Consider the following 51011-nt stretch of genomic DNA (forward strand, 5'->3'; position numbering starts at 1 on the left):
TCGCAACACTTCACACAAATCTCACCCAGCGTGCGCGCCTCGGACGGCACGCTCTTGACGTCGTACATCCACACGGCTGTCGCCACGTCTTCCATCAGATCCAGGATGTCGTCCATCGTGCTGATCAACTTGTGGATCTCATCGCGATCGAACGGCGTGATGAACGTCTTGTGCATCAGGTCGATGGTCTCGTGCGTGATGCGATCCGCTTTCTTCTCGTTGTTCTGCACGGCAACGGTGCGTGCCTCGGCATTGGGCAGATCGTTGAGCATGGCAGACAGCTCGCGGCTGCCGGCAACCATACACGCCGCGTGCTGGTTGAACAGCTCAAAGAACTTGCCCTCGGTGGGCATGAAGCGACCGAACATTATTGGAAAACTCCGGATATTAATAGGGGACGGGTCGACACAAAAACGTCACATTCTACCTCGTTGCGGGCGCGCGTTACCGCACGCCCTTACGAATGGGCGGAAATCAATGCGTCAATATTGGGGACCGGCCAGATTGTCGAACTTTGTATACGCACCGATGAACGCCAGACGCACCTGACCGATAGGACCATTACGCTGTTTTGCGATGATGATCTCGGCGGTGCCCTTGTCGGGCGTATCGGGGTTGTACACTTCGTCGCGATAGATGAACAGGATGATATCGGCATCCTGTTCGATAGCGCCCGATTCACGCAGGTCCGACATGACCGGACGCTTGTTCGGGCGTTGTTCAAGACTACGGTTGAGCTGTGAGAGCGCGATCACCGGCACGTTCAGCTCCTTGGCGAGCCCCTTGAGCGAACGCGAAATCTCGGAGATTTCGGTCGCGCGGTTCTCGCCGTTGCCCGAACCGCTCATGAGCTGGAGGTAATCGATGATGATCAACCCCAGCTTGCCGCACTGACGTGCCAGACGACGTGCGCGCGCGCGCAATTCCATCGGATTGAGCGCAGGCGTCTCGTCGACGAAAAGCTGCGTCTCGTTCATCTTCTGCATGGCGTGCGTGAGCTTTGGCCAGTCTTCGTCGACCAGCTTGCCGGTGCGAAGACGATGCTGATCGAGACGCCCCACCGACCCCAGCATACGCATGGCCAACTGCGTGCCCGGCATTTCCATCGAGAACACGGCGACGGGCAGCCCTTCTTCCACGGCGATATGCTCGCCGATGTTCATCGAGAAGGTTGTCTTACCCATCGACGGACGGCCCGCCACGATGATCAGATCGCCGCCGTTGAAACCCGACGTCATGCGATCCAGGTCGACGAAGCCCGTCGGAATACCGGTGATGTCGCTCCCGCCTTCGCGGTGGTACAACTCGTCGATGCGCTCGACCACCTGCGTGAGCAGCGGCTGCAGTTCAAGGAAGCCGTTCGTGCTGCGCGAGCCTTCTTCCGCGATGGCAAACACCTTCGCTTCCGCCTCGTCGAGCATCTGACGCACTTCCCTGCCCTGTGGATTGAAAGCATCTGACGCAATTTCGTCGGCCACTGTCACGAGCTTGCGCAACACCGCACGGTCGCGCACGATTTCCGCGTAACGACGAATGTTCGCGGCACTCGGCGTATTCTGCGCCAGGGCGTTCAGGTAGGCGAGCCCGCCCACGTCCTCGGCTTTGCCGGCCGAGGTGAGCGATTCGAAAACGGTGATCACGTCGGCAGGACGGTCGCTGGCGATCAGCCGACCGATGTGCTGATAGATCAGCCGGTGGTCATAGCGGTAGAAGTCCGATTCGGCCAGAAAGTCGCCGATTCGATCCCACGCCCCGTTATCGAGCAGCAGCCCGCCGAGCACGGATTGCTCCGCCTCGATAGAGTGCGGCGGCACTTTGAGGGAATCGAGTTGGGGATCGGGAGCGTTCATGCCGGGCATTATACCGCCCCCGCGCTCACGATCCGATCCGGCGAAATCGCGCTTGCGCGGCGATTTTTCCGAACGTGTTTTGTTCAGCAGTTTCCCGGGAGGCAACATAAGGCGGCGCTATCGAACGTGAGGAACGTGGAAGGGAGTGCGCAACCGGGACGCGGTCGGCATAGACCTGCGCATGCGCGGCCATCGGAAAGCCCGGCAACCGACACCACAGAGGGGACAGACATAAAAAAACGGAAGCCGGCGGACCGACTTCCGTTTTTTTGTTCGCGTCGGGAAGCTGACGCGGATACGGCTTACGCGTGCTCGCCCAGCACCGACACGTTCACGTCGACGACGACGTCCGTGTGCAGCGACACTTGGACCGGGAAGTCACCCACGGTCTTGAGCGGGCCATTCGGCAGACGCACTTGCATCTTTTCAACCTTGAAACCTTGGGTGCCCAGGGCTTCGGCGATGTCGAAGTTGGTGACCGAACCGAACAGACGACCGTCAACACCGGCCTTCTGCGAGATTTGCACGGTCAGGCCCGACAGCTTTTCGCCTTCGGCTTGTGCGGCAGCCAGCTTCTCGGTGGCAGCCTTTTCCAGGTCGGCACGGCGAACTTCGAACTCGGCGATCGCGTCCTTGGTGGCGCGACGCGCCTTCTTGGTCGGGATCAGGAAGTTACGTGCGAAACCATCCTTGACCTTCACGATGTCGCCCAGGTTACCCAGGTTGACGACTTTTTCCAGCAGAATCACTTGCATTATCTATTCTCCTTCGTCGACTGGCGATTAAGCACCGTGCAGATCGGTGTACGGCATCAGCGCGAGGAAACGCGCGCGCTTGATGGCCGTGTCGAGCTGGCGCTGGTAGTGCGCCTTGGTGCCCGTCAGGCGAGCCGGGGTGATCTTGCCGTTGTCGCCGATGAAGTCCTTCAGCGTCTCGATATCCTTGTAATCGATCTGGTCAACACCAGCGACGGTGAAGCGGCAGAACTTCTTGCGCTTGAACAGCGGGTTTTGCTGTTGGCGGCGGCGATCAAACTTCTTGTTTTTACCGTTAGGACGCGGCATGTTCAACAATCCTTTTCAAATACTTGCAATGCTGTGATGTGAAACACCAGGGTGCGGCTATTGCGATGCTTCTTGGCCAGAAACCCTGCCCACTGGGCCGGTTTCTCAAGTCCCAACGCCATGACTTTGGCACTGAGGGGACCGATCGCAACGGCTGGCATCGAGAACTCGACCTGCCGGGCCACGCCCGACTCTTCGACGGTTCCCGCATAGGCCAGCGTGACCTCGATCACGGGAAGCCCGGCTGGGGTATAGCGCAGCGTGCCGATTTCGACAATGCTGGCTTCAAGCCGTAAGCGATTCACGCGGTCGACGTTTCCGTGGATTCCCTGATGCGTTCCGGTGCGCTAATTACGATGCGGCAGCTTCGGTCGCGGGCGTCGCGGCAGCCTTCTTGGCTTCTTCGCGGGCCACTTCCTTCATCATCGGCGACGGTGCGGTCTCGGCCTTCTTCATGCGAACCACGAGGTGGCGCAGCACGGCATCGTTGAACTTGAATGCGTGTTCCAGCTCGTCCAGGGTTTCCTGGTCGCATTCGATGTTCATGCAGACGTAGTGAGCCTTGGCCAGCTTCTCGATCATGTACGCGAGTTGACGACGGCCCCAGTCTTCGATGCGATGGATCTGACCGGCCTTGGCCGTCACCATGCTCTTGTAGCGCTCGATCATCGCAGGCACTTGCTCGCTCTGATCGGGGTGAACGATAAATACGATTTCATAATGACGCATATATAAGCTCCTTATGGACAAAGCCGCCCGGGCGTCAAAACCAGTGCAGCAAGGTTGCAGAACCCGCGATTCTAGCGGATTTCACGTCGATCATCAACTGCCGTCTCATCAGGACCGGTCAAGTGTTTTCCAGCCAATAGTTCGGACGGGCATAGATTTGCCGCAGTTGCTCGATGAACAGACGCACTCGCGCGGGCTGGAAGCGCTGTTGGGGGTAGACGGCGAGGATGTCGTAGTCGGGTAGCGCATACTCGTCGAGCACGGTCTCCAGTTCGCCGGAGAGCAGTTCGCGCTGGATTTCCCACGTTGAGCGCCAGCCCAGACCGATGCCCTCCAGCGACCAGCGGTGCAGCAACTCCCCGTCGTTGCAGTCCAGACTGCCCGCCACACGAATCGTCACGAGCTTGCCCTGGCGCTTGAAGTACCAACCGCGCTGCTGGCCGCCTTGCAGGTTGAACGCGAGGCAGTTGTGCCTGGCCAGGTCTTCGAGCGTCTTCGGACGACCGTAGCGGGCGAAATATGCCGGGGTGCCGCACACCACGCGCCGGTTCTGGGCGAGTTTGACGGCCACGAAATTCGGGTCGACCGAGCCGCCGATGCGAATGCCCATGTCGTACCCCTCGCGCACGAGGTCGACCACGCGGTCGGTCAGGTTGAACGAAATCTGCACCTCGGGGTGCAGGCGCAGGAACGCCGGCGCATGCGGCGCGACGTGCTTGCGCCCGAACGCCGCCGGCGCCGACACGATCAGGTGCCCCGAAACGGCATGACGCCCCGCGCTGATTTCATTCTCGGCCATCTCCCAGTCGCCGAGCAACTGTTTGCAGCGCTCAAGGAACGCGCCCCCCTCTTCCGACAACGCAAGCCGACGCGTCGAGCGGTACATCAGCTTGATGCCCAGACGCTTTTCCAGCGCGTCGATGCGCCGCCCAAGAATCACCGGCGAGACCCCTTCCTTTAGGGCCGCGGCGGCCAGACTGCCCGCTTCGGCCACCTGCACGAAGGTTTCGATCTGTTTGAAACGGTCCATGCCCCCTCCATTCGATACTTTTTGTTCTTAAAAAAACGATCTTTTGTGATCTTATCAAACAAATCGTACCGGCTTAAAGTGGCTCCCAACACATTGACTCATTACCCATTGGAGACGTCACATGGCCAAGATGACCGCCGTAGAGGCCGCAATTCGAGTGCTCGAGAAAGAAGGTATCACCACCGCATTCGGTGTGCCCGGTGCTGCCATCAACCCGTTCTATTCGGCCATGCGCAAGGCTGGCAGCGTGGAGCACGTGCTGGCACGCCACGTCGAGGGCGCGTCCCACATGGCCGAAGGTTACACCCGCGCCGAAGCCGGCAATATCGGCCTGTGCATCGGCACGTCGGGTCCGGCGGGCACCGACATGATTACCGGCCTGTACTCCGCCTGGGCCGATTCGATTCCCATCCTGTGCATCACGGGTCAGGCGCCGCGCGCTCGTCTGTACAAGGAAGATTTCCAGGCCGTCGACATCGAGACGATCGCCAAGCCGGTCACCAAGTGGGCCGTGACGGTGCGCGAGCCCGCGCTCGTGCCGCGCGTGTTCCAGCAGGCATTCCACCTGATGCGCTCGGGCCGTCCGGGTCCGGTGCTCATCGATCTGCCGTTCGACGTGCAGGTCGCCGAGATCGAATTCGATCCGGACACCTATGAACCGCTGCCGGTGTACAAGCCCGCGGCCACGCGCGCCCAGATCGAGAAAGCCATTCAGATGCTGGTGGCGTCCGAGCGCCCGCTCATCGTCTCGGGCGGCGGCGTGATCAATGCCGACGCTGCCGACCTGCTCGTCGAGTTCGCCGAGACGGTGAACGTGCCGGTCGTGCCCACGCTCATGGGCTGGGGCACCATCGCCGACGACCATCCGCTCATGGCCGGCATGGTCGGACTGCAGACCTCGCATCGCTTCGGCAATGCGACGATGCTCGCCTCGGACTTCGTGATGGGCATCGGCAACCGCTGGGCCAATCGCCACACGGGCAGCGTCGACGTGTTTACCAAGGGCCGAAAGTTCGTGCACGTCGACATCGAGCCGACGCAAATCGGCCGCGTGTTCGGCCCCGACTACGGCATCGTCTCCGATGCCAAGGCAGCGCTCACGCTGTTCGTCGAAGTCGCCAAGGAACTGAAGGCCGCCGGTCGTCTGCCGGATCGTGCGCAATGGGTGGCCGAATGCCAGAAGCGCAAGCGCACCATGCTGCGCCGCTCGGACTTCGATCAGGTGCCGATCAAGCCGCAGCGCGTGTACCAGGAGATGAACGCGTTCTTCGGCCGCGATGTGCGCTACGTCTCGACCATCGGTCTGTCGCAGATTGCCGCTGCGCAGTTCCTGCACGTGAACAAGCCGCGCCACTGGATCAACTGCGGCCAGGCGGGCCCGCTGGGCTGGACGATACCGGCCGCCATCGGTGCAAAGGTTGCCTCGCCGTCGTCGGACGTGGTGGCGATCTCGGGCGACTACGACTTCCAGTTCATGATCGAAGAGCTGGCCGTGGCCGCGCAGTTCAAGGTGCCGTACATCCACGTGGTCGTGAACAACTCGTACCTGGGCCTGATTCGTCAGGCGCAGCGCAACTTCGACATGGACTACTGCGTGCAGCTTGCGTTCGAGAACGTGAACTCGCCGGAAGTCAACGGTTACGGCGTCGATCACGTGAAGGTGGCCGAAGGCCTCGGCGTGAAGGCGATCCGTGTGTTCCAGCCGAACGACATCCAACCGGCGTTCGCCCAGGCTCGCAAGCTGATGGCCGAGTTCTCCGTGCCGGTGATCGTGGAAGTGATTCTCGAGCGTGTGACCAACATTGCGATGGGCACCGAGATCAACAACGTCAACGAGTTCGAAGACATCATCGACGTCGTGGAAGAAGACAACGCAGTGTCGGCCTAAGTCATCGGGCTGGATCAACGCTGTAAAACGGTTTGCGGGGCGCATGCGTCCCCTGCGCTCTCGGCTAGACCCCTTGAACGAAAAAAGCAGGCGCTCCGCAACCTGGTAACACCCTGGCATCGAAATCGTCGAAACCACCCCCTAAAAGAGAGAAAGAGGAGTCAGCGCAATGCCGAAATTTGCCGCCAATCTGACCATGCTGTTCAACGAGGTGCCGTTCCTCGACCGCTTCAAGGCGGCCGCCGCAGCGGGCTTTCGCGGCGTGGAGTTCCTGTTCCCGTACGCGTTTCATCGCGACCAGATCGCAGACAAGCTGAACCAGTACCAGCTCGACCTCGTGCTGCACAACCTGCCCGCCGGCAACTGGGATGCGGGTGAGCGCGGCATCGCGATCTTCCCGGAGCGCGTGGCCGAATTCCGCGACGGTGTGGGCGAAGCCATCACCTACGCCAAGGCGCTGGGCGTGAAGCAACTGAACTGCCTCGTGGGCAAGCAAGGCGCGGATCTGTCGACGCAAGTCGCGCAAGACACGCTCGTCTCGAACCTGCGCTTCGCCGCCGATGCCCTCAAGGCCGAAGGCATCCGACTGCTGGTCGAGCCGATCAATACGTACGACATTCCCGGCTTCTTCGTGAACCGCACGAAGCAGGCGCTGGAGATCTTCGACGCCGTGGGTTCGGACAACCTGTTCCTGCAGTACGACATCTATCACATGCAGCGCATGGAAGGCGAACTCGCCAAGACCATCGAGACGAATCTGGCGCGCATCGCGCACGTGCAACTGGCGGACAACCCGGGCCGCAACGAACCGGGCACGGGCGAGATCAACTACGCCTACCTGTTCGCGTTCCTCGACCGTATCGGCTACCAGGGGTGGATCGGTTGCGAGTACAAGCCCGCCACCACCACGACCGAGGGCCTCGGCTGGTTCAAGGCAGCGGGCCTGCGCGAAGCGGCGTAATTCCTACGCTCCCCCATACACCCCGCACGGCATCTCCCCCGGTGGCGTGCGGACGAAACGAAGGCGTATCCGCCCGAGGCGGTGCGCCGGCTGACAGGGTTTCGACGAGGAAGGGCCCCGCCGGCCGCATGCAGGGGGCATGCGGCCGGAGCACGGGGGCCACGAAGCTGCACCACCGCCCCGCTCGTCTGCTCGTCAGCGACAACACTTCAAACTTTGGCAACAAGGAGTCTCGAAATGGCACAACTCGGTTTCATTGGTCTGGGCATCATGGGCGCGCCGATGGCGAAGCATCTGCAGAACGCCGGTCACAAGCTGTTCCTGTATGAGCGCCGCACGCCCCCGCAAGACCTGATCGACGGTCAGGCCACGGTCTGCACGTCGGCCAAGGAAGTCGCCAAGCGCGCCGACATCGTCTTCGTGATGGTGCCGGACACCCCTGACGTGGGCGCCGTCCTGTTCGGTCAGGACGGTCTGGCCGAAGGCCTCACGGCGGGCAAGATCGTCGTCGACATGAGCTCCATCTCGCCGATCGAAACGAAGGAATACGCCAAGAAGGTCAAGGCGCTGGGCTGCGAGTACCTCGACGCTCCGGTCTCCGGCGGCGAAGTCGGCGCAAAGGGCGCCACGCTGTCGATCATGGTCGGTGGTTCGCAAGCGGCGTTCGACGATGTGAAGCCGTTCTTCGAGCTGATGGGCAAGAACATCACGCTCGTGGGCGAGAGCGGTGCCGGGCAGACCTGCAAGGTCGCCAACCAGATCGTGGTCGCGCTGACGATCGAAGCCGTGGGCGAGGCCCTGCTGTTCGCATCGAAGGCCGGCGCCGATCCTGCAAAGGTGCGTGAGGCCCTGATGGGTGGCTTTGCGTCGTCGCGCATTCTCGAAGTGCACGGCGAGCGCATGGTCAAGCGCAACTTCGAGCCGGGCTTCCGCATCGCGCTGCACCAGAAGGATCTGAATCTGGCGCTGCAGAGCGCCAAGGCCCTCGGCGTATCGTTGCCGAACACGGCCACGTGCCAGGAGCTGTTCAACGCCTGTGCCGCCAACGGCGGCGCCGCGTGGGATCACTCGGGCATGGTGCGTGCGCTGGAAATGCTGGCCAACCATACCGTGGCGTAAGGCATTGACCACGTAGGCAGCGTCAGGCCATCAGGGAGATGCGGTGGATGACGATGGGCGCCGGGCCGCAAGGTCCGGCGCCAGATCAACGCCTTCAGATAGAAGCTGGCGCCTAAGCTGAAGCGTAGCGCGCCGCTCGACCCGCTAATGGCGGTGTTCAGAACTCGTTCGGTCGCTCCGAATCAGCGGCACAGCGCCGCAGGGGAGCAAACGCTGCGAAATCTGGCAGGACGCCACGTTCCAACGCAACTTCAGCTTCTGCACCTCTGCATCTCTTCACGATTGTCAATAACCTCGTAGCCGGGATCGCCGGTCATGTCGGCGTCCTTGCCACACACCGAGGCGCGAGCTCGCGTGACATCGCTGACGTTGGCCCCATGTCCACCACGAAATGGGCCAGGCTCGAGTCGGCATCGACGCCGATATACCCTTTCATATCGAAGTGCCGCTGGTTGCCCTTCTTGACCTGATGCAATTCGGGGGCTCGTTCGCTGCTTTGCTTCTTCATTGAGCTGAGCGCGGCTATTAGCGCCGCATCCACCGCCGTGCCTTCCTTGAGCAAATAACGTTGGGCACAGAGTGGCGCGTTGACGATCAGCAGGAATTGGTCGTCCAATTGTTGCAGCTCCAGCGAATGGGGAGAGCACAAAATGCTGCCCCTGTCCGGAAGCCGGCGCTTCTGCCTACTCCTGCGAATTGTCGAAACAACGGCACATCGTGCGGCGCTTCTTCCATCGCCACGTCCGACGGCCCGAAATTGTGCATGAAGTGGGTGCGAAGCATCCCCCGACTCGAAACGGCCTCTGACGTGTGGCTTTGACGGGCGTACACGGCGCTATCAATGCGGGGAACTCCCGCCACGGAACCTCGCGCCCTGTCTCATCCAGAAATGCCTGCTTACACGTGCGCCGGATGCTCAGGTCCAGACATCAGGAAATACTGATTTTTCGGGCACAGCGGTCCTCGGAGAAGTGTCCGAAGAGGTTGTCGCGATGGCTTACAGCAGGGGCCAGACATTCACATCTACTCTACGAGGTTGGCATCCTCGTATTGTCTGCGTATTGCAATCATTAGTCGGCGAACACTAGGATTCGATGAAGGCCTTCAGACCTGAATCGGCTGTCGAGCTCCAGCGTCTTGCTTTGCTGCTGCTCAGCAGCGCTCGCGCTGTCACGCCACCCGGAATCGTGCTCGTGCAGCAAACCCAGCTCAGAAAAATCTGCGGCATGTGGCAGATCTTGACAGCGATCTACCCGACAACCGCCCGCTGAGACAGTTGATCGTTGCGCGCTTCGCTGACCATGCGAGCTGCGCATACGACATTTCGGGTAGAACTTGACTGATTTCTTCAGGGCTTCATTCACTCAGAAGGTGGAGTCTCCTTAAAACCCGGGGCGGTTCATATTGCCAATGAATTTATTAAGTTCCTCAATGACAAGCGTTGCAAACTCCGCCGCTTCACTGTTGACACACCCATTTTCCGCATCGCGGCGCAGCCTAAGGAAGCGCCACGTTGCTTGTCAATCATGATGAGTCACAACGGCTTTACCTTTCGCCGTGAGGTGCGTTCCCTATTCACTCTGGCGTGGCCATTGGTTGGCAGCAATCTGCTGATCTCGGCGATGCATTTCATCGACATCATGATGGCAGGACATATCAGCGGCCGCGACCTGGCGGCCGTTGGTATCGGCAGCAATGTCTGGCTCTTATTGTTCCTGGCCTCGCAAGGCGTGCTGACGGCGCTGTCGCCACTCGTTTCGCAGCACTACGGTGCAGGAAATCATGACGAGATTGGTCGTTATGTCCGCCACGGACTGTTGCTGGCCTTGCCTCTATCTCTGCTCATATTGGCGGCCCTGCAGTTTCTGACAGCGCCCTTGTTGGTGGCGATGGGAATTGACCCCGCTCTGCGTGAGATGGGAGAGCGCTTTGTGCACGCGATCTCTTGGGGCGCGCCAGCCGTCTGTTGTTTTCTCGTCTTTCGCTTCGTGTTGGAAGGAATGGGCCTGACCCGTCTGATTCTCGGCATCTCCGTCGTAGGGTTGCTGTCCAATGTCGCAGGCAATGTCGTCTTTATGTATGGTTATCTGGGCGCGCCCGCACTGGGAGGCGTAGGTTGCGGCGTCGCCAGTGCTCTGTCGATGTGGTTGATGCTGTTGCTGATGCTGGGCTATATCCTCGGCTCGCGCCGCTTTGTGCTGTTGCGGCGCGCGCCGAGCGCCAGGCCGAGGCCGCTGGCGGTGCTAGAGATTCTCCGCTTGGGCTTGCCGATTTCTGGCACGGTGTTGGCCGAGAATGGATTCTTCATAGCGGTAACCCTGATGATGGGCACTATCTCGATCGGCGCAGTGGCCGCGCATCAGATTGCGATGAACTACACCTCGATCATGTACATGATCCCGATGGCGCTGGCGGCGGCAATTTCGGTGCGGGTGGGGCATGCAGTGGGTGAGGGCAACCTGAGCGAAGCGCGCTGGCGAGGCGTCTGCGGGATCCTAGTCTGTTTCGCCGTGATGACCGTGTCGGCCCTGTTCTTACTGATCTTTCATCGGCAGATTGCGCTGCTGTATTCCGCCGATCACAAGATCGCCGCGCTTGCCGCTTCGCTGTTGCTGATCGCTACCGCCTTCCAGTTGTCGGACGGATTGCAGGTTGGATGCGGCGGCGCCCTGCGCGGCTTCAAGGATACCCGGCTGCCTTTACTGATCTGCATCGTTGCCTACTGGTTGATTGGTTTTCCGCTCGCCTGGCGCGCTGCGCATCGGCCAGATGCGGCGGCGCAGCAAGTTTGGTGGGGATTCGTCATCGGTCTAACCGTAGCTGCGCTACTGATGCTCGCCCGCTACCTACTCCTTTCCCGGCATCTGGCACGAGCCCCTTCACGGCGGTTGGCCACGAAGGGAGGAACCGCATGAGCGCGGACCTATTGCTGAAACTTCCGGCTGAGGCCAGCGGCCTCGAACCGGCGCTTGCCTGCGATCTCCGAGTTTGCAACCCGGGCGCCGTCTTTGCTCTGCCGGAATTGAGTCTGGGATTGACGCCGGTAGCGGTCGGCATCCGGCGCCTGCCGACCCTGATCGGCTTGGGTCGGGCCAAGGAAATGATCCTGTTCCAGCATCGCCTCGACGCATTTCAGGCTTGGAATTGGGGGCTGGTGGCCCATAAGGGCTAGGATTATCTCAGCTACGCCATGGCGCTCACGGAACCGGCGGCGGCAGTCGATCCAATGGCACTGCGCTTAATTAAAAAGTTGCTGGACGCGGAAACGCATTCCATGCAGCGCGCAGCAGTTCACACCCATGACGGACGACTCTTATGTGCTGAAAGTAGCCCGTTTCGCGCAATCACCAGATTCGCCAGGGCGAACAGACTGAACAGTTGCACCTCAGTTCATCTAGGAGCAGCAAACGCCAGAACTTCAGCAGCATGGTCGCATCCAGCACGTTCTCAACACTCAGATCGATTCCGGAAAACGATCGCATCGTGGTGCTGTCGTACAGCGCGTCTGCCCGCTTCGGATAGTACGGCTCAATTGCAGTGAACAATCGCGGCCACGGCACGAGCTACCCCATCTCGTCCAGGAAACGTTGACGCCGGGTCATTCGCTTCTTGTCTGCGCCGTCCGCTTCCACATCGCCGATTTGTCGCGCCATCGTCGTGGGCTACTGCTGTACGCCATCGCGACGACCTCTTCGGACACGTCTTCGAGCACCGCTGTGCCCCAAAAAAAGCAGCGTTTCCTGAGATCTGAACGTCAATACTCGTCGAACAGGCTCTGCATGCGCTCGCGCGGCACGCCGGCCTGCAAGGCCAGCATCAGCAAGACACGCGCCTTGAACGGGTGCAGGTTGCCGGCGCTCACAAAACCGTACTGATCGTCGGGTGCGGCACCGTTATGCATCACGTGCCCGCTGCCCACGCGCGCCGCCCGCACGACCGCCACGCCGCGCTGCACGGCCTCCGAGAGTGCCTGTTGCAGCAGCGAATGCAGCGAACCGTTCCCCGTGCCCGCAACCACAATACCCTGCACGCCCGCGTCGACCAGCGCATCGACCGCGATACGCGACACGCCCGCGTAGCTCGACACCACTTCCACGGCCGGCAATTCGCCCGAGAGCCCGACGAACTCGCTCTCGACGGTGTGGTACTGCAACGCCGCGCGTTGATACGCCACGCGTTCGTCCTGCACCCAGCCGAGCACGCCGATCTCCGGCGAGTGGAACGCATCGACCTTATAAGTGCTTGTCTTGATGACGTCGCGCGCGCAATGAATCTGGTTGTTGATGGCGACCATCACGCCGCGTCCGGCCGAAATCGGGTCGGTGGCCACGCGCACGGCGTTGAGCAGGTTGAGCGGGCCGTCGGCCGAGAGCGCCGTCGCGGGGCGCATCGCCGCAGTCAGCACCACCGGCTTGCGGCTGTTGACCGTCAGATGCAGGTAGTACGCCGTTTCTTCAAGCGTATCGGTGCCATGGGTAATCACCGCACCGGCCACATCGGGCTGCGAGAGCAACGCATTCACGCGCGCGGCCAGCTTCTGCCAGAGCGCCACGCTCATGTCCTTGCTATCGATCTGCGCGACCTGCTCCGCGTGGATATGCGCAACGCTGCCCAGCGCCGGAACCGCCGCGAGCAAGTCCTGGATACCGAGCGCCCCGGCCTGATAAGCGGCCGTGCGCGTAGCGTCGGACGCGCTGCCCGCGATCGTGCCGCCCGTGGCGAGCAACGCGATGCGCGGCAGATCGCCCGACGACACCGTGTAATGGGGAATCGGGTTGAATGAGGTCGAAGTCATGGCAATGATTGTATCCAATACTGCCCGGCTTCCCAATCGCTGAAAATAGTGATCCCGCCGCGTTGGACGGAATCGTGGCCGGGCCACCCCCGGCCGGCAGCGGCGGGCCGAACGACGCCTCACGACCCCTGATAACGCCAGACAACGCCTGTCGCCGCTTACCCATGCGCGCATGCGCCCCGGCACGACGGCGCGTCAGGCCGCGAAGTCGAGCGCTTCTCGCAGTTGCGTCGAGATGTCCTGCTCCTTGAGCGCCGGGGCCAGCATTTCGATGAAGCGGTAGGCATACGAGCGCAGGAACGCACCGCGACGCATGCCGATGCGCGTCGTGCTAGGCTCGAACGCGTTGTCGAGTTCCAGCACCGCCAGATCCTGGTCCTTGCGCGGATCGACGGCCATCGCCGCCACGATTCCTACCCCCAATCCAATCTCGACGTAAGTTTTGATCACGTCCGTATCGAGCGCGGTGAGCACGATGTCCGGCACCAGGCCCTGGTCCGAGAACGCCTTGTCCACATGCGAGCGACCCGTGAAGTCGCCGTCGTAGGTGATGATGGGATAGTCGGCGATATCCGCCAGCGTGACGCGCTCGCGCCCGGTGAGCGGGTGATCCTTCGGCACAACGGCGACGTGATGCCAGGAATAGCACGGGAACGTGACGATATCGGGAAAGCGATCGAGCGCCTCGGTCGTGATGCCGATGTCGGCCTCGCCGTCGATCACCATCTGCGCGATCTGACGCGGGCTGCCCTGCCGTAGCGCCAGATGCACCTTTGGATAGACGCTCGTGAATTGCTTGATCACCTGCGGCAGCGCATAGCGCGCCTGCGTGTGGGTCGTTGCCACCACGAGATGGCCGCTGTCCTGATCCGCGAACTGACGCGCCACACGGCGCAGGTTCTCGGCGTCGAGCAACATGCGCTCGATCAGTTGCAGCACGGCCTTGCCGGGCTCGGTAAGTCCCGTGAGCCGTTTGCCGCGACGCACGAAAACATCCACGCCAAGTTCGTCTTCGAGATCCTTGATCTGCTTGCTCACGCCCGACTGCGACGTGTACAGCGCACTGGCGGCTTCCGTCAGGTTGAGGTTCTGCCGAACGGCTTCGCGCACGTAGCGCAATTGCTGAAAATTCATGAGGGGACTCCACCCTGGTGCTTATCGTTTCGTGACGTCTTGTTCATGACGTCTTCGTCGTAACGTCTTCTTCGATCGTCGATCATGTCTTTCGGGTTGACGACACGGCTTGCGCGGGTCCGCCCCGTCGATGTGCCGTTCGGCTCACGCCGGCGCGGCAAACACCCGCAACTGACGCGGCACCGCCCGCAGCGGCGCACCACTTTGCGCGCCAAGCGCCTGCCAGCCCGAGCGGGTCAGTTCCGCCTCCCACACCGCCCCGCCCGGCGCGGCAAGTTCCACGCGCACCGTGCCGCCCAGCGGAATCGCCCGGCGCACGGCCACGTCGATCCCAGGCCCGCCGTCGTGCGCCGGCAGCAGCGCGAGATCGTGTGGGCGCACGTACGCCATCGCACGACCGTCCTGCGGCGCGGCAGGCAGATCGTCCTTGTGCACGGTCACGCGAAATGCACCCGCGCCGGCATCGACATCAGCAATGAAGTCGTGCGTGCGCAACTCGCCCGGCAGACGGTTCACGGCGCCTAGAAACTCATAGACGAACGGGCTGCGTGGCGTGTCGTACACGTCTTGCGGCGCGCCGATCTGTTCGACCTTACCGCGATTCATCAGCACGATACGGTCGGCCACTTCGAGCGCCTCTTCCTGATCGTGCGTGACGAAGATCGTGGTGATGTGCAGCTCGTCGTGCAGCCGGCGCAGCCAACTGCGCAACTCCTTGCGTACCTTGGCGTCGAGCGCCCCGAAAGGTTCGTCGAGCAGCAGCACTTTCGGCTCGACGGCCAGCGCACGCGCCAACGCAATACGCTGACGCTGCCCGCCCGAGAGTTCCGCCGGATAATGATCGGCCAGCCAGTCGAGTTGCACCAGGCCGAGCAGCTCATGCACCTTGGTGCGGATCTGCGCGTCCAAAAGCCGCTCGCGGCGCGACTTCACGCGCAGGCCGAATGCCACATTCTCGAATACGGTCATGTGACGGAAAAGCGCATAGTGCTGGAACACGAAGCCGACCTGACGCTCGCGCGTGCCGACCGTCGCCACGTCCTCGCCGTTGAGCACCACGCGACCGGCGTCGGCGAACTCCAGCCCCGCGACGATCCGCAGCAGCGTGGTCTTGCCGCAGCCGGACGGCCCGAGCAGCGCGACCAGCTCGCCGGTGGGGAATTCGAGCGTGACGTCGTCGAGTGCCGCGAAATCGCCGAAACGTTTCGACACCTGTTGTACCTGAATGCTCATTGTCTTGCTCCTCGAAGCGATATCGGCTCAGGCCTGCACGGCGTCTTCGCGACGCGCGGCCTTGTCCTGCGCCAGCTTGCGCTCAGCCCACAGCTTCAGCGCCAGCGTGGCGAGCGCGAGCAACGCGAGAATCGACGCCGCCGCAAATGCGCCCACCGTGTGGTAGTCGTTGTATTCAATTTCCACGTGCAGCGGCAGCGTGTTCGTCTCGCCGCGAATATGGCCGGAGACGACCGACACGGCACCGAACTCGCCCATGGCCCGGGCATTGCAAAGGATTACGCCGTACAGCAGGCCCCATTTGATTTTCGGCAGCGTCACGCGCGTGAAGACCTGCCAGCCACTGGCCCCCAGCACGCGCGCTGCTTCCTCCTCTTCGCTTCCCTGCGCCTGCATGAGCGGAATCAGTTCGCGCGCGACGAACGGGAACGTGACGAACACCGTCGCGAGTATCAGTCCGGGCAGCGCGAACACGACCTTCAGGTTGTGTGCGTCGAGAAAGTCCCACAGCGGTCCCTGACGGCCGAAGATCAGCAGGAACGTGATGCCCGCGATCACCGGCGAGACCGAAAACGGCAGGTCGATGAGTGTCGTGAGTACGCTCTTGCCCTTGAAGTCGAAACGCGCAATCGCCCACGACGCCGCCACACCGAACACCAGGTTGAGCGGCACCGCGATGACTGCGATCAGCACCGTGAGACGAAGGGCTGACAGCGCGTCGTCGTTCGTCAACCCAACCCAGTACGCGACGAAGCCTTTGCCCAGCGCGGTGACGAAAACCGACGCGAGCGGCAAGAGCAGAAACAAGGCGAAGAACAACAACGCCACGGCAATGAGTGCGGCCTTGACGAACGCAGGCTCGTCGGTCGGATCGGCCCAGCGGACCTGGGTCGGTTGCAGCAAGGCGGGCGACAGTGCAAGTGAATCGGACATGATCGAAACGTTTTCCTGAATCACGCGCCACTGGCGCGCCGGCCCGTATGACGGCGTTGCAGCCACCATTGCAGGGTATTGATCAACAGCAGCAACACAAACGAGATCACCAGCATCACCACGGCCAGCGCCGCGGCGCCCGCATAGTCGTACTGCTCGAGCTTGGTGACGATCAGCAGCGACGTGATCTCCGAGACCATCGGAATGTTGCCGGCAATGAAGATAACCGAGCCGTACTCCCCCACCGCGCGCGCAAAAGCCAGCGCAAAGCCGGTCAGCAGCGCGGGCAGCACCGCCGGGAGAATCACGTGACGCAGTGTCTGCCAACGGGTTGCGCCCAGGCACGCGGCGGCCTCTTCCTGTTCGCGTTCGAATGCCTCGAGCACCGGTTGGAGCGTGCGCACGACGAACGGCAGTCCGATGAAGGTCAGCGCCACGAAGATGCCCAACGGCGTAAAGGCAATCTTGATATCGAGCGGCGCGAACCAGCGTCCGATCCAGCCGTTCGGCGCGTAGATCGCGGCCAGCACGATCCCCGCGACCGACGTCGGCAAGGCAAATGGCAGGTCGATCAGCGCATCAACGAAACGCTTGCCGGGGAACCTGTAGCGCACGAGCACCCAGGCCAGCACGAAACCGAACACCGCGTTGAGAATGGCCGCCGCGAGCGAGAGGCCAAACGTGAGGCGGTAAGAGGCCAGCACGCGCGGCGAACTCACGGCGGCGACAAAACTCGCCCAATCGAGCGAGCTGGCCTTGAAGAACACCATCAGCAACGGCACCAGCACCACAAGGCTCAGATAGGCGACGGTGTAGCCCATCGTCAGGCCAAAGCCCGGCAAGGCGCTCGGCTTGCGCCAGAGAGGAAACAGTGCGGTACTCATGCGTGCGTCCCTTTGTCTTCCGAGATTCCGGGGTTACTTCTTGGTGTAGATCTGGTCGAAGATGCCGCCGTCGGCAAAGTGCTTGGCCTGCGTCTTCGTCCACCCGCCCAGGTCGGCGTCGACTGTGTAGAGCTTGAGCTTCGGATACTGCGACGCATACTTCCTGGCGATCTCCGGCGAGCGCGGGCGGTAGAAGTGCTTTGCGGCAATCTCCTGCCCTTGCGGCGAATACAGCCATTGCAGATACGCTTCGGCGGCCTTGCGGGTTCCGTGCCTGTCGACGTTCTTGTCGACGACGGCGACTGGCGGCTCCGTGAGAATCGATGACGACGGCACGACGATGTCGAACTTGTCCGGACCGAGATCCTTCACCGAAAGCAGCGCCTCGTTTTCCCAGGCAATCAGCACGTCACCGACGCCGCGCTCGACGAAGGTGGTGGTGGCACCTCGCGCGCCAGAATCGAGCACCCCCACGTTGTGGTAGAGCGCCGCGACAAAGGCCTTCGCGGTCTGCTCGTTTCCGCCCGGTTGCTTGAGTGCGTAGAGCCACGCGGCGAGATAATTCCAGCGGGCACCGGCCGACGTCTTCGGGTTCGGCGTAACAACGCTGATGCCCGGCTTAATGAGATCGTTCCAGTCCTTGATCTGCTTTGGGTTGCCCTTGCGCACGAGCAACACGATGGTCGACGTGTACGGCGTGGCGTTGTCGGGCAGGCGCTTCTGCCAATCCTTGTTCACGAGACCGGCCTGCGCCAGTTCGTCGATGTCGGCGGAAATGCCGAGCGTCACGACGTCGGCCGGTGCGCCGTCGAGTACGGTGCGGGCCTGCTTGCCCGAGCCGCCGTGCGAGGCCTTGAGCGTCACCGTGTCGCCAGTGGTCTGCTTGTAGTGCGCCTCGAATGCCTTGTTGTAGTCGGCATACAACTCACGCGTCGGGTCGTACGACACGTTGAGCAGCGAAAGACTTGCGGCCTGTGCCTGAATCGACAGGCCGGCGGTCAGTGCCAGCCCTCCCAGTGCGGCACCCAGACGCCTGGCTCTCCATCCCCATATGGCTTGGCTCATGACTTGCACTCCCTCTCGTTTTTCATCTGTAGGAGGCCAGTCTATGGGGACGTCTAAATAATTAAAAATAATCTTTAAGCGATTGTTTATATCGAATCATGGATTAGCGCGTTCGCGCCGGCGGGGGGATCCTGCGGGAATGCAACGTTTCACGCGCGGGACAGCAACTTCATGCAGTCCATGAAGTTTTCCCTTGCGTTTTTGCAAACACTGTACAAAAATACAGCCACCTGTGCTTCCATACAGTGATGCCATGATCAAACTTACTGCTCGTCAACAGCAGGTCTACGAACTGGTCCGACAAGCGATCGAGCGCACCGGCTTTCCGCCGACGCGTGCCGAGATCGCCGCCGAACTCGGCTTCTCTTCCGCCAATGCCGCGGAGGAGCACCTGCGGGCGCTGGCGCGCAAAGGGGTGATCGAACTGGCCGCCGGCCAATCGCGCGGCATCCGCCTCAAGCGGCTCGACGAAGCGGGCGGCATGCATCAGTTCACCTTGCCGCATATGGGCCTGATGCAACTGTCGCTGCCGCTCGTCGGGCGCGTTGCCGCAGGTAGCCCGATCCTGGCGCAGGAACATATCGAACGCAACTTTCAGTGCGACCCGAACATGTTCGCGCGCCAGCCCGATTACCTGCTGAAGGTGCGCGGTATGTCCATGCGCGACGCGGGCATTCTCGATGGCGATCTGTTGGCGGTACAAAAAGCCGCTGACGCGCGCGAGGGCCAGATTGTCGTGGCACGCATTGGCGACGATGTGACCGTCAAACGTTTTCACCGTGTGCCCGGCGGCGTCGAGTTGATCGCCGAAAACCCCGACTTCGAGAACATCGATGTCAATGAAGGCAGCGGCGACTTTGCGCTGGAAGGGATTGCGGTCGGCCTGATCCGCAACAACGACCTCTAGACGCAACCCCGGGTGCTGCGCCGCGTCTCGATAACGCAGCGCCCCACTCACTGAAGATTTGCATTTCCGACTGCGCCGGGCTGGGTCCGGCGCCCGTGCCCTGCTGTGCCCGCGATTCGCGAAGGTCGTGGCAGGACGCGCCCCTCAGACCCACATTGGAGGAAGGATCGCATCATGGCTCGACTCTTTGGTTTGCTGCGTACGTCTTTTGGTCAACCCCGCGTGCGCGTGCCGTCGCAGGCGCGGCTGTCTGCGGTGTACGGTCTCTCGGCCCTGTCCGGCCCGTTTGCCGCCGCCCCGGCCATCGCACGCTCCTACACCGTGCCTGCGCGCTCGCGCTCCACAGCCCTGCCCCGCACACTCGCCGCCGCCGTGGCATCGGCGACGCGTCGCGCATGCCCCACCGCAAAAGCGGTCAAGGCATCGCGCAGCGTGCGCGATGTTCAGCAACGCGACGCGCAAACCGGGCACGAGGTACGCGTCTATCGCGACATGTCGCACATCGTCATGGTCGGCAGCATCGCCGACATCTGCCGCAAACTCGATCTGGCCGTTGGCGATCAGTTCTGTCAGGCTGCGGTATAAGCCCTCGGGCCAGCGCTACCCTCCACGGCGCGACGGGCTTATCGCCCGAGTTCGCGCAGTGGATGGTCCGCGCCAAGCCGATCGCCATCGAAGAATCGCGCGATGTCGGCAGATGTGACCGCTTCGATGCTGGCGTGCTGCCAGCGCGGCGCATGATCCTTGTCGACGACCATCGCGCGAATGCCTTCAATGCCCTCCGCCCCGGTACGGCCGTCAAGATTGAAGACACAGCGCATCATCAGCCACTCCTCGCGCAACTCGTCGGCGAGCGACAGCTTGCGTGCGCGGCGCACCTGTTCCAGCGTGACGCAAACCATCAGCGGCGAGCGCTTGGCGCGCAACAGATCTTCCGTCTCCTGCGCCCAGCCGACGAACTCGCAGCGGGCTTCACGCTTGAGCGACGCCAGGATCGCCGGCAGATCCGGCAGACCGAAGTGATGGTCGATCACGTCGCGCAGCGGCGCAAGTTTGCCCGGGGCCAGTCCGGCGGGCGGCACGCTTTGCCGGGCGAACGCGCGCGCCGCGTCGAGTACCGCGTCACTGTCCGGCCAATCGCCGCTCGCCAGCCGTTCACAGAGCACCGGTAATTCGGTACGCGGCACCACCGCGTCGGCCAGACCGATTTCGCATGCGTCAACGGCACCGAACACCACGCCCGTCGTGCCAAGGTACTCGCCAAGATGACCGGCAAGACTCGCGAGAAAGCGTCCGCCGCCCACATCGGGAAACAGTCCGATGGCCGTCTCGGGCATCGCCATGCGCGTGGCTTCCGTGACCAGTCGCAACGCCGCCCCCTGCGAGATGCCCATGCCGCCGCCCATCACCACGCCGTCCATCAGCGCGATATAGGGCTTCGGGTAGGTGGCGATCGTGTAGTTCAGCGTGTACTCGTCAGTGAAGAAATCCATGATGTCGGTGCGCCCCGCGGTCACCGCCTCGTGGAAATAGCGAATGTCGCCGCCCGCGCACAAACCCTTCTCCCCCTCGCCCCGCAGGACGACGGCGAGCACGTGCGGATCGTCGCGCCATGCATCGAGGGCCGAGGTGATCGCGCGAATCATGTCGTGCGAGAGCGCGTTGAGCGCCTTCGGTCGGGTCAGCGTGATGAAGCTGATGCGGCCGCGGATATCGGTGCTAACAAATTCGGTCATGTCTGGCGAATGCTTCAAGAACGTCAAGGGAACGGACAATAAAAAAGCCGGTGCGAGGCACCGGCTTTCTTTCCAACAGATTGGCATCGGCACGTAACAGAAGATTCTCCGCTACGCCGCGACACCCTCGCCGGCTTTACTTCTCTTCGCGCGACGCGCGCTTGCGCTCATGTTCCTTGAGGTAGCGCTTGCGCAGGCGAATCGTCTGCGGCGTGACTTCGACCAGTTCGTCGTCGTCGATGAATTCCACGGCGTATTCGAGGCTCATCGAGATCGGCGGCACCAGACGCACGGCTTCGTCGGTGCCCGACGCGCGCACGTTCGTGAGCTGCTTACCCTTGATCGGGTTGACCACTAGGTCGTTGTCACGGCTATGGATACCGATGATCATGCCTTCGTACAGGGCGTCGCCCGGCGACACGAACATGCGGCCGCGATCCTGCAGCTTCCACAGCGCGTAGGCCACGGCAGCGCCGTCGTCCTGAGAGATCAGAACGCCATTGCGACGCTCGCCCAGTGTGCCATCCTTGAGCGGTGCGTAAGCATCGAAAATGTGGCTCATCAGGCCCGTGCCGCGGGTCATCGACAGGAAGTCGCCCTGGAAGCCGATCAAGCCACGCGCCGGAATGCGGTACTCGAGACGCGTACGGCCACGGCCGTCCGACACCATGTCCAGCATTTCGCCCTTGCGGCGGCCGATTTCTTCCATGACCGCGCCCTGGTGATCGTCTTCCAGGTCGATGGTCAGCATTTCGTACGGCTCGTGCTTCACGCCGTCGATTTCCTTGAGCACCACGCGCGGACGCGACACGGCCAGTTCGTAGCCTTCGCGACGCATGTTCTCGATGAGAATCGTCAGGTGCAGTTCGCCACGGCCCGACACTTCGAAGACGGAATCTTCGGCGGTGTCTTTCACGCGCAGCGCCACGTTGTGGTTGAGTTCCTTGTGCAGACGGTCGCGAATTTGACGGCTCGTCACGAACTTGCCTTCACGGCCGGCCAGCGGTGACGTGTTCACGCAGAAGTTCATGGTCAGCGTCGGCTCGTCCACCGTCAGCAGCGGCAAGGCTTCCGGCGTGTCAACGTCGCAAATCGTTGCGCCGATACCCACGTCTTCAATCCCGTTGATCAGCACGATGTCGCCGGCTTCCGCGCCGTCCGACATCACACGCTCCAGACCGCGGAACGTCAGCACCTGATTGATCTTGCGCTTGAGGACTTCGCCCTCCGGACCGAAGCGCATCACCACTTGCTGGCCCGGCTTGATGCGGCCACGCGTGATACGGCCGATACCGATACGGCCAACGAACGTCGAGTAGTCGAGCGAGCTGATCTGCAATTGCAGCGGGGCGTCGACATCGGCCTCGCGGACCGGCACGTGCTCGAGAATCGCGTCGAACAGCGGACGCATCGTGCCTTCGCGAACATCGGAGTCGAGGCTCGCGAAACCGTTCAGGGCCGACGCGTAGACGACCGGGAAGTCGAGCTGCTCGTCGGTGGCACCCAGCTTGTCCATCAGGTCGAACGTCTGGTTGATCACCCAATCCGGACGCGCGCCCGGACGGTCGATCTTGTTGACCACGACGATCGGCTTCAGACCGAGGCCGAGGGCCTTGCGGGTCACGAAGCGCGTTTGCGGCATCGGGCCTTCGACGGCGTCGACGAGCAACAGCACACTGTCGACCATCGAAAGCACACGCTCCACTTCACCGCCGAAGTCCGCGTGTCCCGGCGTGTCGACGATGTTGATGTGCGTGCCTTCGTATTCGACGGCGCAGTTTTTGGCGAGGATCGTGATGCCGCGCTCTTTTTCAATGTCGTTCGAGTCCATCACGCGTTCAGCAACTTGCTGGTTTTCGCGGAAGGTGCCCGACTGGCGCAGCAGTTGGTCGACGAGCGTGGTTTTGCCGTGGTCGACGTGCGCGATGATGGCGATGTTACGGAGAGCGCGGGTCATGAAGAGGTGCTCGAAAAAAGCCTTTGGAGAATCCGCGATTCTACCACTTGCGCGTGTCTCACGTCATGGTCTTTCTGCGATGCAACAATGGCATCCTCCGTGGGAACGTCAACTACGCCGCATTCGCCGAGTTGCAACTCCCCTGCCACACCCCCGCAGACCTCCACGTCACACGGCAATTTAGAGCCTAGCCTCCAATTTCTATCGAAATATTTGCCTAGTCAACTATTGCATGGCCTTGAAATTAATTAAGTAACCGCTATAATCGTGACAAGTCAACTATTGCAGCAGCACGAAAATGATCGATCCGTCCGCTTCCACTTCCGATGCCGCGCCGACGTCGCCGCCGGATGCTCCCCAGAGCGATCCTCCGCGCTGCACCTACGATATCGACAACTCCCTGGGGTATCTTGTCGCCCGCGTGCGCCAGTTGATCCTGGCCGAGCTGACCAACGAAACGTCGCAATACGGCTTGACGAGCACCCAGGCAACCATGCTTTACAAGGTGGCCACGGGCAAGAGCAAGACGGCGGCCGATTTGGCTCGCGACTACTGTATCGATGCGAGTGCTGTCACCCGCCTTCTCGACCGGCTCGAAGCGCAAGGCCTGCTCGTGCGTGAGCGCAGCAAGATGGATCGCCGCACGGTGAACCTGAGTGCGACCGAGGCCGGATACGCCATGGCCGACCGGATGCCGGACATCTTCGTGCGTGCCGCCGATCATCTGATGCGCGGGTTCTCCGTAGAGGAAGTGGGTTTCCTGAAGAGCCTGCTGCGCCGCGTAATCGCCAACGGCGAAACCGGATGACGACGACGCCCCCTCAAGACTCCCCAAAAAAGCATGTCGAGTCCACTATTCCTGGTACTCGCCATCACCCGGTTTCCGATTATTGTCGGTGCCTAACGTCACTCGTAAAGGCTTTGCGATGAAAGTGGCCTCACCGTTCCTCCCGCATCTGCGGGCCCGCTCCATCATTTCCGCCGTCTGTCTGGCGGCGGTGACACTGGGGTTTGCCGGTTGTGCGAATTTTGCCGGCATCCACAGCGACAAGCAGATCAGTACCCCCGATCAGTATCAGACCCAGCGCAGCCTGCCCGCCGAGGGCGGCCAGTGGCCGGGCACGGATTGGGCAAAGCGGTTCGGCGATCCGCAACTCGTCTCGCTGATCGACGAAGCCCTTGCCGGCAACCCCGATCTGGCCATGGCGGTCGCTCGTCTGAAGGGTGCGCAGGCGCAGACCGAAGGCGCTGCGGCCGCGCTGCTTCCGGCAGTCAATGCCTCGGGCAGCATCTATCGCGAGAAATTCACCGAAAACACGATTTACCCGCCGGGCTATGGCGGCACGTGGTTCACGCAGGGCGACTTGACGGCCTCGTTGTCGTGGGAACTCGACCTGTGGGGCAAGAACCGCTCGGCACGGGCGCAAGCCACGTCGGCCGAACGCGCCGAAGAAGCCGAAGACCAGGAAGTGCGACTCGCGCTGGCCACCGCCGTGGCGCGTTCGTATAACCAGCTCGCCCAGCAATATGCACAGCATGACGTGCTCGATCGCATCGGCAAGCAACGCCAACGCCTCGGGCAACTGACGTCAGACCGTGTGCGAGCCGGTCTCGACACGCAAGTCGAGCAGAAGCAGGCCGAGAGCAATACCGCCGACATTCAGACGCAAATCGCCCAACTCGACGGCCAGATCCTGCTCACCCGCCATCAACTTGGCGTGTTGCTCGGCAAGGGGCCGGATCGCGGTCTGGCCATTGCGCGTCCGACGCTCGCGCAACTGGCGACACCCGCCCTGCCCGACAACCTGCCGCTCACGCTGCTCGGCCGTCGCCCCGATATCGTCTCGGCCCGCTGGGGCGTGGAAGCGCAGCTCAAGGGGATCGACGTCGCGAAGGCTCGCTTCTATCCGGACGTGAACCTGAACGCCGCCTTTGGCTTTTCCACCTTCGGACTGGGCAAGCTGATCGATCCGACCAGCCAGAACATCCAGTACGGTCCGGTCATTTCGCTGCCGATCTTCGATGGCGGGCGTCTGCGCGCCAACTTGAAGGGGCAGTACGCGGCCTATGAAAGCGCGGTGGCGAACTACGACTCGACGCTGAACAAGGCACTCGGCGACATCGCGGATCGCATGTCGTCGATCCGCTCGGCGGACAAGCAAATGGTCTCGCAACGCGTGGCCCAAGACGCCGCGCAACGCGCCTACGATCTGGCCATCGACCGTTACAAGGCCGGTCTCACGCCGCAGTTGACCGTGCTCGCCGCCGAGTCGTCGCTGCTGGCGCAGGAACAGGCGCGCGTGAACATCGAAAGTGCGCGCCGCGACCAGCAGATCGGCTTGATCAAAGCGCTCGGCGGTGGCTTCGACGCCAAGGCGGCGGGTCTCGTCGTGGGGCAGGAACGCCCCGCCAAGGCCGAAGGCGACGCCGTGCAGACGCACTGAGCGGCCGCCGCACATCACACAGAACAGACAAGACAACGTCAAAGCACATTAAGAGATCAGTACGGAGCGAATGATGAGCGAGAACCAACAACAAACGCCTGCCCAGCCGGCTCAGGCCAATGGCAAGCGCCGCCGCATGATGCTGACGCTAACGGCCGTGATCGCGATCGCGGCCATCGCCTACGGCGCCTATTACGGGCTGTATGCGCGCTTCTACGAAGACACCGACGACGCTTATGTCGCGGGCAATGTGGTGCAAATCACCCCGCAGGTGCCGGGGACCGTGACCGGCGTGAAGGTCGACGACACGCAAATGGTCAAAGCCGGCCAGCCGCTGGTCACGCTCGACCCGACCGACGCGCGCGTCGCCCTGCTGCAAGCCGAGGCCAATCTGGCGCAAACCGTGCGTCAGGTGCGCACGTACTTCGTGAACAACGACGCCTATGCCGCCACCGTGGCCATGCGCGAATCCGAATTGGCCAAGACGCAAGCCGACGTGAAGCGCCGTGAAATGGCGATTGCGACGGGTGCCGTGTCGCGCGAAGAACTCGCCCACGCCCAGGACGCCGTGAAGACGGCACAGGCGTCACTCGAGCAAGCCCGGGCGCAGTGGGTGTCGAACCGGGCGCTGACGGACAAGACGTCGGTGACAACCCATCCGAACGTGCAGCAGGCCGCCGCCAAGGTCCGCGCCGCGTATCTCGACTACGCCCGCACGTCGATCCCGGCGCCGGTCGACGGCTACGTGGCCAAGCGTTCCGTGCAGGTCGGTCAGCGCGTGGCGACGGGTGCACCGCTCATGGCGCTGGTGCCGCTCAATCAAGTCTGGGTCGATGCCAACTTCAAGGAAGTGCAGATCGCGCATATGCGCGTCGGCCAGCCGGTGACGCTCACGGCGGACGTGTACGGTTCGTCGGTGGAATACAAGGGCACCGTAGCGGGCTTCTCGGCAGGCACGGGCAGCGCGTTCTCGCTGCTGCCGGCGCAAAACGCGACGGGCAACTGGATCAAAGTCGTGCAGCGTCTGCCGGTGCGTATCGCACTCGACCCGAAGCAGTTGCAGCAACATCCGCTGCGTGTCGGCCTGTCGATGCAGGTCAAGGTCGACGTGCGAAATACGGACGGCAAGGAACTGGGTGAAGCGCCGGCTCTGCCGGTGTACGCCACCGATGTGTACGACAAGGTGGGTCATGACGCCGACGACATCGTCGCCAAGATCATCACCGAAAACGCCGGTGCCGCGGCTGCCTCAGGCGCAAACGGCGCCAGCGACACGCGCAACCAGCCGGCTCGCGCACGTCCCCTGTAAAGCGGAGGGGGGTGGCCCCCACCCCCTTTGACATCTCATGGCAACTCAAAACGCTCCTGGCCCCCTGACGGGGAGCCAGTTGGTATTCGGCACCATCGCGTTGTCGCTCGCCACGTTCATGAACGTGCTCGACACCTCGATTGCCAACGTATCGATTCCCGCCATCTCCGGCGACCTTGGCGTCTCGTCGAGTCAGGGGACGTGGGTGATTACGTCGTTCGCCGTGGCCAACGCCATCTCGGTGCCGCTCACGGGCTGGCTGACCGAGCGCTTCGGCGCGGTGCGACTGTTCATTTCGTCGATCCTGCTGTTCGTGCTGGCATCGTGGCTGTGCGGCATGGCGCCCACGCTCGAATTCCTGCTGGCGGCCCGTGTGTTGCAAGGTGCGGTGGCCGGTCCGATGATCCCGCTCTCGCAATCGCTGCTGCTCTCCAGCTATCCGAGTGCGAAGAGTTCGATGGCGCTCGCGCTATGGGGCATGACGACGCTGGTCGCCCCCGTGATGGGCCCGATTCTCGGCGGCTGGATCTCGGACAACTACCATTGGCCCTGGATCTTCTATATCAACATCCCGGTCGGCATTGGCGCCGCTTACGCCACCTGGCTGATCTATGCCAAGCGTGAAACGCCCACCCAACGCAAGCCGATCGATACCGTCGGGCTGGCCTTGCTCGTGTTGTGGGTCGGGTCGCTGCAGGTGATGCTGGACAAGGGCAAGGAACTCGACTGGTTCAATTCGTCGACGATTGTCGTGCTGGCGCTGGTGGCGTTGGTGTCGTTCTGTTTCTTCGTCATCTGGGAAATTACCGAGGAACATCCGGTGGTCGATCTGACGCTCTTCAAGCGGATCAACTTTACCGGTGGCGTGGTGGCGATCTCGGTGGGTTACGGCCTGTTCTTCGGGAACCTGGTGATTCTGCCGCAGTGGCTGCAGATCCATCTCGGCTATACCGCGACGGAGGCCGGCCTGGTGCTGGCACCGGTGGGCCTGTTCGCTATCCTGCTCTCGCCAGTGATCGGTAAAACGCTGCCCAAGCTCGATGCCCGTTGGGTCGTGACCGTCTCGTTCCTGCTGTTCGCGCTAGTGTTCCTGATGCGTTCGCACTTCAATACGCTCGTCGATACGCGCACGCTGATGATTCCGACGTTCCTGCAGGGCGTGCCGATGTCGATGTTCTTCATCCCGCTCACCGCGATCATCCTGTCCGGGTTGCCGCCGAGTCGTATTCCGGCGGCAGCGGGGCTGTCCAACTTCGTGCGGATCACGTGCGGTGCTGTGGGTACGTCGATTGCGACGACCGTGTGGGAGAACCGGATCATCCTGCACCATGCGCAGTTGACGGAGCATTTGACGCCCTACAACCCGACGTACAACGCGTCCGTGCAGACCCTGAATCAACTCGGCATGAGCACACCCCAGGCCAACGGTTACATCGACCGGCTGGTCACGCAGCAATCGGCGATGCTCGGCGCGAACGATATTTTCTGGATCTCGGCGCTGCTGTTCGTGCTGATGATCTCGATGGTATGGATCACGCGGCCGATGAAGGGGGGCGGCGGTGCCGACGCCGCGGCCGGCGCGCATTGAAGCGAAGTCTTCCCCAGTGTCTGGCCCTGCCCTGTGCAGCCGGACACCTCTCGAACCCCGCTGACGTTAGCGGGGTTTTTTTTGGCCACGCCGACGATGCGCGCAACGCATAACAGTGAGGTTGATTCGCGACGCGCGTCGGCAACGACCACGCAATCGAAGTATGATGGCGCACTCCCCGACGCGATACCGGAATACCGCACGACGCTCGGGAATGTCACATCCCCAGCCCAAACCAACATCATGACGACCCCGCAGAACCCGAACGAACGCTCAGAAGTCACTTTCCGCTTTCTGGCCGAACCGGCCGCCGTCAATTTCGGCGGCAAGGTGCATGGGGGCTCGCTGATGAAATGGATCGACGAAGTGGCCTATGCCTGCGCAGTCACCTGGTCGGGTCGCTATTGCGTGACGGTCAGTGTCGGCAACATCCGCTTCCGCCGTCCGATTCTGGTGGGCAATCTGGTGGAACTGCGTGCGCGTATCGTGGCCACCGGGCGCACCAGCATGCACATCCATGTCTCGGTGCACGCGGGCGATCCCAAGTGGGGCGAGCTGCGTCAGACAACCGATTGCCTGATGGTGTTCGTCGCCGTCGATGAGAGCAATCACCCGGTCGGCATTCCGTCGTTCGAACCGAAAACGGACGAGCAGAAAGCGTTGGCCAAGTACGCGATGGATGTCAAGGCAGCGCTGGACGCCATCGTGGAACTCAAGCCGGAGAACGTCGCCCACTGAGGTCGACGGCGGTCGCCCGACCGCTGAATGGCGCGAGGTGCGCCCCTCGGGAACCGACGAGGCGCGCGAGCATGTGCATCATCGCAACATCGGCTGGCCGCGGCTGAACGGCGCCGACTGCGCTTGCTGCGATGACTTCGCTTACTGGGTCTTCAAGAGCCGTTGCGGCGTGAGCAGCGCCTCGCCATCGAGTCGCGCAACGCCCAGCAACCGCGCGGCGGCGTCGCCATCGGCTTCGGCATACACCTTCACCTCGATCGCCTCGGATGCGCCGGCACACGCGCGCAGCGCCTGAGGACAGCGCACCTCGTCCAGACGCAGACGTTGTCCGTGGCTGAACCGCCTGGCGAGCGTTTCGTCGAGCCAGATCGTCGGCAGCGTCTTGAGCAACGCATCGACCGGTGCCAGCCTCTGCACACGTTGCGCGTGATCGAGCGCCCCCAAATCTTCCAGCGTCACCGCGCCGTCGAGCGTGAGCGGACCGACGGCCGTGCGGCGCAGCGCGCGCAAATGCGCGCCGCAGCCCAGCGCCTCACCGATATCTTCGGCCAACGTCCGCACGTACGTGCCTTTGCTGCAAGTCACGCGAAACGAGAACTCGGCGACGGCCGGCAGCGCGCACGCTGTCATCTCCAACGCGTGAATCGTGACCGCGCGCGCTTCGCGCTCGAGGGCCTGCCCCGCGCGCGCATATTCGTACAACGGCTTGCCGTCTCGCTTGAGTGCCGAATACATCGGCGGCACCTGCGAGATCGGCCCCGTGAAGCGTGGCAGCACCGCGCGAATCGCCGCTTCGTCCACCGTCACAGGGCGCGTTTGCAACACCTCGCCCTCTGCGTCGCCGGTGGTCGTCGTCTCGCCAAGACGCACCAGCGCTTCATAGGTCTTGTCGGCGTCGAGCAAGTCCTGCGAGAACTTCGTCGCCTCGCCGAAGCAAAGCGGCAACAGACCGGTCGCCAACGGATCGAGCGTGCCGGTATGCCCCGCCTTCAACGCCTGCAACAATCGCTTGGCACGGATCAGCGCGTCGTTGGATGACAGGCCCAGCGGCTTGTCCAGGAGCAACACGCCATCGAGCGCGAAACGGGGAAGTTTTTGGCGGGGTGCCTGCGAACGCGGGTCCGTCATGATGCGCAGAGTGCTTGAGAGAGTCTTGTGGAATTCAAACCCTGGCACTCATCGCAAGTGCAAAGGTCGTGCCGCACCGCCGGGCAGGCCCATCGGGCCGCCCGGCACGGGCCATCGTCAATCGACGGACTTGCCGTCGTCTTCCTTGTCGCTGTGCGCGTCTTCTTCGACGACGCCGTCGCTCGCTTCGTCGCTTGCTCGCGTCGCGTTCGCCGTATCGATCAGTCGCGACATCTCGATCGCACGTTCGATCGATTGGTCGAAGTGGAAATGCAACGTCGGCACCGTATGGATGTGCAACCGCTTGAACAGCAGATTGCGCAGGAAGCCCGCTGCCTCGTTGAGCGCCTCGCCGGTCGCCTTCGGCTCGCCGGTGAGCGTCGTGAAAAATACCTTTGCATGCGCATAGTCGGGTGTCACTTCCACGCTTTGCAGCGTCACCAGACCAATACGCGGGTCCTTCACCTCGCGCTGAATCAACTCCGACAGATCGCGTTGGATCTGATCGTTGATGCGAAGGTTTCGACCCGGAACACCACGTTTCTTTGCCATGACAAACTCGCTAGTAATGCAATGGCCCACCCCACCGGTTTCCCGGCTTGGTGGGCCATTCCACATTCATTGTGCAAATCGCGTTACAGCGAGCGCGCAACTTCCGTGATTTCGAACGCTTCCAGTTGGTCGCCTTCCGTGATGTCGTTGAAGTTCTTCACCGACAGACCGCACTCGAAGCCGGACTTGACTTCCTTCACGTCATCCTTGAAGCGCTTGAGCGAATCCAGCTCGCCCGTGAAGATGACGACGTTGTCGCGCAACACACGCACATGCGACGAACGCTTGACGAAGCCGTCGAGCACCATACAGCCGGCGACCTTCCCGATCTTCGGCACGCTGAACGTCTGGCGCACGTCGACGAGACCCGTGATCACTTCCTTCTTCTCCGGCGACAGCATGCCCGACATTGCCGCCTTCACTTCGTCCACGGCATCATAAATGATGTTGTAGTAGCGAATGTCGATACCGTTCGACTCGGCCAGCTTGCGTGCCAGCGCATCGGCGCGCGTGTTGAAGCCGATGATGACCGCCTTCGAAGCCGTTGCCAGGTTGACGTCGCTTTCGCTGATGCCACCCACGGCGGCGTGCACGATCTGCACACGCACTTCCGGCGTCGAGAGCTTGTTGAGCGACTGCGCCAACGCTTCCTGCGAACCCTGCACGTCGGCCTTGATGATCAGCGGCAGCGACTTGACTTCGCCTTCGGCCATCTGCTCGAAAATGTTCTCGAGCTTCGCGGCCTGCTGCTTGGCCAACTTCACGTCGCGGAACTTGCCCTGACGGAACAGTGCGATTTCACGCGCCTTGCGTTCGTCCTGGACCACGAGCACTTCTTCACCCGCGCCCGGCACTTCCGACAGACCCTGAATTTCCACCGGGATCGACGGACCCGCTTCCTTCGCGTTCTTGCCGGTTTCGTCCAGCATCGCACGCACACGGCCGTAGGCCTGACCGGCCAGCACCATGTCGCCGCGACGCAGCGTGCCCGACTGCACCAGAATCGTCGCCACCGGACCCTTACCCTTGTCCAGCTTCGCTTCGATCACGATACCCTTGGCCGCGGCTTCCGCCGGCGCCTTCAGCTCCAGCACTTCCGCCTGCAGCAGCACGTTCTCGAGCAGATCGTCGATGCCCGCACCCGTCTTCGCCGACACCGGCACGAACGGCGATTCGCCGCCGTATTCTTCCGGTACCACGCCCTCGGCCACGAGTTCCTGCTTCACGCGGTCCAGGTTCGCATCCGGCTTGTCGATCTTGTTGATCGCCACCACGATCGGCACACCGGCGGCCTTGGCGTGCGCAATGGCTTCCTTCGTCTGCGGCATCACGCCATCGTCCGCCGCGACCACGAGAATCACGATGTCCGTGGCCTGCGCACCGCGAGCCCGCATGGCCGTAAAGGCTTCGTGACCCGGCGTGTCGAGGAACGTCACCGTACCGCGCGGCGTATCGACGTGATACGCACCGATGTGCTGCGTAATACCGCCGGCTTCGCCCGCCGCCACCTTGGCGCGACGGATGTAGTCCAGCAGCGAGGTCTTGCCGTGGTCGACGTGACCCATCACCGTCACCACCGGCGGACGCGGCAGCGCTTCGCCTTCCGTCGCATCGTTGCCCAGCGCCAGCAGCGTTTCCGGATCGTCCAGCTTTGCGGCGATCGCGCGGTGGCCAAGCTCCTCCACCACGATCATGGCCGTTTCCTGATCGAGCACCTGGTTGATGGTCACCATCTGGCCCATCTTCATCATCAGCTTGATGACTTCCGAGGCCTTCACCGACATCCGGTGCGCCAGATCGCCCACGCTGATCGTTTCCGGCACGTGAACATCACGCACGACCGGCTCGGTCGGGGCCTGGAACGACGAACGATCGTCCTGCGAATGACGGTCGCCACGACGGCCGCCACGGCCACCGCCACGCCAACCATCCGAACCACCGCTCGTGTCGCCGCGCGTCTTCATGCCGCCACGCTTGTTGCGGTTATCGGCATCCTTCTGCCAGGCGCCTGGCTTCTTGTCCTTCTTGTCGGCGGCGCCCGCGGTCGTCGAGGCCGGAGCGGCTGCCGCCGGCTTCTTGTCCGCCGGTTTGGCCGACGCGGCACCTTCCGGCTTGGCCGGCTTGTGCAGGGTACCCTTCGCTTCCGGCTTGGCTGCAGCCGCCGGCGCGGCAGGTGCCGGCTCCGGCGCCTTGAGCACGCGACGCGGCGCGTTCAACATTTCGCGAATCGCACGCGCTTCGGCTTCGGCCGCCGCACGGCGCTTGCGAATCGCTTCCTCTTCGGCACGGGCCTTGTCGGCCGCCGCGCTCGCCTTTTCGGCGGCCGCGCGCGCTTCCTCGCTGGCCTTGCGGGCCTGCTCGCGCTCGGCTTCGGCCTTGGCCGCTGCCGCCTTCTCGGCTTGCTCGGCCTTTTCGGCGTCGGCCTTGGACACCTTCTCGGCTTCGACGTCGACCCCGGCCTCCACCTTCGCTTCGGCCTTCGCCTTCTGTTCGTCGGCCGCCTTGGCCGCCGCGGCGCGCTCCGCCTCCTCGCGCGCACGGCGCTCGGCGGCTTCCTTCTCTTCGCGCTCGCGACGCTCGGCTTCCTCGCGCTCCAGTTGTTCCTGGCGCAGCTTGAGCTCAGCCGCTTCCGCCGCCAGACGCTCCGCTTCGCGACGCGCGTCTTCTTCACGCTGGCGCAGGGCTTCGTCTTCGGCGGCAGCCGCCGCGCTCTCCGCGCCTTCCGCGACGTCGTCACGCTTGACGAAGGTGCGCTTCTTGCGCACTTCCACCTGAATCGTGCGCGCCTTACCGGTCGCGTCGGCTTGCTTGATTTCCGAGGTCTGGCGACGCGTCAGAGTAATCTTCTTTTTGTCGCCGTCGCCGGCGCCGTGCGAACGGCGCAGGTGCTCCAGCAGACGGGCCTTGTCGGCTTCCGTCAGGGAATCGTCGGCGCTGAGTTTTTCCACGCCGGCGGCTTTGAGTTGCTCCAGCAACACGCCGGCCGGCATTTTGAGTTCTGCAGCAAATTGGGCTACGTTGATGCTCGCCATTCAAACCTCTTCAAGCAAGGCCAGGCGCCTTGCGGTTAACTTCAAAGTTCACTGTTCCATATGCATGCCAGGGCAGGTCATCATTGGAACCAGTGCTCTCGCGCTTTCATGATCAGGGCTTTCGCGGCTTCCTCGTCGACGCCGGTCATCTCGGTCAGTTCGTCGACGGCCAGCTCGGCCAGATCATCGCGCGTCTGAATTTCGTGCTCGGCCAGTTGGGCCAGCAACTCAGGCGACATACCGTCGAGGCTCTTGAGATCGAGCGCAACGCCCTCGACCTTCTCCTCGGTGGCAATCGCCTGTGTCAGCAGGGCGTCGCGCGCACGATTGCGCAGCTCATGCACCGTGTCCTCGTCGAACGCTTCGATCTCGAGCATTTCGTTCAAAGGCACGTAGGCGATCTCTTCCAGGCTCGAGAAACCTTCCTCGATCAGAATGTCCGCCATTTCTTCATCCACATCGAGACGCTGCATGAACAGCGAGCGCAACGTGCCACGCTCCTCGTTCTGCTTCTCGGCCGACTCGTCCGGCGTCATGATGTTGATCTGCCAACCGGTCAGATCCGATGCGAGTCGCACGTTCTGACCGCTGCGACCGATCGCCACCGCCAGTTCGTTCTCGTCGACGACGACATCCATGCTGTGCTTTTCTTCGTCCACGACGATCGACTGCACCGACGCCGGCGCAAGCGCGCCGATCACGAATTGCGCGGGGTCTTCCGACCACAGCACGATGTCGACGTTCTCACCGCCCAGCTCGTTGCGCACCGCCTGCACGCGCGTGCCGCGAATGCCCACGCAGGTGCCGATCGGATCGATACGCTTGTCATATGCCACCACGGCGATCTTGGCGCGCACGCCAGGATCGCGAGCGGCCGACTTGATCTCCAGCAGACCCTGCTCGATTTCCGGCACTTCCATGCCGAACAGTTCGATCAGGAATTCCGGCGCCGTGCGCGAGAGCTCGATTTGCGGGCCGCGCGCCGTGCGGTCGACCTTCGCGATGTACGCGCGGACACGGTCGCCGATACGCAGATTTTCCTTCGGGATCAGTTGATCGCGACGCAGCAGCGCTTCGACACGCCCCGACTCGACGACCAGGTTGCCCTTGTCGAGACGCTTGACCGCACCGGTCATGATCTTCTCGCCGCGATCCAGGAAGTCCGTGAGGATCTGTTCGCGCTCGGCATCGCGGATGCGCTGCAGAATGACCTGCTTGGCCGCCTGCGCACCGATACGGCCGAATTCGACCGACTCCACGGGTTCTTCCACGAACTCGCCGATCTCGATGGACGGGTCGTCTTCCTTGGCCTCGAACTCCAGAACCTGCTTGTCCGGCTCTTGCAGGCCCGCCTCGTCCGGCACCACGACCCAGCGACGGAAGCTCTCGTGCTCACCCGACTCGCGGTCGATATGTACGCGAATGTCGACGTCCTCGGCATAGCGCTTCTTGGTGGCCGAGGCCAATGCTGCTTCAAGCGCGGCGAACACGACGTCCTTGTCGACGTTCTTTTCGCGCGCGAGCGCATCGACCAACAGCAATACTTCGCGACTCATCGTTTGCGACTCCTAAAATCAATCTGCGGCACTAGGCGCGCACGGTCAATATCCGCGAGGGTGAAGTCGAGCAGCGCCGGGCCGCCCTTGCCTTCGAACTCCAGGCTCAAGTTCTCACCTTGCGGCGCCTGCAAGATGCCGCGAAACTGCTTGCGACCTTCAAGCGGCACACGCAAGGTAAGACTCACTTCCGCACCGGCAAAACGCTCGAAGTCACGCAGCTTGCGCAGCGGACGATCCAGCCCCGGTGACGACACTTCGAGTCGGTCGTAATTGACGTTCTCGACCATCAGGACATGCGAGAGCTGACGGCTCACCGTCTCGCAGTCATCGATCGCGATGCCTTCCGGCTTGTCGATGTACACGCGCAGCAAACCACCGCCGGCGCGTTCAATGTCGACCAGCTCGTAACCCAGGCCTTCGACCGTGGTCTCGATCAGTTCTGGCAATTGCAACTTTGCTCACCCTAGAAAAACTCGCGCGCATTAGCAGCGCCCGACAGGTCTGCGCGCCCCGCATGGGGCGCCGCACGATACCGGCCCTCGACCGCCCGGGCCGGCGTACCCGTGTCGGCACGCCCACTCCCGAACGCGGCGGCATCGGCCGCGCGCAAAACGCTCGCGGCAAAAAAAAATGGGCGAAACGCCCATTTCTTACAGCCTCATTGCGCATGAGGTGCGCGCCGCAACAGAAGTCACAGCACGCGGACCAGCTTATTCATTGATTTTATATGATTTTGGGCCGATTTGCAACGCTTGGCACCCCCAAAACCGGCAGGACAGGCGCCTTTGCCGCATTGCCGCATGCAGGATGGGCCCAACGAACGAACGTCCCCATTATTGCGGACGTCAGGCCAGGGGCAATACGCTGGCACCCCTGCCCGCCGCCGTCCGCCCTGGGGGCGTTCCAACGAAATCAACGTGAACGGTTGCCGCCGCGATTGCCACGGTTGCCTTGATTGCCACCGCCCGTATTGCCGCCGCCACTTCCACCAGCACGGTTGCCGCCACGACTGCGATTGCCATTGACGTTACCGTTGCCGCCACCACCGTTACCGCCGCGCGACTGACCGCCAAAACCACCGCCGCCCGCCGACGAATTCCCACCGCCGAAACGTCGTCCCTCACCTCGCGGCGAAGGCGACTGCCCCGGGTAGCCGCCGCTCGGGCCAACGAAGGCCGTCAGCGGATTGGGCCGGGGACGGCGCGACTGGCCCGGCTCGCGACTGAACACGCCCAAGGCCGTCTGCATCGGATCCGGTTGACGGCGCGGCTCTTTCGGTGCGCCGGCTTTGCCGCCACGACCACCCACACTGCTCTTGTCGTCCGAGCCGGTGCCCGGCATCTTCATGCCGACCGTCGCGAACAGGGAGCGCACCTGCGCCTCGTCCAGCTCTTCGTAACGGCCGCGCTTGAGACCGCGCGGCAGCGTCAGCGGGCCGTAACGCGTACGGATCAGACGACTCACCATCAGGCCCGCCGCATCGAACATGCGACGCACTTCGCGGTTGCGACCTTCGGTCAACGCTACGTGATACCAGTGATTCGACCCTTCGCCACCGCCGTCCTGCAACCGCAGGAAATTGGCTTTGCCATCGTCCAGCTCGATGCCGCGCAGCAGTTGCTGACGTGACGCCTCGCTCAATTGCCCCACGGTGCGCACGGCATATTCACGCTCGATGCCATAACGCGGATGCATGAACCGGTTCGCCAGATCGCCCGACGTCGTGAGGATCAGCAGGCCTTCCGTGTTGAAGTCCAGGCGTCCAACGGCGAGCCACTTGGCCGTCTTCATCGGCGGCAAACGATCGAATACCGACGCGCGGCCTTCCGGATCGGAATGACTGACGATCTCGCCCGACGGCTTGTGATAGAGCAGCACGCGCGGCGGTTTGCTCGTGATGCGACGCTTGACGAGCTTGCCGTTGATGCGAACCTGATCGGTCGGCAGAATGCGCTGACCGATGTGCGCGGGCTCGGCGTTGACCGACACGCGCCCGGCGAGAATCAGCTCTTCCATCTCGCGACGCGATCCCATCCCGGCCTCGGCCAGCACTTTGTGCAGCTTGGGCGCTTCATCGTCCGGCGACAGAACGCGACGGTCGGCCGGGCGGCGGCCGCGCTTGGCAGCCGCCTTGGCATCGCCTTCGGACTCGTCGCTATCGAAGCCACCCGACGTCACGAACGCGAACAGATCGTCGTCACCGCCCTTAGGCGCCTTGCCGCCCTTGCCGCCCTTGCCGCCACCGACACCTGCGCCGCCCCGGGCACCGCCCGTCGACTCCTTGCGACCACGGCCCTTGGCACCCTGCGGCGCCCTGCCTGTCGGCGTCGCACCATGACCGCTGGCTGCGCTGCCATCGCCTTGCGCCGACTGCGCCGGCGGCGAGGACTGTGCGGCACCGTCACGCTTGCCGCTGCGCGGCTTACGGGGTGCGGCATTGCGGCCTCGCGCCTGAGCGGCCAACGGCGCACCGTCGGCGCCCAACGCTTGCGCTTGCGGCGCATCGCCGTTCGGTTCCCCGCGTGGGGCGTCCGATGCGGCAAATTCACCTGCGCCGCCGTCGTCGCCTTCACGCTTGGATTGCTGAGCCGCACGACGGCGGGCAATCAGACTGCGCGGACCACGGCGCAAGCCACGACGCGATGCTTTTTCGTCGCCGCCCTCGCCTTCCGGCGCACGGGCTTCGGCACCCGCATCGCGTGCGTGCAGGTCCTGGGATTCTTCGATTTGTTTCAACACAACCTCATTGGAAAACGGGATCGTCGCGGGCAGGCGTAAATGGCTGCCCCGATCCGTGTTCGCACCATGAATGCGCGGCAAATGCTTGCCGCGACTTCGTTCTTATCGCTAACGGCCCTGCTGGTGCGCGCGACGCGATGCGCCGACGCCTCAGGTGCCCGTGACGAGACTCTTGTCGTCCCCGTCGCTCTCGTCGTCATCGCCCTCACCGGACAGGCGCTGCCCGGTGGCGGGTTCGTTCGCTGCCGAGTCGGCAGCGTGCGGGGAAACCTCTTGTGTTACCAACGCGGCGGGATCTGCCGCCGACGTCGCTACCTCCTGCGCATCTTGCGGCGGATCGTCGCCGACCGACACCGCAGACTCCGATTCTTCGGAAAATTCCTTGTCCTGCGCGACCTCCACCGACAATGCAGAATGGGAGGACACCGGCCCTCGGTCTGCCTCGCCGTCGCCAGACGTCGCTTGCGTCGCGTCGTCAAGCGCCGCATCGACCTGCTCACTGACGTGCGCCGCGCCCGCGAGTTCCGCGAGCGATGCCCGTTCAGCGTCTGCCGGCGCAATCTCCACCGGCGCCTCGACCGGGACTGTCACCCCATCGTCGCCTTCGCCTTCCGCCATCACGGCGTCGAGCAACGCGTCTTCCGTCGGCCCGTCGCCCACGACCGGCACCGGGCGCTGATCTTCGGGCAGCCCTTGTGCAAGCGGCAAGTCGTCGGCACGCGCTTGCGCCAGACGTGCCAGCGCTTGCGCATCGGCGACAGGCACGTCATCAGACGTCGCGTCGTCCCCCGCGTCGGCCTCGGCACGCTCGCCGAATTCGATGTTCTGCTGCGCGAGCAAGTCGATCTGCGCCTGTGCGGCCGGATCTTCGAGCGGCGGCAACGCATCGAGCGCCCGCAGCCCCAGATCGTCGAGAAAGTCCTTGGTCGTTGCGTACAGACCCGGGCGTCCCGGCACATCTCGATGCCCGATCACCTCGATCCAGCCTCGATCCTCGAGTTGCTTGATGATCTGCGTGTTGACCGTCACGCCGCGAATCTCTTCGATATCGCCGCGCGTGACCGGTTGACGGTACGCGATGATCGCCAGCGTCTCCATCACCGCTCGCGAATACTTCGGCGGCTTCTCTGGATTCAGGCGATCAAGGTATTCACGCATGCGCGGACGGCTCTGGAAACGCCAGCCGGTGGCCAACGCCACCAATTCCACACCTCGGCCTTCCCATTGCACGCGGATTTCCTCGAGCAGCGCGCGCACCGTGTCGCCAGACACGGCGTCATTGAAAAGCTTGCGCAGATCGCCGACCTTGAGCGGCTCCTGCGCGCAAATCAACGCGGTCTCGAGGACGAGTTTCGCCTCTTGGGTATTCATGTGCGACTAAGCAGACCGGGGGCTTGGCGACCCGGTATCAGGAATAAATGGATGCTTGGAACACGAGAAACGGTCGTAACCGCTTCGCATAAGCGCGCGCCCGATTGTGTTCGGTCGTAGTGACGGCGGCGCGACCTGAATGCTTCGAAACGACCTGCCGGGAAAACGCCCAGGCCGATTGTGCGGCGAGACGGACGTCCGGTATGTGCGCAATTATTACTGAAACACCGACGCCCGTAAAGCCTCGTCGACATTCCGACGTGCGGAAAGGGAAAACGATAGGTCAACGCCCCATGATAGACTCTCCAAAAAACTTCAGGGGCCCTCATGACCACAGAGATCGGTCGCACTCCCATCGCTCAGCCCCGCTGTTCCACATGTTCGCTCGGGCAATTCTGCTTGCCGGTCGGCATTCCGGAACCCGAATTGGAACAACTCGATGCACTGGTAAGCGAGCGCCGCCGCCTCAAGAAAGGCGAAGTGCTCTACCACGCGAACGACGATCTGCACGCCGTCTACGGCATTCGCTTCGGCTCGCTCAAAAGCTGCGTCACGGCCCCCGACGGCCGCGAGCAAGTCGTCGGCTTCCACCTCCAGGGCGAACTCATCGGCTTGGACGCCATTGCTGACCACCATCACCCGAGCAGCGCCATCGCGCTCGAAGACAGTGAGCTGTGCATCGCCCGCTTCGGCGAACTGGAGACGCTGTCGCGTCAGGTGCCGTCGCTCCAGCGCCAGCTGCACCGCCTGATGAGCCAGGAAATCCGCAACGAGCACCAGCAACTGCTCGCGCTCGGCACCATGCGTGCCGAGGAACGTCTGGCGGTCTTCCTGCTCAACCTGTCCGAGCGGCTGTCCGCGCGCGGTTACTCCGCCCATGAATTCGTGCTGCGCATGAGCCGCGAAGAAATCGGAAGTTTCCTCGGCCTCAAGCTTGAAACGGTCAGCCGACTGTTTTCTCGCTTTGCGCAAAACGGCATGATCGAAATCCGGCAGCGCCACGTCAAGATCATCGACGCCGCCGCGCTGCACGAACTCGCCGGCGTTCCCTGCTGACACCCCCAACGGGGATGCACGAGCGTCCCCGCAGCCGAAGATCCCGCCAGTACGCCGTCACCCGTCATCGCTGCCTCGCAGGTTAGCGATACGCTAACGGCCCCGCACCCGCGTCGTGTTGCGCCAGATCAAGCGTCGCGCGCGATGGCGCGATTTCGCCCTCCCTACGTTCGACAAGCCCCGGCAAACGCTCCATAATCGGCGCGTTCTCCAGGCGCCCCTCATTGTCTGGCGCTCCACCCCGTCGGAGGCTGCCGTTATGCCCGCTGCCATTTTTCTCAGTCCGGAAGACGCCGAGCGCGCCTACTACGAAGCACTGCGCGCCGGCGATACCGATACGCTGATGGACGTCTGGTCGGAAGACGAGGAAATCGTCTGCATTCACCCGGCAGGACCCCGCCACGTCGGCCCGGCGGCGGTTCGCGAGAGTTGGCGGCAGATCCTTGCCAAGGACGGATTGCACGTCACGGCCAGTCATCTCCAGGTCGCGCGCAATCCGCTGTGCGCGGTCCATAACGTGCTGGAACAGGTACAGGTCGAGACCCGTCCCGAAGCCCGTTACGCCTTCGTGCTCGCCACGAACGTCTACATGAAGGAAGCCGATGGCTGGCGCCTTGTGCTTCACCACGCCAGCCCGGCGATCGGTCACGAGGACGCCGGCGCACAACTCACGCGGCCCCATCACCTGCACTGACGCTTCGTCGCGTTACGGCCTCGATAGGCCAGCCGACGGGGCATCGCCGTCATCCCAATACGGCGTCGGCCCAAAGCGCGCCTGCAGGAATTCGATCAGCGCATGGGTTTTCGGCGGCACGAACGCCCGGCTCGGGTAGACGGCCCAGATCGCCACCTCCTCCGCGAGCGGATAGGCGGGCAACACCGGCACCAGCGCCCCGCTGCGCAGATGCGCGCCGACGTCCCACGTGGACTTGAGCGCAATGCCCAGGCCCGCCAGAACCGCGTCGCGCAGCACTTCCCCGTTATCCGACGCCAGACGCCCGCCGACACGCACGCTCAGCGGACCGCCAGGCGTCACGAACCGCCAATCGCGCTGCTCCCCCAGGATCAGGCAATCGTGCGCGGCAAGCTCGCCCGGGTGCTTCGGCGCGCCGTGCACCGCGAGGTACGCGGGCGACGCACACAATGTCCGGCGATTCGGGGCGAGCTTGCGAGCAACGAGCGTGGAGTCACGCAACGCCCCGACGCGAATCGCGAGATCCATGCCTGCCTCGATCAGGTCGACGACGCGATCCGTGAGCCGGAAGTCCAGCGAAATCCCCGGGTAGCGCGCCAGGAACGCCGACAAGGCGGGGGAAACATGCTGACGCCCGAACGACGAGGAGCATGACACCCGCAAACGCCCCTGCGGCGCTGCGTGTCCCTGCCCAACGCTTGCCATCGCTTGCGCCTCGGCCGCCAGCAAGGTCTGCGCCTCTCGCAGAAAGGCTTCCCCCTCTTGCGTGAGGGCCACCCTGCGTGTCGTTCGATGCAGCAACCGTGCCCCGAGCGCGCCTTCGAGTTGCGTCAGGCGCGTACTGGCCGTGGCCGGAGACAGCCCTCGCTCGCGCCCCGCGGCCGACACATTCCCGAGCGCCGCCACGCGCACGAACAACGCCACGGTATCGAGGTCCAATGCCATTTGATGGATTTTCCAAAAGATCTTTTCTGCATTATGCGAATTATCAAAGCAATCGACTAGTCTTAGTCTCTCGTTATCGCATCGGGGGCGTCGCCGGCCCACTGCCGGCGACGCCCCGCATATTCAGGAGAAAGCAAATGAAAGCCGTCGGATTGACCCATTACCTGCCGATTGACGACCCGAAGTCGCTCGAAGACATCGAACTGCCGACGCCAACACCCGCGGGGCGCGACCTACTGGTCAAGGTCGAGGCGATTTCCGTGAACCCGGTCGACACCAAGGTTCGCGCCCCGAAAGATAAGGTCGAAGCCACGCCGCGCGTGTTGGGGTGGGATGCGGCGGGCACCGTCGCAGCCGTCGGCCCGGACGTCACCCTCTTCAAGGTTGGCGACCCGGTGTACTACGCGGGCAGCATCACGCGCCCAGGCGCGAACAGCGAGTTCCATCTTGTCGACGAGCGCATCGTCGGCCACATGCCCACGTCGCTCGACTTCGCGGGCGCGGCTGCCTTGCCACTCACGACGATCACGGCGTGGGAAGCCCTTTTCGACCGCCTTGGCATCGCTCCCGACGGCAGCGACGAGGGCAAGTCGATCCTCATCGTCGGCGGTGCCGGCGGCGTCGGCTCGATCGCCATTCAGCTCGCGCGACGCCTTGCCAAGCTGCACATCGTCGCTACCGCGTCGCGCCCGGCATCGGCCGACTGGTGTCGTCAGCTCGGTGCGCAACATGTGATCGACCATACCCAGGACATTCCGGCGCAGTTGCAGTCGATCGGTATGCCACAGGTGGATTTCGTGCTGTGCCTGAACGACACCGACGAGCATTTCCCCGCCATGGCGCAGGTCGTCGCCCCACAAGGCAAGATCTGCTCCATCGTGGAGAATGCAGGTCCGCTCGACATCGGTCTGCTCAAAAACAAGAGCGCCACGTTCGTCTGGGAGTTCATGTTCACGCGCGCCATGTTCGCAACGCCGGACATGATCGCCCAGCACACGCTGCTGACCGAAGTGGCACGCCGGGTCGATGCGGGTACGCTGCGCACGACGGTGGGCGAGGTTCTGGGCCCGATCAACGCGGTGAACTTGCGCCGCGCCCACGCGCAGCTCGAAGGCGGACGCACCATCGGCAAACTCGTGCTCGCCGGATTCTGACCGGCGCGCAGGGCGCTCATGGTTCCCGCCGTGCGCGCCAGCAACGAAAAACGGCGCTTGCCCTTCACAGGCAAGCGCCGTTTTTATGCGCTCTCGCAGCAGTAACGCCCGCCCGTCAATTGCCCGACGGCAGCGTGCCTTCGGGCAGCGCGAGCGCCTCGGTCGGATGCAGGATCTCGCCGCCCAGCGCATTCACCCCGGCAATCAGTCGCTCGAACGCCGCGCCAACCCGTGCGGGGTCGCCCTTCACGCCCAGGTCGATATGTCGGCGCGCGTAGATCGCGCCACGCTGCGCGTCGCCCACGCTGGGCAGACTGAACACTTTCACGCCGCCGTATTCGGCTTCGATGGCCTCCATGAGCGGCGTCAATGTCGACTCGGCCAACCCGAACACCAGCACCGATCGCTCGGCGTGCTTCGTCAGGTGATGCAACTCGGCGTAGTCCGTGTCGAGCACCCACGCCATCATCGGCCACGCCATGACCGGGAATCCCGGCATGAAGTGATGCCGCTCGACCGAGAACCCCGGAATCTTGTTGTACGGATTCGGTAGCACGCGCGCGCCGACCGGAAACTCGCCCATCTTCAGACGATGCCGGTTATCGGGCTGGCTCATGTCCGCACGTCCGTCGGGACTGGTGTCGGCGATGCGCTCCATGATGAGCGCCTCGGCTTCCGGCGTGAGCACGAGCGGGACATTGAGTGCCGCCGCGGCACACTGACGCGTGTGATCGTCGGGCGTCGCCCCGATGCCGCCGGTGACGAAAACGATATCCTCGCTCGCAAACGTGCGTCGCAGCGTGGCCGTGATGCGCTCAGGGTCGTCACCCACATATTCGGCCCAGCCGAGTTGCATGCCGCGCTCGGTGAGCAGTTCGACGATCTTGGGGAGATGTTTGTCTTGACGGCGCCCCGAGAGAATCTCGTCGCCGATGATGATGATGCCGACCGCCATGATGCTTCCTTTATCTTGTCGTCAGGGCCTGGGGGGAGCGCGCGGCGCCGCCCGGCGGCAGCGCGCAGTCACACGATTGTGCCACTTTCACGGCGAACCGTTCGACGACCCTCGTCCCGGCGGCAACGCAGGCGGCAGGTCCTCGCTCTCTCGCGACGGAGGGCTCGCCACAGGCAGCAGCGTTGCCGCGAGCATCGGCTCATGACGCGCCGCCTCCGCCGCACGCAATCGCGACAATGCCCGCAGGCAATAGTGCGCGAACCACAACGCTGAAAATATAAAGATCACCACGTACAGCCAAATCGCCAGCAGCGCGATGACCGGGAACATCACGATCATGATGACCGACGACACCCACAGCAGCGTCGGCAATGAGCCGAGCAGCCCGGTTGCCACGCCGATCACCAGCAGTGGCAGACGCCGCTCGCGCACGATCCGGCGACGCTCCTCGGCGCTCGCGTGATACGCCAGCGCGTCGTACGTCATTACGCGATATGTCAGCCAGCCCCATAACAACGGCGGCACGATGGCGAAGAACGGCGGCACGAGCCACAGCGGCAGCGTGAGCAGCGCGGCGACGAGAAAGACCACGGTGGCGCCCAGCGACTGGCCGAGACTGCCCCAGAACGAGCCGCCCTGCCGCGCGTCCAGATGAATGTAGTGGCGACGCGAGAGGTGACGCAACACCGCGGGCATCGACCACCCCGCGATGAGCAGCAGCGCCGTGACCACGATCAGCGGGATGAGCAGCGCGACGAGAATGAACGGCGCGAGCGCCATGCGCACGCTATCGATGCCGAAATAGCCGAAGAAGCGGTAGATCCATTGCGTGAACTGCCACTGTTCGAGCCAGACGCGCAGAAAATCGGTGAACGGCACCCAGCCGAACCAGATCACGGCGCCCCAGATCAGGCCGGAGACCACAAAGGGCATGGCGGTGAGCCACAGCATGCGCGGATGCAGCAGGCTCACGAGCGCGCGGCCCAGCGCGCGAAGAATGTCATTCATGCAGTATCGATACGGTCGGTGCCGTCAGGACGAGAATCGGAATCCATCGCGTTGAGGAACGTGCGCCCCGAGCGGGGACGCTCGGTCGGTGTGGCGCCCTCGTCGCGATGTCCCGATGTTACAGCACCGGCGCGCGGTCGAAGAAATAGATCCCGTGCGGGGATCGTCCGACCGGAATGGTGTTGATCAGCTTGCGCTGCGTCATATCGATGATGCCGACCTTGCGGGCCCAGCGGAACGTTACCCAAAGCGTCTTCCGGTCGGCCGAGAGTTCCATGTCGTCCGGTCCCGGCAGCAGGCCGGTGATGTTCCCGACGTTCGTGAGCGCCTCCTGATCGACGATGCTGATCGTGCTCGACACGCGATTCGAAATCAGCACGTGCTTGCCGTCGGCAAGCGATCGGAAGTTGTGCGCCCCCTTGCCCGTCGGGATCGTCTTGATCACCTTCTGATTGCGCCAGTCGACCACGGCGGCATAGTCCGCGCCGGTCATTCCCACGAGCAGGTATTTGTCCCCCGGCGTGAGCCACACCCCTGCCGGGCTGTCGCCCACCTTCATCGTCCAGAGCACTTTCTGGGTGGCCAGATCGATGGCGGCGATCTCGTTGGACTGCTGCAACGAGATGAAGACAAGTTTGCTGTCCTGGGTGAAGACCAGATGGCTCGGCATCTTCTTGATGGGAATGCGCTGCGCCACGCTCAGGTTCTTGCCGTCGTAGCGATACACGTCCACGCGATCCAGTCGCAGGGCGTTGGCGACGAACCACTTCTTGTCCGGCGAGAAGCCAATCTGGTAGGGGTCCTCGACGTTCTCGATCTTGCGCTGCACCTGTCCCGTCTTCGGGTCGAGGAAGATGAGGTTGTTGCCGACCGAATTCGCCACGATGAGCGACTGATTGTCGGGCGTGGCCATGAGGTGATGCGGCTCCTTGCCAACCGGGAACGTCTGGATGACCTTCTGCGTCGCCTTGTCGATCAGGCTGACGCTGGCGTCGGCCGAGTTGAGCACGACCACGACACTGTCGGGCGCCGGCGCCGCAGCCTTGGCCGGCGCAGCGAGCGCCGCCAGACCGAAGGAAGCGGCCAGACCGGCAGCGATCAGGAGTTTGCGCATTAGGGCGTCTCTCAGGAGAAAATTGGGCAGGAAGAGTGGCGAAACCGGCGCGTGGACGGCGCATGGACCGCCCGGTCTCGATACGTCGTGGCGACTCGCCATTGTAGGCTGGGAACGCCCCGTCAACGCGCGTCCGGCGCGCCTTTTTTTACGTATCGAAACACAATTTCGACACTTTCTGACGTAGCGCAAACCGGCAGGCGGATGACCGATCGAAATGGCGTTAGGGGTTGGCGCCGGGGCCGAACGCCGTAATTACACGCGTGGGTTGGCATCCACCGAATCCGCTTGGTCGCCAAGTCCGCGGCGCTCGCCGGGATCAACGAGATCGCAGCGCTCGCAGCCATCGTTGCGCACGACGGCCGCGCCCCCAGCACGTCAGCGCTGCAACGCCTCCCAAACCTTGTGCAGACGCTTGACCGACACCGGCATGGGCGTGCGCAACTCCTGCGCGAATAGCGAGACGCGCAACTCTTCGAGCAGCCAGCGGAACTCCTCGAGTCGTGCGTCGCCCTGATCGCGGCGTTGCGACGTCGCCCGCTGCCAGTTCTGCAGCAACGGCCCCAGTTCGCTCATGGCACGGGCGTCGCGGGTCGGATCCGCCTTGAGCTTGTCGATACGTCCGGCCATCGCCTTCAGATAGCGCGGGAAATGCGCCAGTTGCGCGTACGGCGTGTCGATCAGGAACCGCTTGCCGATCAGCCGTTGCATCTGCGCCGTCAGATCCGCATACGCCTGCGCGAACGGTTTGGCCTGGGCCAGCTTCTTCTGCAAGGTTGCGTACTCGGTGAGAATCTGTCCGGCCAGCCGCGCGATCTCCTGCGCGAGCAGCGTGAGGCGTCCCCGCCCCTCGTCCTTTCGCGTGACGAACGACGCGTTATCGCTCGGCCAAGGCAACTGAAGGCACGCACGCTCCAGCGCCAGATCGACGATCTGCTCCCGCAGTTGTTCCTGCGTGCCCAGGTTCATGTACTGCATCGCCATCTGCTGAAGGCCCGGGATGTTTTTCTCCAGGTATTTCACCTGCTCGCGCAGTTGAATCGCGAAGAGTCGACGCAGCCCCGCGCGATGCTGCCGTTGCGCTTCGTGCGGATCGTCGAACACTTCGAGATCGCAGTGCTCGCCGCGGTCGACCAACGCCGGGTAGCCGAACAACGTCTGCCCCCCGCGACGGATTTCCAGCATTTCGGGCAGTTCGCCGAAGCTCCACGTTGAGAGGTTGTCGTAGCGGCCGGGCTCGATCGCGCCCGTTGAAGGCGCTGACTGTGCGCTCGCACGGCCCGCACCGCGCGCCGCCGGCGACGACGCCACCGATGCACCGTGTGCGTCGGGCTCGACGGCGGAACCACGGGTCGGCGTCGCGCCACTCTTCGCCGCCAACTGCTGAAACGTGCGCTGCGCCTGCTGACCGAGTTCGGCACGCAGTTGCGGGAGATTGCGTCCCATGCCGAGTTGGCGCCCGTGTTCGTCGATCACCTTGAAGTTCATCGACAGGTGCGCCGGAAGCATTTCGAGCTTGAAGTCACTGGACTTGAGCATGACGCCGGTCTGTTCGCGCGCGTCGGCGATGAGCGCATCGAGCAGCGCCCCCTGTCCGAACGCCGCCCGGTCGACGAAGCCGGCCGCGTACTCGGGCAACGGTACGAAGTGACGCCGCAGCTTCTGCGGCAGCGACTTCATCAGCAGGTGCGCCTTCTCTTTGAGCATGCCCGGCACCAGCCATTCGCAGCGGCGCGCGTCGACCTGATTGAGCGCGTAGAGCGGCACGGCGAGCGTTACGCCATCGCGCGGCGAGCCCGGTTCGAAGTGATAGCTGAGCACCATGTCGATGCCCGCAATGGCCGTCTGCTTCGGGAACAAGTCTGTCGTGACGCCCGCTGCCTCGTGACGCATCAGATCGTCGCGCACGAGGTAGAGCAGCTTCGGCGAGCCCTTGGCCGTTTCGCGATACCAGTGCTCGAAGCTCGCGCCGTCGTAGAGATCGGCGGGCACATGGGCATCGTAATACGCGTAGATCAGTTCGTCGTCGACGAGCACGTCCTGGCGGCGCGACTTGTGTTCGAGCTGTTCGATGTCGGCGATCAGCTTGCGATTGTGGGCGTAGAACGGGAGCTTGGTCTCCCATTCGCCTTCCACGAGCGCACTGCGCAGGAAGATTTCGCGGGCGCGACGCGGATCGCGCGGGCCGAAGTTCATCCGTCGGCGCGCATAGATCGTCAGGCCATAGAGCATGCCGCGTTCGTACGCCACGACTTGAGCGGCCTTTTTCTCCCAATGCGCGTCGGAGAGCGACGTCTTCACCAGGTGCTTGCCGACGCGTTCGATCCACTCCGGCTCGATCCGGGCGATGCATCGTGCATAGAGGCGGCTCGTCTCGACGAGTTCGCCGGCCATCACCCAGCGCCCGGCCTTCTTCACGAGCGACGATCCCGGCCAGAGGTGGAACTTGATGCCGTGCGCGCCGAGGAAATGCGGATCGTCGTCGGCCTTGCAGCCGATGTTGCCGAGCAGGCCCGCGAGCAGGGCAAGATGCACCTGCTCGTAAGTCGCCTCCGACGCGTTGATGCGCCAACCCTGTTCGCGCACGACGGTGAGCAACTGGCTATGCACGTCGCGCCATTCGCGCAGGCGCAATTGCGACAGGAAGTTGTCGCGGCAGGCTTGTCCGAGCAGCCGGTTCGACTTCTTGTGCGCGATCGCCTCTTCGAACCACTGCCAGATCTTGAGCCACGAGAGGAATTCGGAGCGTTCGTCGGCAAACTTGCGATGGGCGTTGTCGGCGGCGTCCTGCGCTTCGAGGGGGCGCTCGCGCGGATCCTGCACGGCCAGCGCACTCGCGATGATGAGGACTTCGCGCAGCGACTGCTGGTCGCGCGCCGCCAGAATCATGCGGCCCACGCGGGGGTCGAGCGGCAAACGCGCCAGTTCGCGCCCAAGCGGGGTGAGCTGGTTGGTGTCGTCGACCGCACCGAGTTCGCCCAACAGTTGATAGCCGTCGGCAACGGCCCGGCCGGGCGGCGGTTCGATGAACGGGAATTCCTCGACCTTGGCGAGCCGCAGCGACTGCATGCGCAGAATGACGGCGGCGAGCGACGAGCGCAGGATTTCCGGATCCGTGAAGCGCGCGCGCGCCTGGAAGTCGGCCTCGTCGTACAGGCGAATACACACGCCGTCTGCCACGCGGCCGCAGCGCCCCGCGCGCTGGTTGGCGGCGGCCTGCGAGATCGGTTCGATCTGCAGTTGCTCGACCTTGTTGCGGTACGAGTATCGCTTGACGCGCGCGGTACCGGCATCGACCACGTAGCGGACACCCGGCACCGTGAGCGAGGTTTCCGCCACGTTGGTGGCCAGCACGATGCGGCGCGCGTTGGACGGTTTGAACACGCGCTCCTGCTCGGGGCCGGAGAGCCGCGCGAAGAGCGGCAGAATTTCGGTGTGCGGCGGATGATGCTTGCGCAGCGACTCGGCCGCCTCGCGGATTTCGCGCTCGCCGGGCAGGAAGACGAGCACGTCGCCGGCGCCTTCGCGGCAGAGTTCGTCGACGGCGTCGACGATCCCGTCCATCAGGTCCCGTTCGCGATCGCGCGCGCTGGCGCGGCTGCCTTCGCGCCCCAGCGCGTTCGCGATGCGCGCATCGTCCTGGATCGGGCGGTAGCGCACTTCCACGGGGTACAGCCGCCCGCTCACTTCGATGACCGGCGCCGGACGCAGGTGGTCGCCCTCGCCCGTGCCGAAATGGCGGGCGAAGCGATCGGCGTCGATGGTGGCCGACGTGATGATGACTTTCAGGTCGGGCCGACGTGGCAGCAACTGCTTGAGGTAGCCGAGCAGAAAGTCGATGTTCAGGCTGCGCTCGTGCGCCTCGTCAATGATGAGGGTGTCGTACGCGCGCAACAACGGATCGGTCTGCGTCTCGGCGAGCAGAATACCGTCGGTCATCAGTTTGACGGACGCGCCGCGGGACAAGGTGTCGTTGAAGCGCACCTTGAAGCCGACGATGTCGCCAAGCGGGGTGTTGAGTTCGTCGGCGATGCGGCGCGCGGTGGCCGACGCGGCGATCCGGCGTGGTTGGGTGTGGCCGATCAGGCCGGTGCCGCCCGCGCCAAGCCCGCGCCCGAGCGCGAGGCAGATTTTGGGAAGCTGAGTGGTCTTGCCCGAGCCGGTCTCGCCGCTCACGATGACGACCTGATGGCCGGCGATGGCGCGCGCAATCTCTTCGCGCCGGCCGGAGACGGGCAGCGCCTCGGGAAAGACGATGTCGGGAAGCGGATTGGCGGCGGACTGGCGCGCCGCGAGGCGTTCGGCGTCGCGCGCGGCGCGCTCGGCCGGCGTCGTGCGTC

General features: G+C 63.4%; 43 protein-coding genes and 2 pseudogenes (1 of these 45 only partly in view). 16 read left to right on the top strand and 29 right to left on the bottom strand.

From position 1 onward, the window contains the following. The 7 genes from PCE31107_RS18805 to PCE31107_RS18835 form a co-directional block, all read right to left on the bottom strand. Positions 1-368 carry the 5' portion of a DUF47 domain-containing protein gene (locus tag PCE31107_RS18805; protein ID WP_017232285.1) on the bottom strand. Its footprint begins 259 nt before the window's first position, so the window shows 368 of its 627 coding nt (coding positions 1-368); it begins with the start codon at positions 366-368; its stop codon lies beyond the left edge, outside the window. 114 nt (positions 369-482) lie between these two features. Beyond that, entirely contained in the window at positions 483-1850 is a 1368-nt protein-coding gene (locus tag PCE31107_RS18810) for a replicative DNA helicase (RefSeq protein WP_026131664.1), read from the bottom strand. 302 nt (positions 1851-2152) lie between these two features. Beyond that, positions 2153-2605: a 50S ribosomal protein L9 gene (gene rplI / locus PCE31107_RS18815; protein ID WP_017232287.1), complete on the bottom strand. Its 453-nt coding sequence runs from the start codon at positions 2603-2605 to the stop codon at positions 2153-2155. 27 nt (positions 2606-2632) lie between these two features. After that, complete coding sequence (rpsR, locus tag PCE31107_RS18820) at positions 2633-2914, bottom strand: 30S ribosomal protein S18 (protein WP_017232288.1); 282 nt, start codon at positions 2912-2914, stop codon at positions 2633-2635. 2 nt (positions 2915-2916) lie between these two features. Then, positions 2917-3219, bottom strand: coding sequence for a primosomal replication protein N (priB, locus tag PCE31107_RS18825; RefSeq protein ID WP_017232289.1), 303 nt, complete (start codon positions 3217-3219; stop codon positions 2917-2919). Between the two features lie 46 nt (positions 3220-3265). Beyond that, positions 3266-3643 carry a 30S ribosomal protein S6 gene (rpsF, locus tag PCE31107_RS18830; protein ID WP_017232290.1) on the bottom strand — a complete coding sequence of 126 codons (378 nt, stop codon included), beginning with the start codon at positions 3641-3643 and terminating at the stop codon, positions 3266-3268. Between the two features lie 118 nt (positions 3644-3761). Next, positions 3762-4673, bottom strand: a complete 912-nt coding sequence (locus PCE31107_RS18835; protein ID WP_017232291.1) for a LysR family transcriptional regulator — start codon at positions 4671-4673, stop codon at positions 3762-3764. A gap of 121 nt (positions 4674-4794) precedes the next feature. Between PCE31107_RS18835 and gcl the strand changes: the two genes are divergently transcribed. The 3 genes from gcl to glxR all read left to right on the top strand — a co-directional run bounded on the left by gcl (position 4795) and on the right by glxR (position 8641). Further along, positions 4795-6561 (top strand): glyoxylate carboligase, encoded by a 1767-nt coding sequence (gene gcl / locus PCE31107_RS18840; RefSeq protein WP_150610224.1) that lies wholly within the window; start codon positions 4795-4797, stop codon positions 6559-6561. 169 nt (positions 6562-6730) lie between these two features. Beyond that, positions 6731-7522 carry a hydroxypyruvate isomerase gene (gene hyi, locus PCE31107_RS18845; protein WP_130025762.1) on the top strand — a complete coding sequence of 264 codons (792 nt, stop codon included), beginning with the start codon at positions 6731-6733 and terminating at the stop codon, positions 7520-7522. A 216-nt stretch (positions 7523-7738) separates the two neighbouring features. Further along, a complete protein-coding gene (glxR, locus tag PCE31107_RS18850; protein WP_206100085.1) occupies positions 7739-8641 on the top strand; it encodes a 2-hydroxy-3-oxopropionate reductase in 903 nt (300 codons plus the stop codon). 231 nt (positions 8642-8872) lie between these two features. Here the strand turns inward: glxR and PCE31107_RS23725 are convergent. After that, positions 8873-9567: pseudogene (locus PCE31107_RS23725) on the bottom strand (transposase); the annotation flags it as partial. Between the two features lie 168 nt (positions 9568-9735). On the opposite strand from PCE31107_RS23725, the gene PCE31107_RS23440 reads away from it, so the two are divergent. The 3 genes from PCE31107_RS23440 (at position 9736) to PCE31107_RS23535 (ending at position 11813) form a co-directional block, all read left to right on the top strand. Next, complete coding sequence (locus PCE31107_RS23440) at positions 9736-9912, top strand: hypothetical protein (RefSeq protein ID WP_174966721.1); 177 nt, start codon at positions 9736-9738, stop codon at positions 9910-9912. Positions 9913-10167: 255 nt separating this feature from the next. Beyond that, positions 10168-11556 carry an MATE family efflux transporter gene (locus PCE31107_RS23530; RefSeq protein ID WP_246181886.1) on the top strand — a complete coding sequence of 463 codons (1389 nt, stop codon included), beginning with the start codon at positions 10168-10170 and terminating at the stop codon, positions 11554-11556. Beyond that, positions 11553-11813, top strand: a complete 261-nt coding sequence (locus tag PCE31107_RS23535) for an enoyl-CoA hydratase/isomerase family protein (RefSeq protein WP_217425213.1) — start codon at positions 11553-11555, stop codon at positions 11811-11813. Before PCE31107_RS23530 ends, PCE31107_RS23535 begins: the two co-directional genes overlap by 4 nt. 119 nt (positions 11814-11932) lie before the next feature. Here the strand turns inward: PCE31107_RS23535 and PCE31107_RS18870 are convergent. From PCE31107_RS18870 to PCE31107_RS18900, 7 genes and pseudogenes are all read right to left on the bottom strand, one after another. Next, a pseudogene (locus PCE31107_RS18870) lies at positions 11933-12294 on the bottom strand (hypothetical protein). Positions 12295-12395: 101 nt separating this feature from the next. After that, on the bottom strand, positions 12396-13436 hold the full coding sequence (locus tag PCE31107_RS18875) for an asparaginase (RefSeq protein WP_130025747.1): 1041 nt from the start codon (positions 13434-13436) through the stop codon (positions 12396-12398). A 195-nt stretch (positions 13437-13631) separates the two neighbouring features. After that, positions 13632-14570, bottom strand: coding sequence for a CysB family HTH-type transcriptional regulator (locus PCE31107_RS18880; RefSeq protein WP_150610232.1), 939 nt, complete (start codon positions 14568-14570; stop codon positions 13632-13634). 144 nt (positions 14571-14714) lie between these two features. Then, on the bottom strand, positions 14715-15803 hold the full coding sequence (locus PCE31107_RS18885; RefSeq protein ID WP_150610234.1) for a sulfate/molybdate ABC transporter ATP-binding protein: 1089 nt from the start codon (positions 15801-15803) through the stop codon (positions 14715-14717). A gap of 27 nt (positions 15804-15830) precedes the next feature. Further along, a complete protein-coding gene (cysW, locus tag PCE31107_RS18890; RefSeq protein WP_246181882.1) occupies positions 15831-16736 on the bottom strand; it encodes a sulfate ABC transporter permease subunit CysW in 906 nt (301 codons plus the stop codon). 20 nt (positions 16737-16756) lie between these two features. Beyond that, positions 16757-17620 (bottom strand): sulfate ABC transporter permease subunit CysT, encoded by an 864-nt coding sequence (cysT, locus tag PCE31107_RS18895; RefSeq protein WP_150610238.1) that lies wholly within the window; start codon positions 17618-17620, stop codon positions 16757-16759. Between the two features lie 33 nt (positions 17621-17653). Beyond that, positions 17654-18685 (bottom strand): sulfate ABC transporter substrate-binding protein, encoded by a 1032-nt coding sequence (locus tag PCE31107_RS18900; protein ID WP_150610240.1) that lies wholly within the window; start codon positions 18683-18685, stop codon positions 17654-17656. Positions 18686-18938: 253 nt separating this feature from the next. Here PCE31107_RS18900 and lexA point away from each other — a divergent pair, with 253 nt between their 5' ends. Then, on the top strand, positions 18939-19592 hold the full coding sequence (lexA, locus tag PCE31107_RS18905) for a transcriptional repressor LexA (protein ID WP_017232301.1): 654 nt from the start codon (positions 18939-18941) through the stop codon (positions 19590-19592). Between the two features lie 174 nt (positions 19593-19766). Further along, a complete protein-coding gene (locus PCE31107_RS18910) occupies positions 19767-20177 on the top strand; it encodes a hypothetical protein (RefSeq protein WP_150610242.1) in 411 nt (136 codons plus the stop codon). A 38-nt stretch (positions 20178-20215) separates the two neighbouring features. On the opposite strand, the gene PCE31107_RS18915 is transcribed toward PCE31107_RS18910, so the two are convergent. Beyond that, positions 20216-21328 carry an enoyl-CoA hydratase/isomerase family protein gene (locus tag PCE31107_RS18915; RefSeq protein ID WP_150610244.1) on the bottom strand — a complete coding sequence of 371 codons (1113 nt, stop codon included), beginning with the start codon at positions 21326-21328 and terminating at the stop codon, positions 20216-20218. Between the two features lie 136 nt (positions 21329-21464). Then, positions 21465-23285, bottom strand: a complete 1821-nt coding sequence (typA, locus tag PCE31107_RS18920; protein ID WP_017232304.1) for a translational GTPase TypA — start codon at positions 23283-23285, stop codon at positions 21465-21467. Positions 23286-23583: 298 nt separating this feature from the next. Here typA and PCE31107_RS18925 point away from each other — a divergent pair, with 298 nt between their 5' ends. The 5 genes from PCE31107_RS18925 (at position 23584) to PCE31107_RS18945 (ending at position 29364) form a co-directional block, all read left to right on the top strand. Beyond that, a complete protein-coding gene (locus tag PCE31107_RS18925; RefSeq protein ID WP_130025739.1) occupies positions 23584-24093 on the top strand; it encodes a MarR family winged helix-turn-helix transcriptional regulator in 510 nt (169 codons plus the stop codon). Positions 24094-24211: 118 nt separating this feature from the next. Then, positions 24212-25729, top strand: a complete 1518-nt coding sequence (locus PCE31107_RS18930; protein WP_150610246.1) for an efflux transporter outer membrane subunit — start codon at positions 24212-24214, stop codon at positions 25727-25729. Positions 25730-25802: 73 nt separating this feature from the next. Next, positions 25803-27038, top strand: coding sequence for an HlyD/EmrA/EmrK family protein (locus tag PCE31107_RS18935; protein ID WP_130025737.1), 1236 nt, complete (start codon positions 25803-25805; stop codon positions 27036-27038). 37 nt (positions 27039-27075) lie between these two features. Then, on the top strand, positions 27076-28626 hold the full coding sequence (locus PCE31107_RS18940; protein ID WP_150610248.1) for a DHA2 family efflux MFS transporter permease subunit: 1551 nt from the start codon (positions 27076-27078) through the stop codon (positions 28624-28626). Positions 28627-28869: 243 nt separating this feature from the next. Continuing rightward, the gene (locus PCE31107_RS18945; RefSeq protein WP_150610251.1) at positions 28870-29364 is read left to right on the top strand and encodes an acyl-CoA thioesterase; all 495 of its coding nucleotides are present in this window, start codon (positions 28870-28872) and stop codon (positions 29362-29364) included. A gap of 141 nt (positions 29365-29505) precedes the next feature. Here the strand turns inward: PCE31107_RS18945 and truB are convergent, their stop codons facing one another. The 7 genes from truB to scpB form a co-directional block, all read right to left on the bottom strand. Further along, on the bottom strand, positions 29506-30492 hold the full coding sequence (gene truB, locus PCE31107_RS18950) for a tRNA pseudouridine(55) synthase TruB (protein WP_150610253.1): 987 nt from the start codon (positions 30490-30492) through the stop codon (positions 29506-29508). Between the two features lie 117 nt (positions 30493-30609). Next, a complete protein-coding gene (gene rbfA, locus PCE31107_RS18955; RefSeq protein ID WP_150610255.1) occupies positions 30610-31044 on the bottom strand; it encodes a 30S ribosome-binding factor RbfA in 435 nt (144 codons plus the stop codon). Between the two features lie 83 nt (positions 31045-31127). Beyond that, complete coding sequence (infB, locus tag PCE31107_RS18960; RefSeq protein ID WP_150610257.1) at positions 31128-34076, bottom strand: translation initiation factor IF-2; 2949 nt, start codon at positions 34074-34076, stop codon at positions 31128-31130. Between the two features lie 80 nt (positions 34077-34156). Beyond that, positions 34157-35632: a transcription termination factor NusA gene (nusA, locus tag PCE31107_RS18965; protein ID WP_017231556.1), complete on the bottom strand. Its 1476-nt coding sequence runs from the start codon at positions 35630-35632 to the stop codon at positions 34157-34159. Continuing rightward, positions 35629-36087 carry a ribosome maturation factor RimP gene (gene rimP / locus PCE31107_RS18970; RefSeq protein ID WP_017231557.1) on the bottom strand — a complete coding sequence of 153 codons (459 nt, stop codon included), beginning with the start codon at positions 36085-36087 and terminating at the stop codon, positions 35629-35631. Before rimP ends, nusA begins: the two co-directional genes overlap by 4 nt. A 460-nt stretch (positions 36088-36547) precedes the next feature. Continuing rightward, positions 36548-38371 carry a pseudouridine synthase gene (locus PCE31107_RS18975; protein WP_425494737.1) on the bottom strand — a complete coding sequence of 608 codons (1824 nt, stop codon included), beginning with the start codon at positions 38369-38371 and terminating at the stop codon, positions 36548-36550. A gap of 153 nt (positions 38372-38524) precedes the next feature. Then, entirely contained in the window at positions 38525-39745 is a 1221-nt protein-coding gene (scpB, locus tag PCE31107_RS18980) for an SMC-Scp complex subunit ScpB (protein ID WP_150610259.1), read from the bottom strand. A 327-nt stretch (positions 39746-40072) separates the two neighbouring features. Between scpB and fnr the strand changes: the two genes are divergently transcribed. Both fnr and PCE31107_RS18990 read left to right on the top strand, forming a co-directional pair. Continuing rightward, positions 40073-40801, top strand: coding sequence for a fumarate/nitrate reduction transcriptional regulator Fnr (gene fnr / locus PCE31107_RS18985; RefSeq protein ID WP_150610261.1), 729 nt, complete (start codon positions 40073-40075; stop codon positions 40799-40801). 259 nt (positions 40802-41060) lie between these two features. Then, positions 41061-41495 carry a YybH family protein gene (locus PCE31107_RS18990; protein ID WP_130025728.1) on the top strand — a complete coding sequence of 145 codons (435 nt, stop codon included), beginning with the start codon at positions 41061-41063 and terminating at the stop codon, positions 41493-41495. 12 nt (positions 41496-41507) lie between these two features. Here the strand turns inward: PCE31107_RS18990 and PCE31107_RS18995 are convergent, their stop codons facing one another. After that, complete coding sequence (locus tag PCE31107_RS18995) at positions 41508-42440, bottom strand: LysR family transcriptional regulator (protein ID WP_150610263.1); 933 nt, start codon at positions 42438-42440, stop codon at positions 41508-41510. A gap of 137 nt (positions 42441-42577) precedes the next feature. Here PCE31107_RS18995 and PCE31107_RS19000 point away from each other — a divergent pair, with 137 nt between their 5' ends. Further along, on the top strand, positions 42578-43594 hold the full coding sequence (locus PCE31107_RS19000; protein WP_150610264.1) for a zinc-binding alcohol dehydrogenase family protein: 1017 nt from the start codon (positions 42578-42580) through the stop codon (positions 43592-43594). A 115-nt stretch (positions 43595-43709) separates the two neighbouring features. On the opposite strand, the gene PCE31107_RS19005 is transcribed toward PCE31107_RS19000, so the two are convergent. From PCE31107_RS19005 to hrpA, 4 genes are all read right to left on the bottom strand, one after another. Beyond that, positions 43710-44549: a competence/damage-inducible protein A gene (locus PCE31107_RS19005; protein ID WP_150610266.1), complete on the bottom strand. Its 840-nt coding sequence runs from the start codon at positions 44547-44549 to the stop codon at positions 43710-43712. 87 nt (positions 44550-44636) lie between these two features. After that, complete coding sequence (locus PCE31107_RS19010; RefSeq protein WP_150610268.1) at positions 44637-45557, bottom strand: EI24 domain-containing protein; 921 nt, start codon at positions 45555-45557, stop codon at positions 44637-44639. A 118-nt stretch (positions 45558-45675) separates the two neighbouring features. Continuing rightward, the gene (locus tag PCE31107_RS19015; protein WP_150610270.1) at positions 45676-46671 is read right to left on the bottom strand and encodes a YVTN family beta-propeller repeat protein; all 996 of its coding nucleotides are present in this window, start codon (positions 46669-46671) and stop codon (positions 45676-45678) included. Positions 46672-47049: 378 nt separating this feature from the next. Beyond that, positions 47050-51011, bottom strand: a 3962-nt coding sequence (hrpA, locus tag PCE31107_RS19020) for an ATP-dependent RNA helicase HrpA (protein ID WP_150610272.1), incomplete at its 5' end; no start/stop codon positions are given.

This window comes from Pandoraea cepalis (assembly GCF_902459625.1).
Taxonomy (GTDB): domain Bacteria; phylum Pseudomonadota; class Gammaproteobacteria; order Burkholderiales; family Burkholderiaceae; genus Pandoraea; species Pandoraea cepalis.

What these genes read in the sequence shown, in the direction of transcription:
- PCE31107_RS18915 (WP_150610244.1), bottom strand. Translation starts at nt 21,328, where the DNA reads ATGACCGAATTTGTTAGCACCGATATCCGCGGCCGCATCAGCTTCATC.
- PCE31107_RS18990 (WP_130025728.1), top strand. Translation starts at nt 41,061, where the DNA reads ATGCCCGCTGCCATTTTTCTCAGTCCGGAAGACGCCGAGCGCGCCTAC.
- PCE31107_RS19010 (WP_150610268.1), bottom strand. Translation starts at nt 45,557, where the DNA reads ATGAATGACATTCTTCGCGCGCTGGGCCGCGCGCTCGTGAGCCTGCTG.
- PCE31107_RS23535 (WP_217425213.1), top strand. Translation starts at nt 11,553, where the DNA reads ATGAGCGCGGACCTATTGCTGAAACTTCCGGCTGAGGCCAGCGGCCTC.
- PCE31107_RS19000 (WP_150610264.1), top strand. Translation starts at nt 42,578, where the DNA reads ATGAAAGCCGTCGGATTGACCCATTACCTGCCGATTGACGACCCGAAG.
- scpB (WP_150610259.1), bottom strand. Translation starts at nt 39,745, where the DNA reads ATGAATACCCAAGAGGCGAAACTCGTCCTCGAGACCGCGTTGATTTGC.
- nusA (WP_017231556.1), bottom strand. Translation starts at nt 35,632, where the DNA reads ATGAGTCGCGAAGTATTGCTGTTGGTCGATGCGCTCGCGCGCGAAAAG.
- PCE31107_RS18885 (WP_150610234.1), bottom strand. Translation starts at nt 15,803, where the DNA reads ATGAGCATTCAGGTACAACAGGTGTCGAAACGTTTCGGCGATTTCGCG.
- PCE31107_RS18935 (WP_130025737.1), top strand. Translation starts at nt 25,803, where the DNA reads ATGAGCGAGAACCAACAACAAACGCCTGCCCAGCCGGCTCAGGCCAAT.
- rbfA (WP_150610255.1), bottom strand. Translation starts at nt 31,044, where the DNA reads ATGGCAAAGAAACGTGGTGTTCCGGGTCGAAACCTTCGCATCAACGAT.
- infB (WP_150610257.1), bottom strand. Translation starts at nt 34,076, where the DNA reads ATGGCGAGCATCAACGTAGCCCAATTTGCTGCAGAACTCAAAATGCCG.
- truB (WP_150610253.1), bottom strand. Translation starts at nt 30,492, where the DNA reads ATGACGGACCCGCGTTCGCAGGCACCCCGCCAAAAACTTCCCCGTTTC.
- hyi (WP_130025762.1), top strand. Translation starts at nt 6,731, where the DNA reads ATGCCGAAATTTGCCGCCAATCTGACCATGCTGTTCAACGAGGTGCCG.
- PCE31107_RS18880 (WP_150610232.1), bottom strand. Translation starts at nt 14,570, where the DNA reads ATGAATTTTCAGCAATTGCGCTACGTGCGCGAAGCCGTTCGGCAGAAC.
- PCE31107_RS19005 (WP_150610266.1), bottom strand. Translation starts at nt 44,549, where the DNA reads ATGGCGGTCGGCATCATCATCATCGGCGACGAGATTCTCTCGGGGCGC.
- gcl (WP_150610224.1), top strand. Translation starts at nt 4,795, where the DNA reads ATGGCCAAGATGACCGCCGTAGAGGCCGCAATTCGAGTGCTCGAGAAA.
- PCE31107_RS18900 (WP_150610240.1), bottom strand. Translation starts at nt 18,685, where the DNA reads ATGAGCCAAGCCATATGGGGATGGAGAGCCAGGCGTCTGGGTGCCGCA.
- PCE31107_RS18930 (WP_150610246.1), top strand. Translation starts at nt 24,212, where the DNA reads ATGAAAGTGGCCTCACCGTTCCTCCCGCATCTGCGGGCCCGCTCCATC.
- PCE31107_RS23530 (WP_246181886.1), top strand. Translation starts at nt 10,168, where the DNA reads ATGATGAGTCACAACGGCTTTACCTTTCGCCGTGAGGTGCGTTCCCTA.
- cysW (WP_246181882.1), bottom strand. Translation starts at nt 16,736, where the DNA reads ATGTCCGATTCACTTGCACTGTCGCCCGCCTTGCTGCAACCGACCCAG.
- PCE31107_RS23440 (WP_174966721.1), top strand. Translation starts at nt 9,736, where the DNA reads ATGAAGGCCTTCAGACCTGAATCGGCTGTCGAGCTCCAGCGTCTTGCT.
- PCE31107_RS19015 (WP_150610270.1), bottom strand. Translation starts at nt 46,671, where the DNA reads ATGCGCAAACTCCTGATCGCTGCCGGTCTGGCCGCTTCCTTCGGTCTG.
- PCE31107_RS18875 (WP_130025747.1), bottom strand. Translation starts at nt 13,436, where the DNA reads ATGACTTCGACCTCATTCAACCCGATTCCCCATTACACGGTGTCGTCG.
- PCE31107_RS18925 (WP_130025739.1), top strand. Translation starts at nt 23,584, where the DNA reads ATGATCGATCCGTCCGCTTCCACTTCCGATGCCGCGCCGACGTCGCCG.
- PCE31107_RS18910 (WP_150610242.1), top strand. Translation starts at nt 19,767, where the DNA reads ATGGCTCGACTCTTTGGTTTGCTGCGTACGTCTTTTGGTCAACCCCGC.
- PCE31107_RS18945 (WP_150610251.1), top strand. Translation starts at nt 28,870, where the DNA reads ATGACGACCCCGCAGAACCCGAACGAACGCTCAGAAGTCACTTTCCGC.
- rpsF (WP_017232290.1), bottom strand. Translation starts at nt 3,643, where the DNA reads ATGCGTCATTATGAAATCGTATTTATCGTTCACCCCGATCAGAGCGAG.
- fnr (WP_150610261.1), top strand. Translation starts at nt 40,073, where the DNA reads ATGACCACAGAGATCGGTCGCACTCCCATCGCTCAGCCCCGCTGTTCC.
- rplI (WP_017232287.1), bottom strand. Translation starts at nt 2,605, where the DNA reads ATGCAAGTGATTCTGCTGGAAAAAGTCGTCAACCTGGGTAACCTGGGC.
- PCE31107_RS18940 (WP_150610248.1), top strand. Translation starts at nt 27,076, where the DNA reads ATGGCAACTCAAAACGCTCCTGGCCCCCTGACGGGGAGCCAGTTGGTA.
- cysT (WP_150610238.1), bottom strand. Translation starts at nt 17,620, where the DNA reads ATGAGTACCGCACTGTTTCCTCTCTGGCGCAAGCCGAGCGCCTTGCCG.
- lexA (WP_017232301.1), top strand. Translation starts at nt 18,939, where the DNA reads ATGATCAAACTTACTGCTCGTCAACAGCAGGTCTACGAACTGGTCCGA.
- PCE31107_RS18810 (WP_026131664.1), bottom strand. Translation starts at nt 1,850, where the DNA reads ATGAACGCTCCCGATCCCCAACTCGATTCCCTCAAAGTGCCGCCGCAC.
- PCE31107_RS18835 (WP_017232291.1), bottom strand. Translation starts at nt 4,673, where the DNA reads ATGGACCGTTTCAAACAGATCGAAACCTTCGTGCAGGTGGCCGAAGCG.
- typA (WP_017232304.1), bottom strand. Translation starts at nt 23,285, where the DNA reads ATGACCCGCGCTCTCCGTAACATCGCCATCATCGCGCACGTCGACCAC.
- rpsR (WP_017232288.1), bottom strand. Translation starts at nt 2,914, where the DNA reads ATGCCGCGTCCTAACGGTAAAAACAAGAAGTTTGATCGCCGCCGCCAA.
- PCE31107_RS18995 (WP_150610263.1), bottom strand. Translation starts at nt 42,440, where the DNA reads ATGGCATTGGACCTCGATACCGTGGCGTTGTTCGTGCGCGTGGCGGCG.